General features: G+C 59.8%; 45 protein-coding genes, 1 tRNA gene and 2 pseudogenes (2 of these 48 cut by a window edge). 16 read left to right on the top strand and 32 right to left on the bottom strand.

The window, feature by feature from the left end:
• The 3 genes in view from ACIQU2_RS12530 to ACIQU2_RS12520 are tightly spaced (each overlapping or abutting the next) and all read left to right on the top strand, a layout consistent with a single transcriptional unit that may run on beyond the window.
• Positions 1 to 350 carry the end of a cbb3-type cytochrome c oxidase subunit I gene (locus tag ACIQU2_RS12530; protein WP_403140962.1) on the top strand. 1,021 nt of this gene lie to the left of the window's left edge, so the window shows 350 of its 1,371 coding nt (coding positions 1,022-1,371); the start codon falls outside the window, past its left edge; its stop codon occupies positions 348 to 350.
• Complete coding sequence (locus ACIQU2_RS12525; RefSeq protein WP_403140960.1) at positions 350 to 1,165, top strand: CbbQ/NirQ/NorQ/GpvN family protein; 816 nt, start codon at positions 350 to 352, stop codon at positions 1,163 to 1,165. The genes ACIQU2_RS12530 and ACIQU2_RS12525 overlap by 1 nt, the downstream gene beginning before the upstream one ends.
• Positions 1,166 to 3,187 carry a nitric oxide reductase activation protein NorD gene (locus ACIQU2_RS12520; RefSeq protein ID WP_403140957.1) on the top strand — a complete coding sequence of 674 codons (2,022 nt, stop codon included), beginning with the start codon at positions 1,166 to 1,168 and terminating at the stop codon, positions 3,185 to 3,187.
• 94 nt (positions 3,188 to 3,281) lie between these two features.
• Here ACIQU2_RS12520 and phaP read toward each other — a convergent pair whose 3' ends face one another.
• Complete coding sequence (gene phaP, locus ACIQU2_RS12515; protein ID WP_347805056.1) at positions 3,282 to 3,851, bottom strand: TIGR01841 family phasin; 570 nt, start codon at positions 3,849 to 3,851, stop codon at positions 3,282 to 3,284.
• Between the two features lie 255 nt (positions 3,852 to 4,106).
• Between phaP and ACIQU2_RS12510 the strand changes: the two genes are divergently transcribed.
• Complete coding sequence (locus tag ACIQU2_RS12510; protein WP_403140954.1) at positions 4,107 to 6,572, top strand: DUF3141 domain-containing protein; 2,466 nt, start codon at positions 4,107 to 4,109, stop codon at positions 6,570 to 6,572.
• 24 nt (positions 6,573 to 6,596) lie between these two features.
• On the opposite strand, the gene ACIQU2_RS12505 is transcribed toward ACIQU2_RS12510, so the two are convergent.
• Complete coding sequence (locus ACIQU2_RS12505) at positions 6,597 to 7,634, bottom strand: AraC family transcriptional regulator (protein ID WP_403140953.1); 1,038 nt, start codon at positions 7,632 to 7,634, stop codon at positions 6,597 to 6,599.
• A 494-nt stretch (positions 7,635 to 8,128) separates the two neighbouring features.
• Here ACIQU2_RS12505 and phbB point away from each other — a divergent pair, with 494 nt between their 5' ends.
• The 3 genes from phbB (at position 8,129) to phaC (ending at position 11,911) form a co-directional block, all read left to right on the top strand.
• Positions 8,129 to 8,875 carry an acetoacetyl-CoA reductase gene (phbB, locus tag ACIQU2_RS12500; RefSeq protein WP_403140950.1) on the top strand — a complete coding sequence of 249 codons (747 nt, stop codon included), beginning with the start codon at positions 8,129 to 8,131 and terminating at the stop codon, positions 8,873 to 8,875.
• 57 nt (positions 8,876 to 8,932) lie between these two features.
• Complete coding sequence (locus ACIQU2_RS12495) at positions 8,933 to 10,111, top strand: acetyl-CoA C-acetyltransferase (protein WP_347805060.1); 1,179 nt, start codon at positions 8,933 to 8,935, stop codon at positions 10,109 to 10,111.
• A 96-nt stretch (positions 10,112 to 10,207) separates the two neighbouring features.
• Positions 10,208 to 11,911 (top strand): class I poly(R)-hydroxyalkanoic acid synthase, encoded by a 1,704-nt coding sequence (phaC, locus tag ACIQU2_RS12490; protein WP_403140948.1) that lies wholly within the window; start codon positions 10,208 to 10,210, stop codon positions 11,909 to 11,911.
• A gap of 12 nt (positions 11,912 to 11,923) precedes the next feature.
• On the opposite strand, the gene ACIQU2_RS12485 is transcribed toward phaC, so the two are convergent.
• From ACIQU2_RS12485 to fdnG, 7 genes are all read right to left on the bottom strand, one after another.
• Positions 11,924 to 12,019: transfer RNA gene (locus ACIQU2_RS12485), tRNA-Sec, on the bottom strand.
• A gap of 6 nt (positions 12,020 to 12,025) precedes the next feature.
• Complete coding sequence (gene selB / locus ACIQU2_RS12480) at positions 12,026 to 13,933, bottom strand: selenocysteine-specific translation elongation factor (RefSeq protein WP_403140946.1); 1,908 nt, start codon at positions 13,931 to 13,933, stop codon at positions 12,026 to 12,028.
• Positions 13,930 to 15,354, bottom strand: a complete 1,425-nt coding sequence (gene selA, locus ACIQU2_RS12475; protein ID WP_403140942.1) for an L-seryl-tRNA(Sec) selenium transferase — start codon at positions 15,352 to 15,354, stop codon at positions 13,930 to 13,932. Before selA ends, selB begins: the two co-directional genes overlap by 4 nt.
• Before the next feature lie 77 nt (positions 15,355 to 15,431).
• Entirely contained in the window at positions 15,432 to 16,358 is a 927-nt protein-coding gene (gene fdhE / locus ACIQU2_RS12470) for a formate dehydrogenase accessory protein FdhE (protein ID WP_403140939.1), read from the bottom strand.
• A 4-nt stretch (positions 16,359 to 16,362) separates the two neighbouring features.
• Positions 16,363 to 17,016 (bottom strand): formate dehydrogenase subunit gamma, encoded by a 654-nt coding sequence (locus ACIQU2_RS12465; protein ID WP_403140937.1) that lies wholly within the window; start codon positions 17,014 to 17,016, stop codon positions 16,363 to 16,365.
• Complete coding sequence (fdxH, locus tag ACIQU2_RS12460) at positions 17,013 to 17,948, bottom strand: formate dehydrogenase subunit beta (protein WP_403140934.1); 936 nt, start codon at positions 17,946 to 17,948, stop codon at positions 17,013 to 17,015. Before fdxH ends, ACIQU2_RS12465 begins: the two co-directional genes overlap by 4 nt.
• The gene (gene fdnG / locus ACIQU2_RS12455) at positions 17,949 to 21,014 is read right to left on the bottom strand and encodes a formate dehydrogenase-N subunit alpha (RefSeq protein WP_403140931.1); all 3,066 of its coding nucleotides are present in this window, start codon (positions 21,012 to 21,014) and stop codon (positions 17,949 to 17,951) included.
• A gap of 310 nt (positions 21,015 to 21,324) precedes the next feature.
• Here fdnG and ACIQU2_RS12450 point away from each other — a divergent pair, with 310 nt between their 5' ends.
• The 3 genes and pseudogenes from ACIQU2_RS12450 to ACIQU2_RS12440 all read left to right on the top strand — a co-directional run bounded on the left by ACIQU2_RS12450 (position 21,325) and on the right by ACIQU2_RS12440 (position 23,271).
• Positions 21,325 to 22,479 carry a MalY/PatB family protein gene (locus tag ACIQU2_RS12450; RefSeq protein ID WP_403140929.1) on the top strand — a complete coding sequence of 385 codons (1,155 nt, stop codon included), beginning with the start codon at positions 21,325 to 21,327 and terminating at the stop codon, positions 22,477 to 22,479.
• Between the two features lie 227 nt (positions 22,480 to 22,706).
• A pseudogene (locus tag ACIQU2_RS12445) lies at positions 22,707 to 22,928 on the top strand (SDR family NAD(P)-dependent oxidoreductase); the annotation flags it as partial.
• Between the two features lie 55 nt (positions 22,929 to 22,983).
• Positions 22,984 to 23,271 (top strand): hypothetical protein, encoded by a 288-nt coding sequence (locus ACIQU2_RS12440; RefSeq protein WP_403140926.1) that lies wholly within the window; start codon positions 22,984 to 22,986, stop codon positions 23,269 to 23,271.
• A 68-nt stretch (positions 23,272 to 23,339) separates the two neighbouring features.
• Here ACIQU2_RS12440 and ACIQU2_RS12435 read toward each other — a convergent pair whose 3' ends face one another.
• The 5 genes from ACIQU2_RS12435 to ACIQU2_RS12415 form a co-directional block, all read right to left on the bottom strand.
• Positions 23,340 to 24,443: an alpha/beta hydrolase fold domain-containing protein gene (locus ACIQU2_RS12435; protein ID WP_403140924.1), complete on the bottom strand. Its 1,104-nt coding sequence runs from the start codon at positions 24,441 to 24,443 to the stop codon at positions 23,340 to 23,342.
• A 39-nt stretch (positions 24,444 to 24,482) separates the two neighbouring features.
• On the bottom strand, positions 24,483 to 24,839 hold the full coding sequence (locus tag ACIQU2_RS12430) for a nuclear transport factor 2 family protein (RefSeq protein ID WP_403140923.1): 357 nt from the start codon (positions 24,837 to 24,839) through the stop codon (positions 24,483 to 24,485).
• Positions 24,840 to 24,999: 160 nt separating this feature from the next.
• The gene (locus ACIQU2_RS12425) at positions 25,000 to 25,449 is read right to left on the bottom strand and encodes a YetF domain-containing protein (protein WP_347805072.1); all 450 of its coding nucleotides are present in this window, start codon (positions 25,447 to 25,449) and stop codon (positions 25,000 to 25,002) included.
• Between the two features lie 7 nt (positions 25,450 to 25,456).
• Positions 25,457 to 25,975, bottom strand: coding sequence for a hypothetical protein (locus ACIQU2_RS12420; protein ID WP_347805073.1), 519 nt, complete (start codon positions 25,973 to 25,975; stop codon positions 25,457 to 25,459).
• Positions 25,965 to 26,486, bottom strand: a complete 522-nt coding sequence (locus tag ACIQU2_RS12415; protein ID WP_403140921.1) for a CinA family protein — start codon at positions 26,484 to 26,486, stop codon at positions 25,965 to 25,967. Before ACIQU2_RS12415 ends, ACIQU2_RS12420 begins: the two co-directional genes overlap by 11 nt.
• A gap of 130 nt (positions 26,487 to 26,616) precedes the next feature.
• Here ACIQU2_RS12415 and ACIQU2_RS12410 point away from each other — a divergent pair.
• From ACIQU2_RS12410 to ACIQU2_RS12395, 4 genes and pseudogenes are all read left to right on the top strand, one after another.
• Positions 26,617 to 26,811, top strand: a pseudogene (locus ACIQU2_RS12410) (hypothetical protein); the annotation flags it as partial.
• 46 nt (positions 26,812 to 26,857) lie between these two features.
• Positions 26,858 to 28,201, top strand: a complete 1,344-nt coding sequence (locus ACIQU2_RS12405; RefSeq protein ID WP_347805907.1) for a sodium:proton antiporter — start codon at positions 26,858 to 26,860, stop codon at positions 28,199 to 28,201.
• A gap of 188 nt (positions 28,202 to 28,389) precedes the next feature.
• Positions 28,390 to 28,686 (top strand): hypothetical protein, encoded by a 297-nt coding sequence (locus tag ACIQU2_RS12400; protein ID WP_403140917.1) that lies wholly within the window; start codon positions 28,390 to 28,392, stop codon positions 28,684 to 28,686.
• Between the two features lie 255 nt (positions 28,687 to 28,941).
• Positions 28,942 to 29,418 (top strand): hemerythrin domain-containing protein, encoded by a 477-nt coding sequence (locus ACIQU2_RS12395; RefSeq protein WP_403140914.1) that lies wholly within the window; start codon positions 28,942 to 28,944, stop codon positions 29,416 to 29,418.
• A 58-nt stretch (positions 29,419 to 29,476) separates the two neighbouring features.
• Here ACIQU2_RS12395 and ACIQU2_RS12390 read toward each other — a convergent pair whose 3' ends face one another.
• The gene (locus tag ACIQU2_RS12390) at positions 29,477 to 30,013 is read right to left on the bottom strand and encodes a hypothetical protein (RefSeq protein ID WP_403141250.1); all 537 of its coding nucleotides are present in this window, start codon (positions 30,011 to 30,013) and stop codon (positions 29,477 to 29,479) included.
• A 339-nt stretch (positions 30,014 to 30,352) separates the two neighbouring features.
• Between ACIQU2_RS12390 and ACIQU2_RS12385 the strand changes: the two genes are divergently transcribed.
• On the top strand, positions 30,353 to 30,598 hold the full coding sequence (locus ACIQU2_RS12385; RefSeq protein WP_347805904.1) for a hypothetical protein: 246 nt from the start codon (positions 30,353 to 30,355) through the stop codon (positions 30,596 to 30,598).
• A 9-nt stretch (positions 30,599 to 30,607) separates the two neighbouring features.
• Here the strand turns inward: ACIQU2_RS12385 and ACIQU2_RS12380 are convergent, their stop codons facing one another.
• The 4 genes from ACIQU2_RS12380 to ACIQU2_RS12365 form a co-directional block, all read right to left on the bottom strand.
• Positions 30,608 to 32,527, bottom strand: a complete 1,920-nt coding sequence (locus ACIQU2_RS12380; protein ID WP_403140910.1) for a PAS domain S-box protein — start codon at positions 32,525 to 32,527, stop codon at positions 30,608 to 30,610.
• Between the two features lie 87 nt (positions 32,528 to 32,614).
• Entirely contained in the window at positions 32,615 to 33,523 is a 909-nt protein-coding gene (locus ACIQU2_RS12375; protein WP_403140907.1) for a zeta toxin family protein, read from the bottom strand.
• A 128-nt stretch (positions 33,524 to 33,651) separates the two neighbouring features.
• Complete coding sequence (locus ACIQU2_RS12370) at positions 33,652 to 35,931, bottom strand: ATP-dependent DNA helicase (protein ID WP_403140906.1); 2,280 nt, start codon at positions 35,929 to 35,931, stop codon at positions 33,652 to 33,654.
• Positions 35,928 to 37,595: a VRR-NUC domain-containing protein gene (locus ACIQU2_RS12365; protein ID WP_403140904.1), complete on the bottom strand. Its 1,668-nt coding sequence runs from the start codon at positions 37,593 to 37,595 to the stop codon at positions 35,928 to 35,930. Before ACIQU2_RS12365 ends, ACIQU2_RS12370 begins: the two co-directional genes overlap by 4 nt.
• Positions 37,596 to 37,801: 206 nt before the next feature.
• On the opposite strand from ACIQU2_RS12365, the gene ACIQU2_RS12360 reads away from it, so the two are divergent.
• Entirely contained in the window at positions 37,802 to 38,026 is a 225-nt protein-coding gene (locus ACIQU2_RS12360; protein WP_347806513.1) for a YgdI/YgdR family lipoprotein, read from the top strand.
• 90 nt (positions 38,027 to 38,116) lie between these two features.
• On the opposite strand, the gene ACIQU2_RS12355 is transcribed toward ACIQU2_RS12360, so the two are convergent.
• From ACIQU2_RS12355 to ACIQU2_RS12295, 13 genes are all read right to left on the bottom strand, one after another.
• Positions 38,117 to 39,970 (bottom strand): polyurethanase, encoded by a 1,854-nt coding sequence (locus tag ACIQU2_RS12355; RefSeq protein WP_403140901.1) that lies wholly within the window; start codon positions 39,968 to 39,970, stop codon positions 38,117 to 38,119.
• Between the two features lie 96 nt (positions 39,971 to 40,066).
• The gene (locus ACIQU2_RS12350; RefSeq protein ID WP_403140899.1) at positions 40,067 to 41,755 is read right to left on the bottom strand and encodes a polyurethanase; all 1,689 of its coding nucleotides are present in this window, start codon (positions 41,753 to 41,755) and stop codon (positions 40,067 to 40,069) included.
• A gap of 23 nt (positions 41,756 to 41,778) precedes the next feature.
• Positions 41,779 to 44,826 carry an autotransporter domain-containing protein gene (locus tag ACIQU2_RS12345; RefSeq protein ID WP_403140897.1) on the bottom strand — a complete coding sequence of 1,016 codons (3,048 nt, stop codon included), beginning with the start codon at positions 44,824 to 44,826 and terminating at the stop codon, positions 41,779 to 41,781.
• 213 nt (positions 44,827 to 45,039) lie between these two features.
• Positions 45,040 to 47,997 carry an autotransporter domain-containing protein gene (locus tag ACIQU2_RS12340; protein WP_403141247.1) on the bottom strand — a complete coding sequence of 986 codons (2,958 nt, stop codon included), beginning with the start codon at positions 47,995 to 47,997 and terminating at the stop codon, positions 45,040 to 45,042.
• Positions 47,998 to 48,202: 205 nt separating this feature from the next.
• A complete protein-coding gene (locus ACIQU2_RS12335; RefSeq protein ID WP_403140894.1) occupies positions 48,203 to 49,564 on the bottom strand; it encodes a TolC family outer membrane protein in 1,362 nt (453 codons plus the stop codon).
• 2 nt (positions 49,565 to 49,566) lie between these two features.
• Positions 49,567 to 50,901, bottom strand: coding sequence for an HlyD family type I secretion periplasmic adaptor subunit (locus ACIQU2_RS12330; protein WP_403140891.1), 1,335 nt, complete (start codon positions 50,899 to 50,901; stop codon positions 49,567 to 49,569).
• Complete coding sequence (locus tag ACIQU2_RS12325; protein WP_403140889.1) at positions 50,898 to 52,673, bottom strand: type I secretion system permease/ATPase; 1,776 nt, start codon at positions 52,671 to 52,673, stop codon at positions 50,898 to 50,900. The genes ACIQU2_RS12330 and ACIQU2_RS12325 overlap by 4 nt, the downstream gene beginning before the upstream one ends.
• A 187-nt stretch (positions 52,674 to 52,860) precedes the next feature.
• On the bottom strand, positions 52,861 to 53,286 hold the full coding sequence (locus ACIQU2_RS12320; protein WP_283180363.1) for an AprI/Inh family metalloprotease inhibitor: 426 nt from the start codon (positions 53,284 to 53,286) through the stop codon (positions 52,861 to 52,863).
• A gap of 67 nt (positions 53,287 to 53,353) precedes the next feature.
• Positions 53,354 to 54,811 (bottom strand): serralysin family metalloprotease, encoded by a 1,458-nt coding sequence (locus ACIQU2_RS12315; protein WP_403140884.1) that lies wholly within the window; start codon positions 54,809 to 54,811, stop codon positions 53,354 to 53,356.
• A gap of 476 nt (positions 54,812 to 55,287) precedes the next feature.
• Positions 55,288 to 55,746, bottom strand: coding sequence for an REP-associated tyrosine transposase (locus ACIQU2_RS12310; protein WP_403140882.1), 459 nt, complete (start codon positions 55,744 to 55,746; stop codon positions 55,288 to 55,290).
• A gap of 88 nt (positions 55,747 to 55,834) precedes the next feature.
• Positions 55,835 to 56,920, bottom strand: coding sequence for a polyamine ABC transporter substrate-binding protein (locus tag ACIQU2_RS12305; RefSeq protein WP_403140880.1), 1,086 nt, complete (start codon positions 56,918 to 56,920; stop codon positions 55,835 to 55,837).
• A gap of 60 nt (positions 56,921 to 56,980) precedes the next feature.
• A complete protein-coding gene (locus tag ACIQU2_RS12300) occupies positions 56,981 to 57,322 on the bottom strand; it encodes a cupin domain-containing protein (protein WP_403140877.1) in 342 nt (113 codons plus the stop codon).
• A 43-nt stretch (positions 57,323 to 57,365) separates the two neighbouring features.
• A protein-coding gene (locus ACIQU2_RS12295) for an NAD(P)/FAD-dependent oxidoreductase (protein WP_403140875.1) crosses the window boundary here: on the bottom strand, positions 57,366 to 57,671 show its 3' end. 1,098 nt of this gene lie beyond the right edge of the window; 306 of the gene's 1,404 nt are visible here — the last part of the coding sequence; its start codon lies beyond the right edge, outside the window; its stop codon occupies positions 57,366 to 57,368.

Genomic DNA, 57,671 nt, shown 5'->3' with positions numbered 1-57,671 from the left:
TGGCGATGATCACCTATGCGCTGCCCGGCATGACCCGTCGTCCGGTGGAAGAAAGCAGTATCGGTTACTGGGCGTTCTGGCTGCAGTTGGGGGGAATGTTCGGCATGACCCTGTCATTTGCCACGGCGGGCATTGGGCAGGTGTACCTGGAGCGCATTCTCGGCCTGGGCTATCTGGACGTGCAGCTGAAAATTCAGGTGCACTTCCTGATGCTGGTGGCGACGGCGTCGATGTTCAGCCTGGGTGCCGGATTGTTCATCTTCGAATTTTTCCGCCATGCGCCGGACTTCAATGTCGATGAAGCCGATCCGGTCCTGGCCACACCTCAAGCCTCAGGCGCGGCGTTGTAATGGAACGTTCGCTGATGCACACCGAGCCCGCGGCGCTGCAAGCTGAACCCTATTACCAGCCCAGCGGCGACGAGGTGGCGATTTTCGAGCAATGCCATGCGCAGCAACTGGCCGTCATGCTCAAAGGCCCCACCGGTTGTGGCAAGACCCGTTTTGTCGAACACATGGCCTGGCGTCTCAAGCGCCCGTTGATCACCATTTCCTGCCATGACGATCTGAGTGCCAGCGACCTGGTTGGGCGTTTCCTGATCGGTCACCAGGGCACCCATTGGACGGAAGGCCCGCTGACCCGAGCCGTGCGCGAAGGCGCTATCTGTTACCTGGACGAAGTGGTCGAAGCGCGGCAAGACACGATTGTCGTCACGCACCCGCTGACCGACCACCGACGGATTCTGCCTCTGGACAAAATCGGCGAGATCCTCGAAGCCTCACCACACTTTCAGCTGGTGGTGTCCTACAACCCCGGATACCAACGAATACTCAAGGATTTGAAACCAAGTACCCGGCAGCGCTTTGTGGCGCTGGATTTTGACTTCCCGCCGGCCGAGCGCGAAATCGCCATCGTCATCCATGAGGGTGGAACCGACTACGCCACCGCCCACGCCCTGGTCACCCTCGCCCAGCGGCTACGCGCCTTGCAAGACCGGGGCCTGGCGGAAGTCCCCAGTACCCGTCTGCTGATTGCCACGGCACGGCTGATTTCCCGCGGCATTGCTGCGCCCACCGCGTGCCGGGTCGCTTTGATCTCGCCACTGTCCGATGACGCGGTGCTGGTCGCTGCCATGCGCGATCTCGTCGACCTGACGTTTATCTAGATGGCTGAAGCCGAAGACCTCATCACCGACGTCGCACGCCACGCTACGGTGTATGCGCAGGCGTTGTGGCGCCGTCACCGGGCACCCTCGGACACCGCAAAAGTCGTCACCCTCGGGGATGTCGCACAACACCTCGATTTACTGATCAAGGCGGTGTTCAACACCCACTATTCGCTGCGCGTTGCGCAACCACCCTCGCCCCCCACGTTCCTGAAAAAGCTTTTGCTGCGTCACGAAAAGCCGTGTCGGCAAAACGCCGTCCCGGCGACCGATGGCGTGACTATATGGCTGCCGGAGGACTTGGGCAGCCACGAGGGTCCGCTCACGCTGCAACGCTATAAAACCCTGGCCTTGCAACAGGCGATGCGTGCCCGACGATGCAGTGCCAGCGCCCTGTCAGCCCTCGACAACCCGATGCAGCGCAGCGTCTATCTGCTTTTAGAAGCCTGGGCCGCCGATACGGATTTAGTGCGACTGTTGCCGGGGCTGGCGCCATCGATCCATGGCTTGCGCCAACATGCCCTGGCGACCCGCCCGCCGCTTCACGCCTTTCCAAACCCGCGACACCCCCTGGAAAATTTTCTTCGTTTACTGCTGCGCAGCGAATGCGGCAAGCCTCTGGAAGGGCTGGAGATACCCGCCAAAACAGCCGACTCGGTACAACAGTCAGAAACCCTTGCGCAACGTTTCCTGTCCATCGACGAACCGCACAGGCTGGGCGCTCATCTGTTGCTGCTCGATGCCTGGACCGGCGACCTGCGCGAGCCGTCGGTGGGTTTGAAGGTGCAGCCCTTGCCCGACGAAATCGACACCGCCGATACCCTGCCCCGCAGCGCCCGCCTCGCACGTCAGCCCACTGTGCGCGAAGCCTGTGCCGACGAGGACGACGATCAGGAACAAGGCCTGTGGATGGTGCAGCCCGCCGAACCGCTGGAAAAGGCCGAAGACCCCATGGGGATGCAGCGCCCTGCCGACCGGGATACCGACACACCGGCAGCTGATTTTGCCGAGTCATTGGCCGAACTCAACGAAGCCCGACTGGTGGTCACGGCAGGTCGGCCGAAAGAAGTGCTGCTGTCCGACGACCCGCCACAAACCCGCGCTCAGCACGGTGCACAGGATCTCGCCAACAACGCAATCAGCTACCCCGAGTGGGATTACCGCCGCCAGGCCTACCGTGATCCGGGTGCGACGCTGCAACTGTGTCCCGCCCTGGAAGGCCCGCAGCAGTGGGTCGAGCGAACCCTCGACACTCACCGTCCGGTGCTCGATGCCATCCGCCGGCAATTCGAAAGTCTGCGGGCCCAACGCGTCAGGCTGCGCAAACAATGGGAGGGCGACGACATCGATCTGGAGGCGTATATCGACGGTTGCGCCGAGGCCCGCGCTGGGCTGAGCATGCCGCAGGCGCTGTATCAGACCCAGCGCCGTGGCCGGCGTGACATGGCGATCATGTTGCTGATCGACGTCAGCGGCTCCACCGACAGCTGGCTGTCCTGCCATCGCCGGGTCATTGATGTCGAGCGCGAGGCGTTGCTGCTGGTCTGTCTGGCGCTGGAGAGTCTGGGCGAGCCTTATAGCGTGCTGGCGTTTTCCGGCGAAGGGCCGCAGCGGGTCACGATCCGCACCCTGAAAGCATTCGATGAGCGCTACAGCGATGAAGTCGGTCGGCGCATTGCCGCCCTCGAACCGGAACGCTATACCCGGGCCGGCGCCGCCCTGCGCCACGCCAGCACATTGCTGATGCGCGAAGCCGCCACGCACCGTCTCTTGTTACTGCTCTCCGACGGCAAGCCGAACGATGTTGACCAGTACGAAGGCCGCTATGGTGTGGAAGACATGCGTCAAGCTGTGACCGAAGCCAAACTTCAAGGCATCTATCCCTTCTGTTTGACCATCGACCGCCAGGCGGCAAATTACCTGCCGGCGGTATTCGGATCGCGGCAATACGCCATGCTGCACAGACCAGAACTGTTGCCCGGTGTCCTGCTGGACTGGATCAGACGACTGGTATCAGCGTGAACCAGAGCCGCCCCCCGCCAAGGTTTTTCGCGCACACAAAAAATGGCGATGGGGAATGATCCCATCGCCATTGGTGCCGCTTGCTTGACGTGACTTATTTGTTACCGCTGGTAGCCTTGGCGCTTGCTTCTGGGGCAGCTTTAGTGGCCGCGGCAGTCGCTGCGTCGAAATTACTCTGAGCCACATCGGCAGCCTGTTTTACGGCTTTTTGTGCGCTTTCGAACACAGTACCGGCATTCGCCAGGCTCGACTTGAACGCTGCCACAACAGGCTCGGAGCCGGCCGGTGCATTCTTGCTGATCGCTTCAACGAACTCTTGCACCTGTTGGGTGCCCGCTTCGACCTGACTCGAGGTCAGTTTGGCGATGTCCGACTGAGTACCCACGATCAGCGCTTGAACCTGACGGTTGAACTCGGCCAGACGTTCGGTCTGCGCGCTCGGCTGAGTGAAAGAAGCCTGCAGCTCAGCGAAACCTTGTGGATCACGGACGGCCAGCAGCTTGCGAACACCTTCGAAGTGCTCTTCGGTGGAGTCGCGCAGTGCCTTGAACTGCAACTGGCTGAGCTGTTCAACGCTGGCGAAGACTTTGCCGCTGATTTGCTGCAAAAGATCGAGGTTGGCTTTCTGAGCGGTTTGCAGTTTTTCCGAATTGAAAAAAGACATGCTTGAATCTCCTGGTACTGGAAGGCCCTGATGGACCTGAGGACGCGATAGCGATCCGGCCAGTCATCGCGTTAGCCTTGATATTGCAGTGCACAAAACCATTTGGCAATGTCTATTTTTGTGCGCTGCAAAATAAACTTTGCTCATGCCCTCCCTATTCGCTATAAACTCCAGACTGTCGAACGGCCAGCCTAGCCCTCTTTAGCTAAAGGGTTCAGATGCGCAGGTTCCCATGCATGGCGTCAGGAGATCACGATGGCTCAGAAATTAAATATTGCGGTGCAAGATGAAGAGCTTTCCGAACCTGTAGGCTTGTTCGAACACCTGAATCATCTGCAACGCCTCAATACCCGTAACGTCCTCGACGCCGTGCAGAAGCGCCAGGCAAAAACCTTCGCGCCTTTAAGCCTTGGGCAACTCCGACAGCCAACGCCTGCTGAGTGGCAGGAATACTTCACGGACCTCGGCCAACGCAGCGTGTTGTTCTGGGATACCTTGCGTCAGCGCGGCGATAACACCCTGGCCCACGAACGCGCCGGGTATCCGCTGCTGCTCAAGTTCCATCATGAAACGCTGGTCGCCGGTGAAGACCTGCCCCGCCCGGTCAATTACTCGCTGTTGCAAATCCTTGGCGGTCCAGGACAACAGATCGACAGCAAAAAACAGCCGGTGATCATCATTGACCCACGCGGCGGTCACGGCTCGGGGATCGGCGGTTTCAAACAGGATTCGGTCATCGGCGAAAGCTTGAGAGCCGGCCACCCCACCTACTTCGTTTCCTTCAGTCACTCGCCCCGCCCAGGGCAAACCCTTGCCGATATCACAGAAGCTCAGGCGCGGTTCATCGAAGTCGTCAGCGCCCGACATCCCGACAGCACCAAACCCGTGGTAATCGGCAACTGCCAGGCGGGCTGGGCGTTAATGGGCCTCGCGGCCACCCGTCCGGAATTGCCGGGGCTGATCATCGTCAACGGTGCGCCGTTGTCGTACTGGGCCGGCGTCAACGGGCGCAATCCGATGCGCTACACCGGCGGTTTGCTGGGTGGTGGCTGGATGGCGCGCCTCGGCAGCGACCTCGGCAATGACCGTTTCGACGGCACCTGGCTGGTCAGCAATTTCGAAAGCCTGGACCCGGCCAACACCTATTGGGGCAAGTACTACCACCTGTTCAGTGAAGTCGACAGTGAGGCCGCACGTTTTCTGGATTTCGAACGCTGGTGGGGCAGCCCGACCCTGCTCAACGGCGAAGAGATCGAGATGATTGTCGATGACCTGTTCATCGGCAATCGGCTGTCCGGTGGCCTCGGTCGCAAGAGCAGCGGGCTTGACCTCAAGCTGATCGAAGTGCCGGTGGTGGTGTTCTGCTCGTATGGCGACAACATCACCTCCCCGCAGCAGGCACTGGACTGGATCACCGACGTCTATCCCAGCGATCTCGCGTTGCAAAATGCCGGACGCACCATCGTTTACCTGCGACACGCGAGCATCGGTCACCTGGGCATCTTCGTGTCCGGTGAAGTGGCGCGGCGTGAGCACCGTGAGTTGCTCGGTGCGGTCGATGCGATCAATGCGCTGTCAGCCGGGCTGTATGAAATGCTGATCGAAGACCTGCCGGAGAATTCGGCGACGCCATATGCCGTGCGTTTCGAACGCCGGCGTATCGCCGACATCCATGGCCAGGTGCAGCCGCCCCGTGATGACGATCGCGAATTTGCGCTGGTCCAGCGCGCGTCCGATATCAACAACAGTGTGTACGACGAATTCATACGCCCGTGGTTGCGCCAGCTGATCAACGAACCGAGCGCCGAAATGCTGCGCCGGGCGCACCCTTTCCATCAGCAGCAAGTGGCCTGGAGCAGTTCCAACCCGGCGCTGTGGTGGCTGGCAGGCAGTGCCGCCCAAGTGAGCAAGGATCGTCACCCCGCCAGCCAGAACAACCCGTTGCTGGTCTGGCAGGAACTGTTTTCCAACCAGGTGCAGGACACCTTGAACGGCTATCGGGATCTGCGTGATGCGGCTCAGGAAATGTGTTTCTACGGCGTGTATGGCGTACTCAACAGCCTCACCGGCAATGCACCCGGGCGAAATTTGCAGGAACATGCCGAGCAGCACGACAAGGTTTTGATCGAGCGCTTGCAGGATGCCCTGCCCCTTGGCGGCCTGATGGAAGCCTTGATACGGATCCTGTTCCTGCTGGGCCGCGACAGCGACGAGCCGGGCAAGGAAAGCGTCGAAAAATTGATCCTGCAACTGCAGGTGCTGCTCCAGGACTACAGTGCCGAGCCGCTTGATCTGCGCGAAACCCTGCGCCTGCAAAAACTGCTGGTCGCTACCCATCCGCAAGAAAGCCTGCACAGCCTGCCCTTGATGCTTCCCGAGGTCGAAGAACGCCAGCAAGTGCTCGCGGCCGTCGCCAATTTGCTGCCGGAACTGCTGACCAGCGGCGCAGGCAACCCATTCTGGTGTGAACTGCACACGCTGCTCGACGTTCCCTTGCCAGATTTCAGCCTGACCCAACCACCCGGTGAGGCCGATGCCATCGAGGAGAAAATCCCGACGGCAACCCCAGAGCCGATCAAGCAGAAAACCCCAGCGGTAATCCCTAAGCCGATCAAGCAGAAAATACCCGCAGCGACCCCTGACCTCATCGCCAAGGTTGCGAGTCCAGCGGGCAAACCTGCCAAGGGCAAGAAAGGCGTAAAAAAACCTCCGGCGAAATAACGTTTAACGGTGAGGAGAACCGCGTCACACGGGCGCGGCTCCCTCGATTTCAAACGATTCATCGGCCCGATACTGACCGGGTGTCATGCCAAACCAGCGGCTGCACGCTTTGTTGAAGCTGCTGTGGTCATGAAAACCAAGGAGATACGCGACATGCTTCATGTTGAAGCGAGAATTGCGCAAGTAGAATTCGGCCAATTGCCGGCGCACGGCATTCTGCACGTCCTTGAATTGCGTCCCGTCTTTTTCCAGGGTGCGTTGTAGCGTTCGCTTGCTGATGTTCAATGCGGCCGCGATCGACTCCATATCGCACGGCCCCTGGCCCTGACTCAAGCGCTTGGTAATGAGTGCCCGAATTCTGCCGACGATGGTGAAGCCATGCAGCGAAACCAATCGAGCTTCGGCAAAACTGTCATGCAGTACCGCCAGTTCTTCGTTAGCCATGCTCAGCGGACGCAGAAGCTCCTGCCCGTCAAACAGGATGCTGTCATAGGCAGCCCCAAAATGCAGGTCGCAGCCAAACAGTCTTTGATGCTCGGACGTGTCTTCAGGTTCGGGATAGGCGAACTCCACACTCAGCGGTCGCGGTAAGTTGCCTCCCGCCAGCCAACGGCAAAAACCCAGCAATGAAGCCATGCCTGCATCCGAGTACTGCCGGGGTTTGACCGACCCCTTTTGCTGATGATCAAGCGCCGCCAGCCGATGATGCTGTTGCTCCGGCAAAAAGAAGAGGCTGAATCCGGTACTGATCAAAGGGCTGAAACGTACCAGACGTTCAAGTGCTTTTTTCAGATTCAAACTGGACATCATGGTGTAGCCGACGATCTGAAGGTTACCGGGATGGAAGTTTCCATAGGCCTTCAAACCGATGTCTGGATCGCCAGCGGCCTGGGCTCCCAGTTCCCATAGCCGATAAATAGCCCTTCGTTCGCAGTACGCTCCCGGGTTGTTAACGGACTCCATGTCCATCCCAGCCTCCCGACACAGACTGGCAACATCCAGTCCTTGAGCCAAGAGCGTATTTACCAGCACGCTGGCATAGCCTGAACTCATTCTATACATGGCGTCCTCAATGACCTGTGGAACCGAACATCCTGTCCGGAGCCATAACTGATCTGCATGAAAATCAAATTCTAACGGGTAGTTCAGTTGCCAATATTGATCCCAGTATAGGTAATCCTCACTTTTAGCCACTGTTTCAGGCTAAATCGTCGCCCTGTAGCAGCTGCCGAGCCCGCGAGGCTGTGTTCGAGTCGGGGTCGCGCTCGACCGAAGTCCTCGCAAATCCTGCGTACGCGGTTTGGCTGAAAGACCACGGTGTCCGGTTTTACGACTGCTTCGTCCGAACGCGGCCCGAGCCGAACGCAGCCTCGCAGGCTCGGCAGCTGCTACAAGAGCGTTTCGAGGCGACGACAGAAGTAGCGCACAGTTCAATTTCATTTCGTGCATGGCACCGTTGGACACCAGACAGTCACCTCTCAACACTTCCGCACACCCCGCCAATACCGAACAATCCACCCATCTTGCAGCGCAAAACACAAAAAGGAAGAGAGTGTATGAAGTCGCTTAGTCGTATTGCGTTGGTCACGGGTGGTATGGGTGGGATTGGCACTGCGATAAGCCAGCGCCTGTACAAGGAAGGATTCAAGGTCATCGTGGGCTGCAGCTCAGATTCCTCCCGCAAGAAAGAATGGATGGCGAGCCAACTGGAGGCGGGTTATCAATTCGAATGTATCTACGGCGACATCACCGATTGGGAATCAACGCGCAAAGCGTTCGAGATGGCTCGCGAGCAGTACGGCCCGATCGATGTATTGGTCAACAACGCCGGCATCACACGTGATGCTTCCTTTCGCAAACTGACGCCCGAAGACTGGAACGCGGTCATCGGCACCAACCTGAGCGGCCTGTTCAACACCACCAAACAGGTGATTGAAGGGATGCTGGCCAAGGGTTGGGGACGGGTCATCAACATCTCCTCAATCAACGGTCAGCGCGGCCAGTTCGGCCAGACCAACTACAGCGCGGCCAAAGCCGGCATCCATGGCTTCACCATGGCACTGGCCCGGGAAGTGTCCGGCAAGGGCGTGACCGTCAACACCGTCTCCCCAGGTTACATCCAGACCAGCATGACAGCGGCCATCCGTCCGGACATTCTCGACACCATGATCGCGGCCACACCGGTCGGGCGTCTCGGCCAACCTGAAGAAATCGCTTCCATCGTGGCCTGGCTGGCTTCCGATGAATCGGCCTATAGCACCGGGGCCGACTTCTCGGTCAACGGCGGCATGAACATGCAGTAGACCTGTCAGGGCATGGATGCCCTGCTTCCGCTCGACAAAATCTTAATGAGGTCACGCATGAACGAAGTCGTAATCGTTGCCGCTACTCGTACCGCCATTGGCAGTTTTCAAGGTGCCTTGTCCGCGATTCCAGCCACCGAGCTGGGCGCGGCGGTCATTCGCCGTTTGCTGGAAGAGACCGGTCTGGACGGCTCGCAGATCGATGAAGTGATCCTCGGCCAGGTACTCACCGCGGGCTCGGGGCAAAACCCGGCACGCCAGACGGCAATCAAGGCCGGCCTGCCCCATACCACCCCTGCCCTGACCCTGAACAAGGTCTGCGGCTCAGGCCTCAAAGCTGTCCAGCTGGCGGTCCAGGCCATCCGTTGCGGCGACGCCGAACTGATCATTGCCGGCGGTCAGGAAAACATGAGCCTGGCGCCGTACGTGTTGCCCAAGGCCCGCACCGGTTTGCGTCTGGGTCATGCGCAACTGCAAGACAGCGTGATTCAGGACGGTTTGTGGGACGCCTTCAACGACTACCACATGGGCATCACCGCCGAGAACCTGGCGCAGAAGTACGAGCTCAGTCGCGAAGACCAGGACGCTTTCGCCGCGGCCTCGCAACAGAAAGCCGCTGCTGCCATCGAAGCCGGTTACTTCAAGCGTGAAATCACCCCGATCCTGATCCCTCAGCGCAAAGGTGAGCCGCTGGTCTTCGACACCGATGAACAGCCGCGTCCGGACAGCACGCTGCAAGCGCTGGGCAACCTCAAACCCGCGTTCCAGAAAAACGGCAGCGTGACCGCCGGTAACTCGTCGACCCTCAACGACGGCGCCGCCGTGCTGTTGCTGGCTAGCGCTGCCAAAGCCCTGGCGCTCGGCTTGCCGGTTCTGGCCCGCATCAAGGCCTACGCCAGCGCTGGCGTCGACCCGTCGATCATGGGCATCGGCCCAGTGCCAGCCACTCGTCTGGCATTGACCAAAGCCGGCTGGACCCTGGATGACCTCGACCTGATCGAAGCCAATGAAGCGTTCGCCGCGCAGTCACTGGCCGTCGGCAAGGAACTGGGTTGGGACACCAGCAAAGTCAACGTCAATGGCGGCGCGATTGCCCTGGGTCATCCGATCGGTGCTTCGGGTGCGCGGATTCTGGTGTCGCTGTTGCATGAGCTGATTCGTCGCGACGGCAAAAAAGGCTTGGCTACGTTGTGCATCGGTGGCGGCCAGGGCGTCAGTCTGGTCATCGAGCGCTAGAAACACAGGAGTGTTTGCTTAAGTTGCTGACGCGGCGCCGAAGTCCGGCGCCGCGGTTTTTTTCTACCCGGTTTACTGATGTGGGCAAGGAGCTCCATGGACAATAACGCGCATACCTTCAACACCTTCTGGTCAGGCCAGGTTCCGTTCATTGCCTCCTTTGCAGTGCAACAATTACGTCTCTGGGTCAGTAGCAATCCGTGGTTTACCGGTCAGGAATACAACGAGTGGTTTGACCTGCCGCGCGGCACCCTGGACAGCCTTCAATCGGATTACCAACAGCAATGGGGCGAACTCGGCCAGCGTCTGCTGACCGGTCAGCCATTCAGCTTCGACGATCGCCGTTTTGCCAGCGGCAACTGGAGCCAGCCACTGTTCGGCTCCCTCGCCGCCTTTTATCTGCTCAACGCAGGGTTTCTGCTGAAGCTGCTGGACACGTTAGCGATCCCGGACAAAAAGCCGCGCCAGCGCCTGCTCTATCTGGTGGAACAGGCCATCGCCGCCGGCGCGCCCAGCAACTTTCTGGCCAGTAATCCCGATGCGCTGCAACGGGTCGTCGATACCCAGGGAAGCAGCCTCCTCACCGGCCTGTTGCACCTGGCCAGCGACCTGCAAGAAGGCAAGATGCGCCAGTGCGACGCCGGCGCCTTCAAAGTCGGTGTCGACCTCGCCAACACCCCCGGCGAAGTGGTCTTCGAGAACGAACTCTTCCAACTGATTCAGTATTACCCGCAAAGCGAAACCCAGTACCGGCGCCCGGTGTTTGTCGTGCCGCCGTCAATCAACAAGTACTACATTCTCGACCTGCGCCCGGACAACTCGATGGTTGGCCATCTGTTGAAACAAGGGCACCCGGTGTTTCTGATGTCGTGGCGCAACTTCGACCAGGAACACGCTGGCACCACCTGGGATGACTTGATCGAAACCGGCATCATCAAAGGCCTGCAAGTGACCCGTGAAATCAGCGGCGAGCAACGCCCCAATTGCGTCGGCTTCTGCATCGGCGGCACCTTGTTGAGCTCGGCGCTGGCCGTCCTGGCGGTGCGCGGCGACCGCGAGATTGGCAGTGTGAGCCTGTTGACCACCTTCCTCGACTACCTCGATACCGGCCCCATCGACATCTTCGTCGACGAACAATTGGTGGCCTACCGCGAGCGCACCATCGGCGGCCTGGAGGGCCCCATCGGCCTGTTCAAGGGCGAGGACATGGGTAACACCTTCTCGCTGCTGCGCCCCAACGACTTGTGGTGGAACTACAACGTCGACAAATACCTCAAGGGCCAGAAACCGATCCCCCTTGACCTGCTGTTCTGGAACAACGACAGCACCAACCTCCCGGGCCCGATGTATTGCTGGTATCTGCGCCACACCTATCTGCAGAACGACCTCAAATCCGGTGAGCTGGACTGTTGCGGAGTCAAGCTGGACCTGCGCGCCATCGAGGCTCCGGCGTACATCCTCGCCACCCATGACGATCACATCGTGCCGTGGAGAAGCGCTTACGCCAGCACCGAGTTGCTCTCCGGGACCAAGCGTTTTGTGCTGGGCGCTTCGGGGCACATCGCCGGGGTGATCAACCCGCCGGCCAAGGAAAAACGCCACTACTGGACCAACAACCGGGTCACCAAGAACCCGGAAACCTGGTTCAAGAACGCCCAGCAACATTCCGGTAGCTGGTGGAATAACTGGTTCGTCTGGCTGGCTGAACAGTCTGGCGAACGCCAGCCCTCGGTGCTGCATACCGGTAACGCGCAATACCCGGCGATTGAGTCGGCACCGGGGCGTTATGTGATGCAGTGACACGCGGGAAAATGGCGGAAGGCAGCCGGAGTCGAACCTGCCCGGGAACGGATGCCGTCCCCAACCGGGTTTGAAGCCCGGCCGCGCCACCGGGCGCGATTGCCTTCCTTGAAGTCAGTGATCGGCGCGTTGGGCCAAGGCATTGTCGAGGCGGATGTGGCGCTTGTCGCCAAACCGTCGCGTCAGGCCGAGCCGGTCGAAGTATTCGAGAATCTGGATGCTGCGCTTGCGACCCAGGCCCACTGCATCACGAAACGCCGTGACCTGAATCACCGGGTTTTGCGCGGCCAGTTGCACAAGCATAGCCGCCAATCGGCGGATCATCGTGTCGGTGTAAAACAGGTCACGGACGACTTGGTGCACCAAACCCAACCTCGCCATTTTGCACAGCAGCAAGCGCACGGCCGCCTCGTCATGGTCAAGGTCGCGCACCCACGGCGGATCAAATCCAGCCTGTTCGAACAACGGTTGCAAGTGTTGCCACAGGGCTTCGTCGTCTTCGCTCAAACGCACCTGATGATCGGGCAAATGCAACCATGGCCCGCTGGCGCCAATCGCGCCGCTGGCGAGTAATTCGTCTAGCAGACTGATGAACGTCGGACGATCCAGCGCTGTGCCGGTGAACCGCCGCAGGCGATCCCGGTCCGGGCCCATTTGATCCGGCTCCAGTTGGTGAAAACGTGCGAGATGTTCCAGCAACGGGGCTTTCAGTGATTCCCAGCGGGCCGCACTGAACAGCAACGGACCTTGGCGGGTGTCGATCAGGCGCACGTCATCGGGAAAAACCCACGTGTTGCGGGGGCGGTTGAACTGACGCTCCAGACGCTGCGGGTCGAGCCCGGTGTCGCTGTTGGCCAATAACGCCGGCAGGCTGTCTTCCAACTGATTGCAGGTGGCGAGGGCGTGTAGCTGCGCCAACCGTTCGGGACTTCGGCGTTGTCGGGTCGGTGCAAACGGGTCGAGCACCCGCGCGCCACCGAGGGTACGTTGGGCGCTCTGGTCACGCAGGATCAACGGATCGCCCTTCACAGCCTGCACTGGCGCATTCAACAGCAGTTGCGCGAACATCCGCTCACCCGGCGCCAGGCTGGAGCCTTCCAGCAACGCCACCCGCCCGGTCACGTCCTGAGTCCCCACGTGAACGTGCACGGGTTGAAAGTGCTCGAAGGCTTTGGGTTCGCTGGCTAACAATTGCAGGTCGACATCCACTCGCTGGGTCGGCGCGTACAGCCACTCGGCCAGCAACCAGTGGCCGCGATGAATCTGCTCCAGGGCCAAGCGTTCGGCACTCAGGTTCAACGCGACTCGCTGTCCGGCCATTGCGACCTCGGCGGCCTGATTCTGCGCATGCAGGCCGCGCACACGCACGGGTTTACCCTGCGGGCCTAGCATCAGCGTATCGCCCACCGCCACCACGCCAGACAACGCAGTGCCGGTCACCACGATGCCGACGCCGGCCACGCTGAAGGCACGATCAATCGCCAGGCGAAAACCGCCGGTGGTGCTGCGTTGAAGGACTTCACGTTGCGCCACGAGCAAGGCCTGTCGCAGCGTCTCGACGCCCTCCCCGGTCACACTCGACAGCGCAATCTGCGGCGCGTTGGCATAGGGTCCCGGGGTCAGCAATGTCTGGACCTGTTCGCGAACGGCTTGCACTCTGGACGATTCGACGCGGTCGCATTTGCTGATCGCCACCAGCGCCCGAGGGATTCCCAGCAGTTCAACGATGGCCAGGTGTTCGCGGGTTTGGGGCATGACGCCGTCGTCGGCCGCGACCACCAGCAACACCAGATCAATGCCCTGAGCCCCCGCCAGCATATTGTGGGTGAAGCGCTCATGACCGGGCACATCGATAAAACCGGTCAGTGGCGCTTGCGGTTCCAGTGCCGCGAAAAGGTAGCCGAGGTCGATGGTCATGCCGCGTTCACGTTCTTCCCGGCGACGGTCGCCGGCCTGGCCGGTCAGGGCCTGGAGCAAGGCAGTCTTGCCGTGGTCGATGTGCCCGGCGGTGCCGACGATCACTCTATGGCTCCTGCAATTTGATCGAGTTGCGCCAGCCACGCCGGCTCATCGTCCAGTTGCCGCAAATCCAGCCACAACGCATCGTCATCAATGCGCCCGAGCACCGGAACCGGCAACGCTCGCAGGGACGCTTCCATACCGTGCAGCTGCCCTCCGCGAAGACGTTTGGACGCGTGCGGTCGCAGGCATAAAGCCGCACTCGGCAAGCGCGCCACTGGTTGGCTGCCGCTGCCGATCATGCTCAGCGCCGGTACCGCGCTGACGCTCCAGCCTTCGCCCAAGACTTTGGCCAGCGAGGGTTGCAGGCGCTCAGCCTGAGCGAGGATGTCCGCCTGGGGGCGGGTCAGCAGGCGCAAACTTGGCAACCGCTCGGCCAGTCGATCAGGATCGCGGTACAGACCCAACACCGCTTCGAGGGCGGCCAGGGTCAGTTTGTCGACCCGCAAGGCGCGCTTGAGTGGATTTTTCTTGATCTTCGCGATCAGGTCTTTGCGGCCGACAATCAACCCGGCTTGGGGGCCACCCAGTAATTTGTCGCCACTGAAGGTGACGATATCTGCACCATCGATCAGCGCCTGGCGCACCGTCGGTTCGGCGGGCAAGCCCCAGCGCGTCAGGTCCAGCAGGCTGCCGCTGCCGAGGTCTTCAAGCAATGGCAAACCGTGTTTATGCGCGAGTTGCGCCAACTCGGCGGCCGGCACCCGAGCGGTGAAACCTTCGATGTTGTAGTTGCTCGCATGGACGCGCATCACCAAACCGCTACGTGGGCCGATGGCCGCCTCGTAATCGCGGGCATGGGTGCGATTGGTGGTGCCGACTTCGTGGAGCCTGACCCCGGCTCTCGCCATGATGTCGGGAATGCGGAAGGCGCCACCGATTTCGATCAGTTCGCCCCGGGAAATGATGCCTTCCTTGCGCGCGCCCAGGCTGTTGAGCGTCAGCAATACAGCGGCGGCGTTGTTGTTGACCACCGTCACCGCCTCGGCACCGGTCAGCTCGCGGATCAGTCCTTCGATCAGGTCATCACGGTCGCCGCGCTTGCCGCTGTGCAGGTCGAATTCCAGATTGAGCGGGTAGCGTGCCGCGAGTTGCACGGCGTCGATGGCTTCCTCCGGCAACAACGCTCGCCCCAGATTGGTGTGCAGCACCGTGCCGGTGAGATTGAACACCCGGCGCACGTTGCTGCGATGCTGAGTGGCCAAGCGTTCACCCGCCCTGCCCGCTAATGCTTCAGGCGCGATTTCAATGGCGTCGAGTTGCCCTGAAAGCACCGGTTCACGCAAGTCATCGAGCAATTGGCGCAAATTGGCCAGCAACGCGTCACGCCCATAACGCTCGGCCAGCGGTTGGCAGGCGGGATGGCGCAACAGACTGTCGATGGAAGGCAGCCGCAGCGCTTGGCTGGCGGGTCTGTTGGACATCAGGCGCTCCTGAATACGAATGACCGTAGCGCCTGAGTGTAGCCGCTGAGCTCGGAGGGATAGCTTAAAGGGATAGCTCAGTCACCTCCCGGTGCCAGCAACAGATTAGGCGCCGGACGCTGGTAGCCTTCCTGCTCCAGGCGCATGTCCAGCAGCAGGCTGATCAGGTCCGTCGAGAGCGCTTCGGCCTCGGCGTCGTTTTCCAGGTAAAGCAGTTTCAGGTAGCTGTGGCAGCCAGGGCAGACCTCTGCGCGTACCGGGGCCTGATTGGCGGCGTGGCGATCGTCCTCGAGGCTGACGTATTCAAGGCCTTTGCTTTGTTCGCAATACACGCATTTGACCCGCACCACATGCCATTCGCAGGCACACAGCGAGCACACCAGGTAGCGCAAGCCGTTGTACTTGCCACGATGGCGAATCACACCGGCCATGGCCGGCGAACCGCAGGCCGGGCATTGGCTGAGACTGTCGCCGGGTTTCAGCGCAAGGTCCGGCGTACTCAGCAACCAATGACTCCAGGCAATCTGCAACGCCGCGCCGAGAAACGGCACCACGGCGGCGGGCAGCATGGTGAACTGGCCGCTGACCAGCGCAATCGCCCAGGCCTTGCGTTGCCCGACGTTGGCGCTGCGCAAGGTCGCCACGGCTTTTTTCACGGCAGGTTGCGGCGGTGGCTGGTAACGCTGCAACAGCGCATCGAGGTACGGCAGCCAAACGTCTTCGCGCACCAGACTCTCGGCGGCGAACGGCGGCAAACCGTGTTGCTGGCACACTCGCAGGCGTTCGGCATCGGGCATGGCGGTGACGGGCGGATCGTCCATCAGACCCTGCTGCACGTGGCACAGGCCGGTCACCAGACGCAGGTAATCGGCCAGTGGATGGCCGTCGACCAGACGCTCCAGGCGCAAGGCGCGCAAGGTGAACAGGTTTTTCGGTGGCAGGTGCAGAAACGGCGGAGAACTCGCCGCCGCTTCGATCTCGCCAGGCTCAAGAATCGTCGCCAAGGGGTTATCCTTTTTTGCTGATCGGCCGGTCGGGGTGCTCGTCGCGGGTCACTTCGCGGTACCAGAGTTCATGGTGTTTTTTCGCCCAGGCGCGGCTCACCCCGCCATGCACCATGGCGCTGACCGAACCCTTGATCCAGATGCCGGCGTAGATGTGAACAATGATGCTCAGCACCAGGATGAAACCCGCCAACGCATGCAGCAGCATGGCCCAACGAATGCTGGTGATGCCAAAGTACTCGCTGAAATACGCGCGCCAGATCACCAGCCCGCTGAACAGCAGCACCAGCATGCAAATCAGCAAGGTCCAGAACAGCAGCTTCTGCCCAGGGTTGTACTTGCCGATGGGCGGCACGCCCTCCTCTTCATTATTGATCACCCGCCCGACCCGCCTCAGCCACAGCCGATCGTTGGTGATAAAGAAGTTCGCCCGAAAGAATTGAATCACCAATCCCAGGAACAGCACGAACATCACCACGCCCATGAACGGATGCAGGATGCGCGTCCACGGGCCGCCGCCAAACAGGTGGCTGAGCCAGAACAGCGCCGGATGAAACAACGCCAGCCCCGACAGCGCCGCCATAAAGAAAAAGATCGCCACCAGCCAGTGATTGGTGCGCTGGTTTGATGTGTAGCGAAGGATCGGTTTGTCGTTCATGGCCTGTCCTCCCCCTTCGGATCATAGGTATGCACCGATGGATCGATTTCATGCACGGCGGGATCGGGGATGGTCGGGTGTTCGTCCTCCTCGACCAGTTGCGGCCCGACCCGCACGTAGTGGAAGAACCCGGCCAGCACGGCCAAGCCCATGGCCAGTAAGCCCAAAGGTTTACTCACGCCTTTCCACAACTCCACCAGCGGACTGATGGTCGGAGCGCTCGGCAGGCCGGCATACAACGTCGGCGTGTCGGCGTGGTGCAGCACGTACATCACGTGAGTACCGCCGACACCACTCGGGTCGTACAGGCCCGCGTGTTCGAAGCCACGGCTCTTGAGGTCGACGATCCTTTCGGCCGCATGGTCTTTCATGTCGTCCTTGGTGCCGAACACAATAGCGCCCGTCGGGCAGGTTTTGACGCAGGCCGGCTCCAGCCCCACCGCCACCCGGTCCGAGCACAACGTACATTTGTAGGCCTTGTGATCTTTTTGTGAGATTCGCGGGATATTAAACGGGCAACCGGTGATGCAATACCCGCAACCGATGCAATGGTCCTGGTCGAAATCGACGATGCCATTGGCATGCTTGATGATAGCCCCCGGGCTCGGGCACGCCGCCAGGCAACCGGGCTCGGCGCAGTGCATGCAGCCGTCCTTGCGAATCAGCCACTCCAGATTGCCGGCGTCGGTTTCATGCTCGGTGAAGCGCATCAAGGTCCAGGTTTCTGCGCTCAGGTCCTGAGGGTTGTCGTAGGTGCCGAGGTTGTGGCCGACATCGTCGCGCAGCTCGTTCCATTCCGAGCAGGCGACTTGGCAGGCCTTGCAGCCGATGCACTTGGTGGTGTCGATCAGCTTGGCCACTTCCTCTTGATTGCGTACCGAGGACGGGACGGTCGTGGTGGCCGAACGGGCGATGATGTCTTGGCTGGCCATTTAGACTTTCTCCACGTTGACCAGGAATGACTTGGATTCCGGGGTCTGAGTGTTGCCATCGCCGAGGAACGGCACCAGGGTGTTGGTCAGGTAACCGTGACGCGTGAGCCCGGTAAAACCCCAGTGCAGCGGGATACCGATCTGGTGCACCACCTGATTGTTGACCTGCAGCGGCCGAATCCGCTTGGTCACCACCGCCACCGCTTCTATATGCCCGCGCTTGGAACTGACACGAACCCGGTCGCCGGCCACGATGCCTTTCTCCTTGGCCAGCACTTCACCGATCTCGACGAACTGCTCGGGTTGGGAAATCGCGTTGAGCTTGCAATGCTTGCTCCAGAAGTGGAAATGCTCGGTCAGCCGGTAGCTGGTCGCGGCATAGGGATAGTCCTTGGCCACGCCTAAGGAATCCCATACCGAATCGAAGATCCGTGCCGCCGGGTTGCTGGTGGCTTTCTTGTTTTCAGGGTGCAGCGGGTTGATGCCGATCGGCGTTTCGAACGGTTCATAGTGCTCGGGAAATGGGCCTTCGTTCATCTTGTCGACGGCAAAGAACCGCGCCACGCCTTCGGGGTTCATGATGAACGGATTCATCCCGGCTTCTGGTGGCGAGTCGGCCTTGAAGTCCGGCACATCGGTGCCGCCCCAGACTTTGCCGTTCCACCACACCAGGCGTTTTTTCTCGTCCCACGGTTTGCCTTGTGGGTCGCACGAAGCGCGGTTGTAGAGAATCCGTCGGTTCGCCGGCCAGGCCCAAGCCCAGCCCAGGTGTTGCTTCATGCCATACGGATCGCTGTTGTCGCGCCGGGCCATCTGGTTGCCCGCCTCAGTCCAGCTGCCGCAGAAAATCCAGCAACCGGAAGCCGTACTGCCGTCGTCCTTGAGCTGGCCGAAACCGGCCAGTTGCGCGTTGCCCTTGATCGCCGCGCCGGTAGCGTCGGTGAAGTCCGTGGTGGCATAGCCGTTGATTTCCTTGGCCAGTTCTTCCGGCGAAGGCTCCTCGGCAATTTTGTACGGCCAGGCCAGTTTGAGGATCGGCTCGGCATAAGCGCCGCCGTTGGCCTGGTAACGCTGGCGCAGACGGATAAACAGCTCGCTCATGATCCGCACATCGGTGCGCGCTTCGCCAGGGCCTTCGGCGCCTTTCCAGTGCCATTGCAACCAACGGCTGCTGTTGACCAGCGAGCCGTCTTCCTCTGCGAAACAGGTGGTGGGCAGGCGAATCACTTCGGTCTGGATGCCGGCGGTTTCGACATCGTTGTATGGCCCGACGTTGCGCCAGAACTCCGAGGTCTCGGTGGACAGCGGGTCCATCACCACCAGCCACTTCAGCTTGGCCAACGCCGCCATTACCCGGTTTTTATCAGGCAACGCGGCGATGGGGTTGAAGCCCTGGCACATGTAGCCGTTGACCTTGCCCTGGCCCATCAGGTCGAACACTTTGAGGATGTCGTAGTTCGGGATGTCCAGTTTTGGCAGATAGTCATAAGCCCAGCGGTTTTCGAGCGTGGCATTCGCGCCGTACCAGGCTTTCATCAGGCTGACGTAGAATTTGCTGTAGTTCTGCCAGTAGGACAACTGCCCCGGACGCAACGGTGTTTGCGTGCGTTTGGTGATATAGGCGGTGTAATCCTGCTCGGCGTCCCCTGGCAGGGTCAGATAGCCCGGCAGCGAATTGGACAGCAAACCGAGGTCGGTCAGCCCCTGAATGTTGGAGTGCCCGCGCAAGGCATTGACACCCCCGCCCGGCATGCCGACGTTGCCCAGCAGCAATTGCACCATGGCCGCGCTTCGAATGATCTGCGAGCCGATCGAGTGCTGCGTCCAGCCCAGCGCGTAGAGAATCGTCATGGTCTTGCCCGGTTGCGAGCAGGTGGCGATTTCTTCCCAGATTTTTTGCATGGCATCGACTGGCATGCCGCAAATCTGGCTTGCCAGTTCGATGTTGTAGCGGCTGTAGTGCTGCTTCATCAATTGATAGACGCAGTGCGGGTCTTGCAGCGTCGGGTCAACCTTGACGAACCCGTCTTCACCGAGTTCATAACCCCAGCCGGACTTGTCCGTGTAGCTGCGTTTGGCCGCGTCGTAACCGCTGAAGATCCCGTCCTCGAAGCCATAGCCGGCTTTGACGATGAAGGACACGTCGGTATAGGCGCGCACGTACTCGTGCTGGATCTTGTCTTCGGTCAGCAGGTAGTTGATCAGCCCGCCCATAAAGGCGATGTCGGTGCCGGTGCGAATCGGCGCGTAATAGTCGGACACCGAAGCGGTCCGGGTAAAACGCGGATCGACCACGATCAAGCGTGCCTTGTTGTGCGCCTTGGCTTCGGTCACCCATTTGAAGCCGCACGGGTGCGCCTCTGCTGCGTTGCCGCCCATCACCAGGATCAGATTCGCATTACCGATATCGGTCCAGGTATTGGTCATGGCTCCACGGCCGTACGTCGGGGCAAGACTTGCCACCGTCGGGCCGTGTCAGACACGCGCCTGGTTATCAAACCCCAGCATGCCGAGACTGCGAATGACCTTGTGCGTGATGTAACCCGCTTCGTTGGACGCCGCCGAGGCCGCGAGGAAACCGGTGGTCAGCCAGCGGTTTACCGTTTGGCCCTGGGCATTCTTCTCGATGAAGTTGGCGTCGCGGTCGGCCTTCATCAGGTCGGTGACGCGATCGAGCGCTTCATCCCAGGAGATGCGCGTCCACTCGGTGGTGCCGGGTTTGCGCACCTCTGGGTATTGCAGACGGCCGGGGCTGTGAATGAAATCCAGCAGGCCCGCACCTTTGGGGCACAAGGTGCCGCGGTTGACCGGGTGGTCGGAATCGCCTTCTATGTGGATGATGTTTTGCGCGACGTTCTTGGCAGCATCGCCCTGGCTGTACATGATCACGCCGCAGCCGACCGAGCAATACGGGCAGGTGTTGCGGGTTTCATGGGTGTGGGCAAGCTTGAAGTGACGCACCTGCTCGGCGAAGGCAGTCGCGGGGGCCATGCCCAGCGCGCCGAGGCTCGAGCCCGCAAGGCCGATACCAGCGACCTTGAAGAACTGACGACGGTTGAGGTCCATCGTGCACTCCTGTCAGGTGAAGACCCGGTACTTTTGCCGGGTTTTTCTGGACAATCACAGTTGCGGCAGTCTGGCTGCCGACCCTTAAAACTGTAGACAATGCAGCAGCGCGCTGTACGAAAACCGACCGCCGGGCAATCCCCTCAGGCCAATCAGGCACAGAATTTGTGGGAGCGAGCCTGCTCGCGAATGCGGTGTATCCGGCGACATCAATGTCGACTGGAAGGCCGCCTTCGCGAGCAGGCTCGCTCCCACAGGGCTTGGCGCTTATCATGGCTACCGAATTAATCCCGGCCTTTATGAGATGAGCATGACTTTCGATTTTGATCAGGTGTTCGACCGCCACAACACCGGCAGTACCAAATGGAGCCGTTACCCGGCCGACGTGTTGCCGATGTGGGTGGCCGACATGGACTTCTCCGCACCGCCGGTGATCCTCCAGGCCCTGCAAAAGCGTCTGGAACACCCGATGCTCGGCTACAGCTTGGCCCAGGATGACTTGCGCGATGCCATCGTCGCCGACCTCTGGAACAAGTACGCCTGGCGCGTATTGCCTGAGGAATTGATTTTCCTGCCGGGCGTGGAGTCGGGTTTCAACATGGCGCTGAATGCGCTGGTCCAGCCGCAGCAGAACGTTGTGGTTCAGGTTCCGAACTACCCGCCGCTGCGTCATGCGCCGGGGCACTGGGGTTTGAACAAGGTTGAACTCGAATTCGACGCGTTGGCGGACGGCACTTATGCCACGCCACTCGATGCCTTGAATCAGGCGCTGGCCGGTGGCGGTGCGCTGCTGCTGAGCAACCCGCATAACCCGGTGGGCAAAGTCTTCCCGCGAGAAGAACTGCAAGCGGTCGCCGACATCTGCGTGGAACAGGACGCCTGGATCATCTCTGACGAGATTCATGCCGAGCTGTGTTTCGACGGGCGCGTGCACATTCCGACGGCCTCCCTGAGCCCGGAAATCGCCAAGCGCACCATCACGCTGATGTCGGCGAGCAAGGCCTACAACATTGCCGGTCTGAAGACATCTTTCATGATCATTCAGGACTCGGCTTTGCGTGCAAAGGTCAACCACGCCCGCTGCGGCATGGTCGACAGCGTCAACCCGTTGGGCATGGAAGCGACGCGCGTCGCCTACAGCGAAGGCGGCCCTTGGCTGGCCGGGTTGAAGGCGTATCTGCAAAGCAATCGGGATTATCTGGTGGAAGCGGTCAACACGCGACTGCCGGGTGTGACCATGAATATCCCGCAAGGCACGTATCTGGCGTGGCTCGATTGCTCGGCGCTGGGGCTGGATAACCCTCAGCAGTTTTTCCTTGAACACGCAAAAGTCGGGTTGAGCGCGGGTATTGAATTCGGCGATGACAGCAAACAGTTCGTGCGCCTGAATTTCGGCTGCCCACGGGCATTGCTGGAAGAAGGCATTGCGCGGATGGAGCGCAGTTTGCTCAACCGCAAGGCCTGACACATCCCCTGTGGGAGCGAGCTTGCTCGCGATGGCGGAGTATCAGTCGACATAAATGCTGAATGTTGTGACGCAATCGTCGGAACGCCGCCCGGAGCAAGCTCGCTCCCACAGGGGGCTTTTGTGTTTTCCAGAGTGTCGCAAGCCCTCTGAAATCCAACCGAACTCAAGGCAAAACACCAGGGTCAACCCTTTGACTCTTCTGCCTTGCGAACGGAGATTTCCCAATAACTGCCTATCCCAAACCACCCTTCCCGAAACAGGCCCAGCCCGTCCCCGGCTCCCAAAAGAAAATGGACCCGTACCCCGACTGTGGCGAACAAAGCTACAAGGGCTCAGGCCAACTGGACGGCAAGATTGCCCTGATCACCGGCGCCGACAGTGGCATCGGTCGCGCCGTAGCGATCGCCTTCGCCCGTGAAGGCGCGGATGTCGCCGTCGCCTACCTCAAGTCGTCGTTTCTGGACTTGAAAGCTGCTGGGGGATTTGCCCAGGAAAGCGCGTATGCCAGAAGTCACTCAGGCGCGCGGGGTCAGTATCAATGTGCATGGCCTTCACGATGTCGGGCCTGGCCACTGCCCGCACATTGGGAAAGTGGCCGCCAGGTTACAAAGCCTTGGCTTGGGGGCCCAATTCATCCGCGCTGATCTATGGAAAGCAGGATGCCGTGTTGTCGATACGTTTCTTACCATCGATGCCTCGCAGGCGTTGCTGGATTGGATCAGCGCAAGCGGCAAGAACCTGACTACGATTTATGTGACCCACGGCCACGCCGATCATTTTTTGGTTTAGCGCTGCTTGAGCACCCGGCGTTCCGCTTCACTGCGCCTCGAACCCCAATCTCGCTGACCGGGGGATGGCTATAGGCTGCTGGCGAAGGCGTGGATGTCGCGGACAGCGCTGTGGTGGAGTTCCGGCAGAGCGGCCTCGAAGATGACGTCGCCGTCGTGAACGATGCCGTTAACGGTGCGACTGATCACGCTGACGCCGGCGCGAGCGAGCTTGCGGGCGTAGGCAAGTCCTTCGTCGCGCACGGAGTCGAGTTCGTTGGTGGAGATCACGTGCGGCGGAAGGCCTGACAAGTCTTCCCCGGTGGCGTGGTAAGGCCAGGCCAAGGGGTTGCGACGGTTGGCGCAGTCAGGGTCGTAAAGGCTGGCCAGCACCTGGCTGGTGGCGAGGCTGGTGAAGTACTGGTCGTTCTCCAGCAAGGAGGGCAACTCGCTCGCCTGGTCCTCCACGCTCCAGTCGTAGGCGCCGGAGATGTGTGGCGCGAGCGCATACACCCCGTCAAACAGGGTGAGTTGGCCATCTTGCTTGGCCTTGAGGGCTGTGGCGAGGGCGAGGTTGCCACCGCCTGAATCGCCGACGACGACGATCTTGCTGAGGCCGAGTTTATTGCGGTGGGTGTCGGTCCACTGCAGAGCACTGAAGCTGTCGTTGAGGCCGGCCGGAAAGGGGTTGGGGCCGAGCTTTCCCGCGCCGTTGCGAAAGTCGACACCGACCACGATCATGCCAGTGGCGGCCAACTGGTCGGCCCAGCGCAGGTGGAGCGGGTTGTTCATGCTCAGCAGAACCATTCCACCGGAGTGCAGGTAGACGATGCCGGGCATGAGACCCTCCGACTGGGCAGGGCGGTGCATGTAAAGCTTGATCGTGTTGCCGTCGATGCCGGTAATCGTCTCGACAGTGCGCGTCACACCGGTAATGGGTGGCAGGCCGGCTGTGACGGCGTCGTAGAGCTGCTCAAAGCCCGCTTCAGCCGCGGCCCCCCACTCGAGTAGGGCCGACCTCGGGTCGGCGGCGGTGACAGACGGCGGAGCAGCGTGCTTGTTCATACCGAATGCGGTCATGGCCGCGACCAGACGGGCGTCGCTTCGCGGGTCGGAGCCGAAGTCGGTGGCGGGATCGCCGAGACGACCGGGCAACGAAGGCGGAACCAGGGTCCGATCATGCTCTGTTGTCATGAATTTGCCTCATCTGGGGCGGATGTGTTGGGCGTCGACTCAACCGCGCCCGAGCGCGCGGGCGATGAGGAGGGTGTCGGCAGTCTGCTGGAGCCGAATAAGCTGGCCATCGCGCAGGGTGAAAATATGAACGAACCGGGAGGTGACTTGGTTGCCGCCGTCCTTGGTCACGCCGTGGTAGCGACCCAGTGCGATGACGTGGTCTCCAACCTCGAAGAACTCGTCACCCTCAGCCCAGAACTCGGTGAAGTCGCCAAAGAAGGAGAAAAAGTCATTGATGATGCTGTCGAAGCCGATGTGGACGCCGCCCTTCGGGAAGCCGGCGGCAATGTCCCACACAGCATCCTGCGCGATAACCGCGCGGATGACATCCATATCACCTTTGGCGTTGTACATACGCTGGACGACGTCGATCTGCGGGGAGCTGGCGGTGCTGCTTATGATGTTTCCTCTTCTGTAGTGCGGTCTGTAATCAGGTCAAGCCTAGTGCATTTATGAAGCGCCCGAAGTGGGTCGTTCGTTCCGTGCTTGGCCCCCTCAATCAATAGGGTGCTGCTCACGCCCGCTCTTGAGCGATCACCGATATCTTGCCGTTGCGCTCCAGGATCGCGAACTTGATCTGATCAAGGGTCTCGATGCCCTGACTCGAGCGTGCGGCCTCCATGATGTCGGCCTCGATCAATCGCGCGTGGCGCAGGCGTTTGTGCAGCACCTTGCCGTTCTCGACGATGATCGTCGGTCCGCCATCGATCAACTGCGATATCCATTGCGAGCGCTGTTTGAGCAGCGACAGGCCAACATCGATGACAATCAGCGTGACGATCACCAACATCGAATTGGTCAGGGAAAAGTCATCGCCCAGCAACGCCTGTTGCGTCGCTTCACCGATGATCATCAACAGCAAAAAATCGAATGTCGTCAACTCGGCCAAAGAGCGTCGGCCGGCAATCCTGAACAGCACCATCAGCGCCAGATACATCGCGGCCGCGCGTAATACCGAGTCCATAGGTCACCTAAGGGAAAATGAATTGATCCAGGTTCACGGGCATGGCGCCGGGCGATGCGATGCGGCTGCGAAACAGTCCCAGCCCATCGCCGCGCAACGTCAGATAAAGGTTTGCCTGGCCCTGAGCGTCGGTTTGCACCCACAACTTCATGCCCTGCCCGGCACTGATGGCGCGCAGGGGTTGCGGTTGCAGGGTTTCGATGTTGAAGCCGTCCAGCAGCGCCCCGGTCAGTTCCAGCTCAACCGTGACATTGGGCGCACTCCTCACGCTGATCTGCATCGGGTTGGACGATCCGTGGCGGTGGAACATCTCGTATTGAACCCGGACCTTGCCATCGTCGCCGTGAACGTCCCGGGTGCTCAACGGCCCGCGTGAAAACAGACCGAGCAGCGCCAGCAACACCAACAGCACCAGGATGTACCAGCCCCACCGCTCGAATCGCCAGACCTTGACCTGATGCGCCATGTCTTCGCGCACGGGATAGTCGCGGCTGTGGTAGTCGGAATGGCCGGATTCATCGTTCATCGAGTGCGCCCTGCCCTTGCTCACCGGCCAACGCCCGTTGATGGAAATGCGGCAGCAACTTCAACGCGTGCTCCGCAGCCAATAACTGAACCTCACTGCGTGTGCCGGAAAACCGCAGTTGTCGGCTGAAGACACACCGCCCCTGCCCGGTCTGATAGGCCCAGGCAAAACAAATGGTGCCGGCCGGAATGCCATCGACATCTTCCGGGCCGAGGATGCCGGTGGTCGCCACGGCGACATTGGCCGTGCTGTCGCGCAGCGCACCCAACGCCATTTCCCGAGCGACTTCACAACTGGTGAGATTGAACGTTTCAATCGTCTCGGGGCTGACGTTGAGCAACCGTTGCTTCGCTTCGGGGGAATAAACCACATAGCCGCTTTCGATCAGCTCCCCGCTGTGCGGGATCTCAGCCAGCAGCGTGACAATTTTTCCGGCCGTGCAAGACTCTGCGGTGGTCAACAGCAAGTCGTTTTCACGCAAATACTCGACCACGGATTGGCTGATGCTCATGGAAAATCATCCAGACAGAGAGCTGCTCGGTTGACCTTCGCCGTCTCCAAACATTCCCTTTATCGGCCCACGCTCGGCTCAGGGGATAAAAAAATGAACCCCTGTCAAAACCCACCCCTCCATACGCTTAAGGGCGACCGTCAATCAATGCATCGGTTATGCCTACACCGTGACGCCGTTTTTCCTCGCCGGTCTCGCCGGTATTGCCGGTCTGTACCCAAGCCGCTGGTTGGCGATCCTGGTGCTGGTCACCCTCCTGGTCTCGATGATCCTGCTATGGTTTAACGTACTGACGCCTGAATACCTGCGCGCGACCGTCGGTTGATCGTCAAAGCCTCTACATCGCGGCACGCACCCGACGAGTACCGAGCATGAGTTTCATTTTATGGGTGGCGGTGCTGGGGGCCGTGCTGCTGACGCTGGCACTGACATCGTCGTACCTGCGATGGATGCCGGTGACTACGTCGGCGGTGTGCCTGGTGCTGGGTGTCGCCATCGGGCCCGCGGGATTCGGGCTGTTGAAACTGGACACCGAAGATGCGTCCACCTGGATGGAGCACCTGACGGAAGTCGCGGTGCTGTTTTCGTTGTTTGTCTGCGGTTTGAAGTTGCGCTTGCCGTTCAAGGATAAAAACTGGCGCATTGCCTACGGCCTGGCCGGTCCGGTCATGGTACTGACCATTGCCGGCGTCAGCCTGTTGCTGCATTACGGTTTCGAATTGCCCTGGGGCGCCTCCGTGTTGGTCGGCTCGATTCTGGCCCCCACCGACCCGGTGCTCGCTGCCCTGGTACAAGTCAACGACGCCCGGGATGACGACAGCGTGCGCTTCGGGCTGTCGGGTGAGGCCGGGCTCAATGACGGGATCGCCTTCCCGTTTGTCATCCTCGGCCTGCTCCTGGTGCAACACGACGGCAACCCCGGCTGGCTGAGCGATTGGGTGCTCCGCAGTCTGTTGTGGGCAGTCCCGGCCGGTTTGCTCACCGGCTACTGGATGGGACGCGGTATTGGCCGCCTGACCTTGTTAATGCGGATCCAGAATGACGACAGCACCCTTTCCCCGAATGATTACCTCGCCCTCGCCTTGATTGCCCTGGCGTATGTCGGGGCGGAGTCGATTCACGGTTACGGTTTTCTGTCGGTGTTCGCCGCCGGTCTGGGTTTGCGTCATGAAGAAGTCAAATCCACGGGCGACGACGAACTTCCCGCCGAGCATCTGGTTCAGCCTGTTGTGGGCCATCAGAACGTCGAGCCGCAAGATGCCGTTCATGGTGATACCGCAAGCCTGGAAGACACTCAGGTCGCCGCGGGCATCATGATGGGCGACATGCTCGCCTTCGGCAGTCTGGTGGAACGGGCCATGGAAGTCTTTCTGGTGACGCTGCTCGGCGTGGTGCTGATGGCTCACTGGGACTGGCGCGCGTTGCCGATCGCTGGCGTGTTGTTTTGCCTGATACGACCGCTGAGCGTCGTCGCCATGCCTTGGGGCAGTTTGCTCAACGGCCACCAGCGAATGTTGATTGGCTGGTTCGGCATACGCGGCATCGGCAGTCTGTATTACCTGTTTTATGCCCTGAACCACGGCCTGGACCCGTCAATTGCAACGCTCTGCATGGATCTGACCTTGTGCGTGGTCGCGCTAAGCATCCTCATCCACGGGATCAGCACCCAACCGATGCTGGCTCGATACGAACGGCATAAAAAACAGGATATTTGATTTGATGTCTGCACGTTCAGGGTCGGAATTATCGAGTTTTCACGTTCATAAATTTGAAATTCTTTTGCGATCCAGCCAGTCACAACCTTAATCCCGTCCGGCTTTTGCACGGTGGGACTTGCCAGGTTCGGTTCCCCTGCGGCGTCGATACCTATCAAAAAGATCCTCGAGAAAATCAGGTGCTGATCATGATTCACTATTCCACCTCCGAAGAAATCAAAGCCTGCCGGGCCTTCGCCCTGGAACGTAATCATCAAATGTTTGAAGACGCCCAGGCACTGAGCCGCAGCGCCTGGGCGTTACTTGAGGTCGACGACATGGATGTGGAACTGTTTGATCGCTATCAGGCCATGCGCAGAAAGGCCGACTTGAAGTTCGAGGAAGCGATCGAGCACTTACGGCTGCTCAACGAAGATTTCCCGCCTGTCTCGATGTCCACGCAAAACGCTCATCGTTTACTCCAGCACCCCGAATCCAGAGCCTGAACTTGAAAAGCCCCGCACAGTCGCCGGGCTTTTTATTGTCTGGAACATCACTGCTCCACTGCGAACTGCATGAGTCGATTTCCGGACTCATGCAGGCTGCATGACCGCAGTTCGCCATCAGTCACTTCAACTTATTGTTTTATAAACACGTTATCGCACTGGCAAACCGGCACGACAAATGCTCAAGGACATTGAGCGACTTTCGGCCTTGAGACCGTTCGCGCTCACCCCCTGACTCGTTGGAGAGACTCGACCATGAACGCCATAGACCTGTTGAAAGCAGACCATGAACGAGTAAAAGGCATCCTGACCCAATTAAGCGAATCCACCGAACGTGGTGTTAAAAAACGCGGCGAGTTGCTGGCCAAGCTGGAAATGGAGATCGCCATCCACACCCGTCTCGAAGAGGAAGTCTTGTACCCGGCGTATAAAAAGGCTGGAGGCAAAGAGCAGGACGTCATGTACTACGAAGCCAAGGAAGAACATCGAACCGTTGATTCGCTGGTGCTGCCGGACTTGAAGGTCACCGACCCTTCCACTCCGGAATTTGCCGGTCGGGTGAAAGTGGTCAAGGAACTGCTGGAACATCACATTGAAGAAGAGGAAACGGAAATGTTTCCTCAGGCCAAAAAACTGTTGGGTAAAGCCACCCTGGAAGAATTGGGCGCGCAAATGGAAAGTTTGAAGGCCCGATACAAGAAAGAAATGAGCGCAGCCAATCTGGCGGCTTGATGCAAGTGGCGAGACAGCAAGAGGCCCGGCATATGCCGGGCCTTTTTGGTTGTTCGGTTCACGCGCCGGGGTTGGTCACCTGGATGTAGAACGCGTAGCTGCCCAGCAGCACCCAGAACGTGGCGAAAATCCACGGCGTACGCACCGAAAACAACAACGACTTGCGATACCCCTTATGGGACGATTCCATCTCACTGAACAGCGGCGACTCATCGTAAGCGAGACCCATCAAGGGCTCGCTGCGCAACAACTCACTCTGCTTGAAATGCCAGTGATCGATGATGTCGTATGCCGCGCGAATCCCCGGCCAGGCGTTGAGCGAACTGAGCAGCCCCAACAGCGCCAGGAATGGCGGCACCACCAGGGTGAAGAGTTTTCCCCACTCGGGGTTGAGGTTGGACATGCAGGAGGCGAAGGCAATCACCAAAAACGATTGCGCCGCCAGGTAGGCGTCAGTGCGATTGGCCAGAATGCTGGTTTCGTACTGGATTTCCCGGCGGTAGAAATCCAGGCGCTCCTTGGGTGAGCCGAACATCTTGGCATTGTGTTCGGTCAGGCTTTCTTCGCTCGGGGCTTTGGTCAGTATTCTTGGCACAGGAGGGTCACGCACGGGATAGAAGACGTTTAGAAGAAACGTCTACTGACAAGTTCAGCCGGATTTCAACGCGCCCTCCAGGCCCCCATCAAGGCACCCTCGCCGCCATACACAGGATCGGCCACGGGAAGTGGAACCTTGGCGATTCGAGCAACGGACTGGTCGTGAGTCGTCGGGGCCGGGCGCCGAATGTCATACTTTTCCTGGCCTTTTGGATAGGCTGTTAAAAACTCTGAGCCACTCGATGGCGAAAAATTCAAAGGCATCGTGAGGCAAAGCCTCGAACGGTGCCTCGTCACAGTGGTCCCTGACATAAGGGTCTGACATTAAGGAATGGGGATGGACTATCTCGATTGGGTGCAATGGCCAGCGATGCTGATCACGGTGCTGGCGGCGTGGTTGATCGGCTCCCAAAACCCCAGACGCAGGGTCTCGGGTTTCATCTGTTTTATTGTCAGCAATGTTTTATGGGTGATCTGGGGTTACCACACCCAGGCCTATGCACTGATCGTGTTGCAGTTTTGTCTGTGCGCCATGAACGTGCGCGGCTTCAAGAAGAACGCGGGGGCCACCGCCGAACATTGAGCTCGCTGGTCATTTCATGGCCGTGGCGATGATTTCCACCAGATTGAGTTGGGTAAAAGGTTTGGACAGGCGCGGAAGTCTGGTTGCGAAACCTTCCAGGCGCTCGGCGTAACCGGTGGCAAGGATGATCGGCAGGCTCGGCTTGATGATCCGGATAGCCTGCGCCAGTTGCGCGCCATTCATCTGTGGCATGGCCATGTCGGTGATGACCAGGTCAACCGCTGATTCAGTGTCGAATACTTTCAGCGCTTGCGCCCCGGACGTCGCACTGATCACCCGATGCCCCAGGTCTTCGAGTAACAGGCAGGTACTGGTCAACACGAGGCTGTCATCATCCACGACCAGCACGCATAGACGGTGCACCGGCGGTGCGGCCTCCTCGGTAACAGGCTTGGCACCCGAACCGGTCGTGGCGACGGGTATCCACAGTTCGGCGATCGTGCCGATGTCCTTCTGACTCTTGAGGACGAATCGTCCGCCCAGTTGCTCGATGTAACCATGCACCATCGACAGTCCCAGCCCCGTGCCTTTGCCAACGCCTTTTGTGGTGAAGAACGGGTCCATTGCCAAACCGAGCGTGGCGTCATCCATACCCTCCCCCGTGTCGCTGACACTCAGGCAGACATACCGGCCTGACAGCAGGGATAACTGCGGTTGATCCCAGGTTTCTTCAGCCTTGGCACTGATAACGATTTTTCCGCCATGGGGCATTGCATCGCGGGCGTTGGTCACCAGGTTCAGTACCGCCAGTTCAAGCTGATTGACGTCGGCGAGGACCGGCTCGATTTCTTGCGAAAAGCGGGTTTCGAGTACCACGGAAGGCCCGAGCGAACTTTGCAACAGCCCGCTGATCCCTTGCACCAGCGCCGGGATCTGGACGGATTCGGCTTTGAGCTCCTGACGTCTGGCAAACGCCAGCATGCGCTGGGTCAGGGTTACGCCCCGCAAGGCCCCCTGAGTGGCGTTGTCCACCAAACGGGTAATTTTCGGATCGTCCCCCACGCGTTTGCGGACGATTTCCAGATTGCCGAGGATGACGGTCAGCAAATTGTTGAAGTCGTGGGCGATGCCACCACTGAGTTGGCCGATGGCCTGCATTTTCTGCGCCTGAAACAGCGCTTCGCGGGTTTGCTCCAGCGCCTGCTGGGCTTGTGTGGCTTCGGTGATATCACGGGTGATCTTGGCGAAACCGAGCAGCGTGCCGGTTTCGCCCCAAATCGGATCGACCACGACATTGGCCAGGAACCGCGTACCGTCCTTGCGCACGCGCCAGCCTTTGTTTTCGAATCGCCCTTCACGTAGCGCAATGTCCAGGGTCCGTTGCGGTTGGCCGGCCTCGCGGTCTTCCGGGGTGTAAAACATCGAAAAGTGCTGGCCGATGACCTCTTCGGGCAAGTAGCCCTTGATGCGCTGAGCCCCAAGGTTCCAGTTGGTCACGCGGCCATCCGGGGCGAGCATGTAGATGGCGTAGTCAGTGACGCTTTGAACCAGCAGGCGGAACTGTTGTTCGCTTTGCTTGAGGACTTCTTCGGCCATTTTGCGGTCGGTCAGGTCGCGGGTAATCTTGGCAAACCCGAGCAACTTGCCCGACGGATCGAGAATTGGATCGACCACTACGTGGGACCAGAAGCGCGTACCGTCCTTGCGAACCCGCCAGCCTTCTCCCTCGAAACGCCCTTCCCGAATCGCCGTGTCCAGCGCTCGCTGGGGCTTACCGGCAAGGCGATCCGCTTCGGTATAGAAACGCGAAAAGTGCTGGCCGAGTATTTCGGCTTCTTCATACCCCTTGAAACGCTTGGCGCCAGCGTTCCAGCTGGTGATGATTCCATCGGGATCAATCATGTAAATCGCGTAATCAACGACAGCATCGATCAACAACCGAAAACGACTGTCGTCGATGGCGCTGGCTTTGGTCCGATCCTCGTTCATTGATCCCTCTGGGTATTACCGTTTTTTTGGAGTATGCGACAAACCACGCATTTGGAAAGTCGGAAAAACGGTACTCGTCGCCCAGCGTTATCGATTCACGTGTTTGACGATGTAGGCGTATAGATCGTTGTAGACGAATTTCGGAACATGCGAAGCATGAGTCGCCATCTTGAGCAGTGCCAGGTGGCACTCTTTGATGACTTCGTCGCGATCGCTCACCGCGAAGACGTGGTTGTCGATAATGCTGGAATAGACGCTGTACGCAAAATCCACCTTGGTTGTCGTCATGGTGACGGTGCCGTTGGCAGCTTTGGAGTAAGTACTCTGGGCAATCAAGGTTCGCTCGTTCAACCCACCGAACCCGCGCTCGTACAAATTGATTTGCGAGCCGCTTACCGCCTTTGCAGCCGTCTCGAAGGCCAGGATGATCGCAGGCGCATAATTCATGCTGGCATTCAGCTTCGATACCGTGAGAAACCGTTCCATTTCCTGGTCTTCAAGGCTTTTGAACGCTCGTTTAATGCTCGACACATGAGCAAACTCTTGAGTGCAGCCCACGATGTGAGTTTCGAACTGATAACCGGCGGCGGTCGCCAACGGCGGGAAGGCCGCGAAATCGACACTGTCGAACGCACATTCCATGATGATGTTGAATTTGCAAGTGAAGGCCTGCGTATGGATCTTCGTGCTGACTTCACGAACAAATGCCTCGGTATGCTCATACGCATGCAAGACGCCAAGTTTGATCATCTCTGCGTATTGGGGGTGTTTCTTGCGGTAGTCGGGCAGGTACAGACGAACATAGTTGTCGTAGCGTTTTGAAGGCAGCAGGTTCTTTTCCAGCAGATAGGTTTTGCCTGACCCTTGCAGCCCGGCAACGATCAGAATTTTTGGGGTTGCCTCGGCCGTAATGCCGCTGAACAGCGTCGCTTTTATTTCATTGAATGCTGCGGTGACCTGCTCAGGGGTGTACGTGTATTTCGGTGCTACTGACATATCTTGATTTCCTTATCAAAGATTCAGCTTGGAAGTAATGCTTGGTTCTTTGAATAAAGACGGCATTCGCTGATCGTTCAAATGGGCGTGTCTTTCAAGATATGTCGATGTTTTTAAAGTAAAAAATCCTACTCGACAGTGTGCAACAACCTCGGAGCAATCGACCACCAGCGTGGCAGTAGCTGCTTGACCTTGCTATCGCCAAACCGGTCATCGATCAACATCACCACCCCTTGATCCTGCTGGGTGCGGATCACCCTCCCCGCCGCCTGCACCACTTTCTGCACACCGGGAAACAGGTAGGTGTAGTCATAACCGGCGCCGAAAATCGCTGCCATGCGCTGTTTCAACCGCTCGTTGACCGGGTTGAGTTGCGCCAGTCCGAGGGTAGCAATGAATGCCCCGATCAGGCGCGCACCGGGCAAGTCGATGCCTTCGCCAAAAGCCCCACCCAACACCGCGAAACCGACGCCCTGACTTTCGGCCGTGAACTGATCGAGAAAGTCCTGTCGCTGCCCTTCCCCCATCCCCCGGGACTGCGACCACAGATTGATGTGTGGATGTTTCTCGGCCAGCAACTGCGCCACTTGCTGCAAATAATCAAAGCTGCTGAAAAACGCCAGGTAGTTGCCGGGACGTTGACTGAACTGCCGGGCAATCAGCTCGACGATCGGCGCGAGGGATGACTGGCGATGGACGAACCGCGTGGAGATCTGGCTGACGATGTGCACTTGCAGCTGATCGGCGTGAAATGGCGATTCAACGTCGATCCACACCGTGTCCGCCGGCGTGCCCAGCAGATCGGCATAGTAGTGGCGAGGGCTCAGGGTCGCGGAAAACAGCACGGTGCTGCGTGCAGCCGTCAAGCGTGGGCGGATGAAGCCGGCGGGCACCACGTTGCGCAGGCACAGCTGCGACAGGTTGCGTTGGCGGTCGAGGTCGCGCTTGCTGATGTCGAACAGGAACTGTTCATCAAAGAGCTCGGCCACCCGGCAAAATTGCAGCATGTCGAAATAGAAGTTCTGTAACGCCCCGTCCAGGCCTTGCGGATGATCGTTCAGGTAATCGCCGATGCTCGCGCTGCACGATGACAACGCCTGGAGCAGTTTTTCCGGCGCCTTGTCATAGGCCTGATAGGCGCCGAGTTGCAGGTTATGCAGGGCATTCCACTCACGGTTGACCCGTTGCAAGGTTTTTTTCAACGCCTCGGGCGCGGTTTTTCGTACGCCGTTGAGAGTCGATTGGTCGAGGCTGGCGCTGTACATCTGCCGGCCACGCTCCACCAGGTTGTGCGCTTCGTCCACCAGCACCGCGACTTTCCAGTTATTGGCCTGGGCCAGCCCGAACAGCAGCGCGCTGAAATCGAAATAGTAGTTGTAATCGGCGACTACCACGTCTACCCAGCGGGCCATTTCCTGGCTTAGGTAGTAGGGACAGACGTCGTGTTGCAGGGCAACCTCGCGCAATGCGTTCTGGTTCAGCAGGGACAACTTGCTGGCCGCCTGGCGAGCAGCGGGCAAGCGATCATAGAAACCCTGGGCCAACGGGCAGGATTCGCCGTGACAGGCTTTGTCCGGATGCTCGCAGGCCTTGTCCCGGGCGATCATTTCGAGCACTCGCAAGGGTGGCGCGTCGGCGCTGTCGAGGATCACTTGCGCGGCGTCCAGCGCCAGTTTGCGCCCCGGAGTTTTCGCCGTGAGGAAGAACACCTTGTCCAGTTGCTGCGGCGCCAGGGCCTTGAGCATCGGGAACAGCGTGCCGACCGTCTTGCCGATCCCCGTAGGCGCCTGGGCCATCAAGCAACGACCGGTGCTGACCGCCTTGAACACCGACTCCGCCAGATGACGCTGCCCCGGTCGAAAGTCGGCATGGGGAAACGCCAGTTGTTGCGCCGCCCGATTACGCCCTTCGCGATGAGCCATTTCCTGTTCGGCCCAGTGCAGGAACAAGGCGCAATGTGCTTCGAAGAACAGCCCCAATTCCGCGGCGCTGAACGCCTCGACCAGGCAGGTTTCCTTTTCGCTGACGATGTCGAAGTACACCAGGGCCAGATTGATCTGCGCCAGATCCAGTTTCTGGCACATCAACCAGCCGTAAATCTTCGCCTGCGCCCAGTGCAGCTGACGGTGGTTGGCCGGTTGCTTGCTCAAGTCGCCGCGATAGGTTTTGACTTCTTCCAGGCAATTTTGCGCGGGGTCGTAGCCGTCGGCCCGGCCCTTTACCTTCAACGTTTGATACAGGCCTTCAAGCGCGACTTCACTCTGGTAGCCCTCGCTGCGCCGGGACGCCACCGTACGGTGGCCGACAATCCCTTCCAGCGCCGTCGGCGAAGGCGTAAAACGCAGGTCGAGGTCACCGGCCTTGGCGGTGAATTCACACAGCGCCCGCACCGCGATGCTGTAACTCAAGCGCCCTGCTCCGCCCATTGCACGTAGCAGACGGCAATCGGCATCTGGTGCTCATGGTAGAACTCGAGCCAGCGCAATTGATTGTCTTGCAGGCGATCACCGGGGCCTTTGACTTCGATCATCCGGTAGGTTTTGTCCTGCGGCCAAAACTGGATCAGGTCTGGCATGCCGGCGCGATTGGCCTTGATGTCCGACAGCAGTCGATTGAACCAGTGCTTGAGGTGTTCGGCCGGCAGGCAATCGAGTGCCTGATCGAGCAATTCTTCGTTCAGCACACCCCAGAACACGAAGGGCGACTGCACGCCCCACTTGCTGGCATAGCGTTCACGAATCGTCTGGCGGTAACGCCCGTCATCGAGTTCAGCCAGGCAGCCCTGGAACAGCTCCGCGCGGCGTGCGTGAAAGTCCTCATTGAGCAGATCCACCGGCCCACGCTGGAACGGGTGGAAAAACGCCCCCGGCAACGGCGCGAAAATCGCCGGCCAGCACAGCAGACCGAACAGCGAGTTGATCAGGCTGTTTTCGACGTAATGCACCGGTGCCGACTCTTGCGCCAAATGCGCCTGAACGTAAGACTCCACCGACAACGCCGGGTCGGTTCTGGGCAGTTGCAGGTCCAGGCGCAGCATCTCCCGTGGGGACGAGCGCTTTATCACCGGACCGCCCAATTTGCGCCGCAGCCGGGGCAGCACACGCAGCAATTGTTGCTGCTCGGCGGCACTTTCCGGCGATTGCTCCACCGCGGCGGCCAGGTCCATGGCCAGCTGATATTCACCACAGCGCTCCAACACGCGAATCAACCGCAGGCGCGCGCCGGGATAGGCACACTCGCGGTAGATCGCCAGTGCGGTAGAGAAATCCGCCAGGCGCTCGCAGTGCTGACCGATCTGGAACAACAGTTTGCCGCGACGTCTTTGCAGCCAGGGATTGCTCAGCGCCAGCCCTTTGATCTGCTCGACAATGCCTTCCACGGCTTCGCCAGCCTCGAAATGCAGCTGACACTGATGAAGAAAGAGACAGGCGTCCACGTCGTCACGGCTGCGCAGGCCTCGGGAGTCGGCGCAGAACTCGACTTTTTCATAGGTAAAGATGCCCAGGTCAGCCAGCACGAACTCGGACCAGTCCTGGTAAAGATTGCCGAAAAACATCAAGCGCAGCCGGTCGCACAGGCCCATGATGGTCAGGCTGAACAATCGGTCATCCAGCGACGGGCACCACTGGCCGAAGCTGTGAACCAAGGGAAATTGTTCGCTCAGTGCGGGCAGCCAATCGGTCTTTTTTCCCTTGGGTTGATCGACGGTGTCGCCAAAACACTGGAGAATTTCCGCCTTGAGCAGCACCTCGAACAGCGCTTCGATCGACAGCGGCGATTGCTCATCGATCCAGCCCAGCGCCAGCAGTGGACCGGCGGCGATGGCGATGTCGCCGATTTCGACGTAATGCAGCTTGCTCACCCGGAAGTGATTCCCCTTGCGCATCACCATCCTGACCAGCAGCGCCCTGGGTTCACGGGGCAACCACTTGAACTCGCGGATGAAGTGTTGCTCTTCGGCACTCAACACATCGGCATAACGATGCTCAAGCCATTCAAGCACTTGCATGAAGTTGTTCAAGTAGTAGAACGGATCGTCGAGAGGATTTGCAGTCACAGGAAAAAGGGCCATGGCGAGCGAGTACTGGTTATGCGTACAGATACCAGCTACGCCCTGCCCGGGCAAACGGAAAAGGATAAGCGGCGGCGTTATTCGGTAATTTTTCGGCTGGCTATGAACTTTCTGCCGATCCATCGCACCAACCGCGATAGAGGTACAGTGACGATTGATTTCGTTCGCGACAGTCGCGCTGTTTTTTTGAAGTATAAGAGGTGGTTATGAATATCAAGACTCTGGGGTTGCCCCTGGCGGTAGCGGCCTTTCTGGCCCTGGCCGGTTGCTCGACGCCAACGGTTGTGACGCTGCAGAACGGCTCCCAGTATTTGACCAAGGACATGCCGAAAACCAAGACCAAGGACGGCTTCTTTGAGTTCGAAGATATTTCCGGGACGAAAGTGAAGGTCAAGGCCGATGAAGTGACCACGATTCGACAGGAAGACTGAATAGCAAAATCAAAAGATCGCAGGCTTCGCCAGCTCCTACACCCATGGCCGGTGCAGGAGCTGACGATCTTTTAATTGTGTAGCAGCAAACTAGGCGATAACGATTCCCCCGCCCGACAAGCTATCCAGCCCAACCCCGACCAACGTCACCGAATCCCCCCCAAATGTCAGCACCGTGTCGTGCCCCACCGCCGTGGCATGCGCCCGATAGTCGTCGTTCGGCGTCACGCCTTGAACTCCGAGAAACACCAGTTTGTCGCTGGCCTGGTAGCCAACCACGCGGTCCTGACCAAACGCGCCGCTAAACAGGAACGTATCAATCCCGCCCCCCGACTCCAACAAGTCATTGCCCGCCCCGCCGACAAACACGTCGCTGCCCTTGCCGCCGAGCAAATGGTCGTTGCCGTCCAGCCCCAACAACCAATCACCAACGGCATGAGCCGTGAGCGTATCGGCACCGGCGCCGCCCTTCACTGTTGACGCGTACTGAGTCAGGTTGCTGCCCGCCTTAAGGCCTTCGGCAGTGACGCTGTGGGTCACGTCATCCTTGAACAGGCCCCACAGAAACCCCGGCTCCTTGGTCACAATGCTGCCGATGTCGCGGGTAATGCTGATGCCGCCATTGGCGTCGCGAATGTACAGGTTGCCGGCGCCGTCGTTGGCGAAGTCGAGATTGTTCACCGACTGCTGCACGTCCAGCACGTTGTTGCCCTTGCCGCCCAACAAGATGTTGTAGCCACCACCGTCGCGGAAGGTGTCGTTGCCATCGCGGCCTTCCAGGTAGTCGTTGCCTTTGCCACCCTGGATCAGATCGTTGCCGTCGCTGCCGATGATGAAAGTACTGCCCTTGTGGGTTTCAGCGTTGCGATTCAGATCCTGAACCCAAGTGTTGGCGCGCGCCGGGTCCGACAGGTTGGCAACGATGATCGTCGAGTCTTTACTGGTGAGGTCGTAGAACTTCGACTCGATCACCCGGTTCATGCCGTCGCCATAGGCGGTAGGCAAGTGCGAGATCCAGGTCGGAATGTTAAGGATGGAAAACGGCAGCACATTCCACGCTGTCGAAGCGTAGTGGTCATTGAAGCTGACGATGTTATCGGTCGCCGAAACCTTGGCGGCATCGTGCATGCCCACCGATGACAGGTTAAAGGATGAACCGTCGAGGGCGCGGAACACCGGGTCGTTTTCGTAACCGACGTTCAGCACTTTGTCGGTGCTGCTTTGGGTCGGCGAGGCGTAGGCGATGTAGTTGGAATCCTGGTAGAACCCGGCCCACTTGTCGTTGCTCAAATCCGCCAGGCTGTTGACCGCCAGCCCGCCGAGGCTGTGACCGCTGACCAGCACGTCCTTGCCCGACAGGCCGTTGGACCGGGCAAAGGCCGCCACGTCGCTGAGCAGATTACCGAAGGCTTCGCCAACGTAGTTTTTCGCATAATCCTTTGGCCCCAACGCCGCCAGCAGATCATTGATCACATCGCCGATGGAGTCGCTGATCTGGCTTTCTCGTGGGCCGCTGGTGCCGCGAAAGGCGATACCGATTTCGCTGAGATGACCCTGCGCGTCGTACTTGCCGAGGATTTCCACTTGAGCGCTGGTGTACCCGGCCTTTTCGCCGAAGAACGTTCCGCGTGCATCGACCTTGCCGTCATAGCCCAGTTGCGTGGCGGTGATCGGCGTCCAGCCGGCTTTCTGCACCGCGTCCAGCGCGGCTTTTTCCGAATCGGGGTTCCATGGGATTCCGGGAATGACGCCCTGGGAGTCGGTGCCACCGATCAGTGCGGTCACCAATGTCACCGGCAAGCCAAGGCCAAAGCCGTTGTGCTGATAGCCGGTGGCAAAGCCGTTATCCAGGTTGTGGTAGGAATACAGCGTGATCGCCATCGCGTCGGTAAATAACGCTTTGGAATCTGCTGTGCCGAAGTTTTTGTAGTCGTACACACCCATTGGTATTGCCTCTCTCTTTGTTGGAATTGTCAGAGATAGCTCACAACCAGAACGCCTCAATCACGAGGCGTCCCGGAGCATTTAGTGCATGCAGCCTTAGGCAAACGTAATGCCTGAAGCCGACAGGTTATCCAGTCCCACCCCCACCAGGGTCACGGCAAAGTCGCCAATCTTCAGCACCGTGTCATGGCCCGACTGCGAAGCGTGTTGTTTGTAGTCATACCCCTGCCCCGCGCCCTGAACGCCCATGAACAGCAGTTTGTCGCTGCCCTGGTAGCCATTGATCGCGTCGAAACCGAAGGCGCCGCTGAACAGGAACGTGTTGTTGCCACCCGAGGCCTGCATTTCGTCATTGCCCGCGCCACCGACGAAGGTCACGTGGCTTTTGTCGCTGCGCAGCAGATCGTTGCCGGCATTGCCGAACAACCAGTCGCCGTCGACGCTGGCTGCCAGTGTGTTGCCGTAGGCGTCACCGTTAAGCGAGTGGTTGTACTGGGTCAGCTCACTGCCGTTGAGCAAACCGTTGGCGGTGACGCTGTAAGCCACCTCCTTGCTCCCCCACCATGAGCCCGACTCCTTGCTGACCAGTGCGCCGATATCGCGGGTCATGCTGATGCCGCCATAGGCATCACGCGCGTACAGCGTGCCGTCGCCGTCGTTGAAAAAGCTGAAGTTCTGCAACGGCTTCTGCAGTTCGAAGGTGTTGTTGCCTTTGCCGCCCAGCAGGAGGTTGTAGCCACCGTCATCGCGGAACCGGTCATTGCCATCGCGGCCTTCGATGAAGTCATTGCCGGCACCGCCCTTGAGCAGGTCGTTGCTGTCGGTGCCGATGATGAATGTGCTGCCGGTGTGAGGTTCGCCGCTGCGACCAAGGTCCTCGACCCAGGTCTTGCCCCGGGACGCTTCCGCGAGGTTGGACACGATCAGCGTCGAGTCCTTGTCGGTGAGGTCGTAGAAACGCGAGTCGATCACCCGGTTCAAACCGTCGGCATAACCCAGCGAACCGTGAGCCGACCAGTTCAGCGGGTTGAGGATGCTGAACGGCACCAGGTTCTGCGAGGTGGACGCGTACTGGTCATTGAAGTTGACGATGTTGTTGGTCGCCGAGTCCTGATGACCATCGTGCTTGCCCAGGGAACCGCTGCTGAACGTGGTGCCGTCGAGTACCCGAAATACCGGATCGTTCTCGTAGCCGATGTTCAGTACGTTGTTGCCGGTGGCGCTCTGGGTCGGCGAGGCAAAGGCAACGTAGTTGGCCTCCTTGAAGAAACCGCCCCAGTTGTTGCCACTCAGTTCGGCGAGGCTGTTGACGCCCAGCCCGCCCAGGCTATGGCCGCTGACCATGACGTCCCTGGCGCTCAGGCCATGGGCAATCGCAAACGCGGCAACGTCCTTGAGCAAGTTGTCGAAGGCATTCTTCGCATAGTTCGTCGCGTAATCCACCGGGCCGACGGCGGCCAGCAGATTGTTTTTCATGTCGCCGAAGGTGTCACTGTAACCCAGGCCGCCGGTGCCTCGGAAAGCAATGCCGATACCGATCAGCTTGCCCGCCGCGTCGTACTTGCCGAGCACTTCGGCTTCGGCGCTGGTGAAGCCGTCCTTCTCGCCATAGTAGGTGCCTTGTGCGCTGACCTTGCCTTGATAACCGAGCTGCGTGGCGCCAATCGGCGCCCAACCGGTCGCCGGCAGTGGCTGACCCGTCGGCGTGTACGCATACAGCGTCAGCGCGATAGCGGCGCTGTACAACGCCTTGCCGTCAGCATTTTTGTAATCAAACAGTCCCATAGGTTTGCTTCCTTTGCGTCAAATCAGAACTGCCAGTCGAGCGTCAGACCCACACCGTGGTCTTTCTCGCGGGAGCCGAGCAGGCCGTTGTAATCCAGGCTCAAACGAACGTCCTGCGCCACCGCCAAACCGGCCCGCGCACCCACAACGGCGGCGTTACGATCCAGGGAAACGCTCTGCACGCTGAACGCGGTATTGCCGTTGGCGAAGGCCAGATGATCTTCGGAACGGGTGTTGCTCAGGTTGTGCTGCCAGCCCAGCGTGCCGGACAGTTCCAGCTGCTGTTGGTCCGTCAGGGCAATCGCTTTGCTCGCCCGCAGACCGAGGGTCGAGAGCACGGCGTCGCGGTTGTCTTCGCCACCCTTGAGCGCTGCGGCATCACCTTTTTCGGTGAAGCTGTCGCTGTTCAGGTGCACATAAGCCAGGTTGGCGAACGGTTCCAGTGCCAGCGGTTGCAGGTCCAGGCGATACGCCGCTTCAGTAAACAGTTGTGCGGTTGTCGCATCGCGTTTGGATTTCTGTTTGCCGCTGACGTCGCCCAATTGCAGGTCACGTTTCACGTCGATGCGGTGCCAGCTGTAAGCGCCACCGACGCTCAGACGCAGTGCATCGATTTCATGGCCCAGATAGGCGCCCAAGTGGTAGCTGTCGACGGAGGCTGACGAATGTGTGCCATCGCCCATGCTCAACGAACTGTCGCTGTAACCGGTCACGAAACCCAGCCGTGTATCTTCAGTGATCAGACCGTCGACACCGGCCAGCAAGCCGCCGATGGAGCTGTTGGAACTGGCGTTGTCATGCCCGCCATCGCTCTTGCCCCAGGCGCCAAGGACTTTGACCCAGGCGTTGCTGCGGTCATCGGTGGGTGCCGCGGCGTCAAACAGATCACGTTCACGAAGGCGCTCGCCAACGGCATCGCGCAGGTAACGGCTATCGTTGATCAGCAGCGTGCCGATCGCCGGGTGAATCTCACCGGACAGTTGCTGGAAGGCTTGTTGCGCGACGGCGGCGGTCGGCGAAAGCAGCAAGGTTTCATAGAGCGGATTGCCGGCGCCCAGTTGCTCGGCGGCCGCGGCGACGGCGCGTTGATTCGGGGTTTGGCCGACGCTGGCGAAGGACGCTGCGTTGCGCTCTACCGCCAGTTGGATGCCATTGGCCGAGTAGCCGAGTGTGCCTCCGATGAACAGATAATCCGGGAGCACGGCGCCGAAACGGCCTTCGATCCCGCCGGCCGCTTGCAGAATGTTGTACTGATGGCCGAGCAGGGATTTCACTTCGCTGGTGGTCAGCAAGGTCGGGCTGTTTTCCAGGGACAGGCTGACGGTAGCGCCGTCGATCACCGCTTTGCCGCCCGCCACGATCTGATCGCTGCTGGTCGGCGACAACTCCACGGCGTAGGTCGAGCCAGGTTCGAAGGTCACGTCGCCCGCAACTTGCAAGATGCCGATGGAGTTGCCTGGCGCTACGGTGCCACCGCTTTTCGCGGTCAATGCGCCGATGCGGCCATTACCGCCGAGGATCCCGCTGTCGTTGACGGTGACCGCCGAGAGCAGCGAGCCGTTGATTGCCAATCGGCCCTGATTGACCAGCGTCGGGCCGGCGTAGGTGTTGGCGCCAGTCATGACCAGCGTGCCGATGCCCTGCTTGGTCAGGCCACCATGGCCGGAAATGTCGTTGCGCCACGTGTCGAGGCCGCAGTGCACGTCATTGCACACGCGTTCGGTCGGTTTGCCCGCGTCGATAATCGCGCCGATGCCTGGCAAATCCGCGACAAACTGGCTCGAACCGTAGGCACCCTGGATGCGGAACTCCTCGGGAATGTCTTGCTCGGTGACCAACATCGCCGGGCCATCGATGCCTTTGCGCAGGTTGATCATCCCCCAGCCGTACAACGCGTCGACACCCGGCGCACCGAGGTCGGTGGCCGTGGTGCGCAGTACGCTGGCGACCTGGGCGCCGGTCATGTACGGGAAGCGTTCCATCAACACGGCCATGGAACCGGCGACATGCGGCGCCGCCATCGAGGTGCCGTTGTAGTTGGCGTAGCCGGTGGTCAGGTTGCCGGCGTTGGTACCGCTGATGATCGAGCTGTAGATCTTGCTGCCCGGTGCGGACACGCAAAAGCTTGCGGTGTAGCCGCAGCGCGATGAGAAGGTGCTGATGTTGTAGAGGTCCGGGCTGTTGAGGTCCGGGTTTTTCTGCAACGCCGCCACGGTCACCCAGTTCGGCGCGATGTCCGGGACGAAATAGCCCAGGCCTGCGATAGCGTCCGGGTTGTTGAGGTTGTAGTCGTTGCCGGCCGCGAAGATCGTCACGATACCGCTGCGGGCCGCCGCGATGGCGCCGTCGTAGGCTCCGCCCGGTTTGGTCCCGAGCAACGGACGGATCTCGTTGAACTGCAATTGCGCGTCTTGCACGGTGAAATGCGGGTAGGCGGGGTTGCGTCCGCCGAGGTCGAAGCGATCGGTGATGCCGATGCCCCAACTGTTATTGATGATCCGCGCGCCGCTGGCGATCAAGGCATCCCAACCGGCCTTGTAGACCGCGCCGTCGTTGCCGCGAATGATGCCGTCCTCCGGGCCCGGATCGCCGTTGTCCGCACTGATGATCTGCGAGCCAAACGCCACGCCATGCATCGGGCCGCCATCGCGACTGCCGGCAGCGATTCCGCCAACGTGGGTGCCGTGGGCACCCAGCTTGCCGTCGGAACCGATCGAGGGCGAACCGTCGTAGCGAAACGCATCGCCGGCTTTGACCGGGATGTACGGGTCGGTGTATTCGCGGATGCCGCTGGTGACCAGAGTGATCACCTTGTTGGTGCCGGAAAACTCCGGATGCGCGGCGTAGACCGGTTGGTCGAAGATCCCCAGCTTCACGCCTTTGCCGGTGTAACCGGCGGCGTAGGCCTCTTGTGCGTTGACCGCTCCCAGCCCCCAATCGGCATTGAATTCAGGGCTGCGCCAACTGTTGGGATCGCCCGCTCTACCGTTTTCCACGTAAGGCGCCGCTTGCGCGGTACCGAGGGTGGCCAATGCGCAGAGCAAGGCAAGGTTGTTGTGCTTGTTATTCATCCAGCGACCGTCCTTAGTTGTGTTGCCAAAATCCCTGTGCCTTGAAAAGCACCCTTCAAATTCACACGTCCTGTAGCAGCTGGCGCAGCCTGCGTTCGGCTGCGCAGCAGTCGTAAACCCTGAATGCACGGTGTAACTGATGGACCGCAGTGTCTGATTTTGCGACTGCTTCGCAGCCGGACGCAGGCTGCGCCAGCTGCTACAGGTTCTGCGTTAAAACTGCCAGTTGAGGCTGAGCCCTACGCCATGGGTCTTCTCGCGGCTGGCCAGTTGGCCGGTGTAATCGAGGCTCAAGCGGATGTCCCGGCTCAGGGCCAGGCTGGCATGGGCGCCCACCAGCGCCGCATCACGCACCATTGGCGAACTTTCCACGGAAAACGCTGTGCTGCCGCCGGCAAACGCCAGGTGCTCTTCAGAATCGGTATGGCTCAGGTTGTGCTGCCAGCCGAGGCTGCCACTCAGGTCCAACTTCTGCTGGCCGGACAGGCTCACGGTTTTCAATGCGCGCACGCCCAACGTGCTGAGCACCGCGTCACGCGTGTCGCCACTGCTTTTCAGTGCGGCGGCGTCACCTTTCTCGGTGAAACCTTCGGTGTCGAGGTGCACGTAGGTCAGGTTCGCGAAGGGTTCGAGCGCCAGAGATTGCAGGTTCAGGCGATACGCCGCTTCACCAAACACTTGGGTGGTCCCGGCATCGACCTTGGCTTTCTGTTTGGCGCTGACGTCGCCGTATTGCAGGTCACGCTTGACGTCGGCCCGATGCCAGCTGTAGGCACCGCCGCCACTCAGACGCCAGGCACCCAACTCGCGGCCGGCATAAGCACCCAGGTGATAGCTGTCGACCTTGGCCGATGAGTGAGTGCCAGAGCCCATGCTCACCGAGCTGTCGCTATAGCCGGTGACCAGACCGATCCGGGTTTGCTCATCGAGCGCACCGTCGACACCGGCGAGCAAACCGCCAATCGAGGTAGTGTAACCGGCGGTGTCATGGCGCTCATCAGTTTTGCCCCAAGCGCCCAGCGCCTTGATCCAGCCATTGCTTTGAGTGCCTTGGGCGTCAATCAGTCGCTCGCCGACAGCATCACGCAGGTAGCGGCTGTCATTGATCAGTACCGAGCCCAGCGCCGGATAGATTTCCCCCGACAACTGCTGAAACGCCTGTTGGGCGGACGTCGCGGTGGGCGACAGCAGCAGGCTTTCGTAAACCGGATTGCCCACCCCAAGCCCTTCAACGGCGGAGGCTACGGCGCGCTGGCTCGGCGTTTGGCCGACGCTGGCGAAGGTCGTGTCGTTACGCTCGACACTCAATTGAATTCCGGTGGCGGCGTAATCGAGGCTGCCACCCATGAACAGATAGTTGGGCAGCACCGCCCCGAACTGACCTTGAATGCCGCCGGCCGCTTGCAGGATGTTGTATTGATGACCGAGCAGGCTTTGCACTTGTTGAGTGCTGAGCAAGGTCGGACTGTTTTCCAGGGAAAGGCTGACGGTCGCGCCGCTGACCGTGGCCGTGCCGCCCGCGACGATCCGGTCACTCTCGGTCGGCGATAGCTCTACCGCGTAGGTCGAACCCGGCGCAAACGTGACGTCGCCGCTGACCTGCAAGATGCCAATGGAATTGCCGGGCGCAACCGTAGCGCCGCGGTTGGCGGTCAGTGCGCCGACGCGTCCCGACCCACCCAGCGTGCCGCTGTCATTAACGGTCACTTGCGATGCCAGCGAACCGTTGATCGACAGCAGACCGCCATTCACCGTGGTCGGCCCGCGCCAGGTATTGTCGCCGGTCAGCATCAGGCGTCCGGCACCGGACTTGATCAGGCTGCCTTCGTAGACTCGAGTGGCGGCGGCGAGATCGCGGGCCATGCCCACCGCATAGTCGGTCTGATCCTGCTGGCTGGCACCGACCGGCACACCGTTCTCCCAACCTTTGGTCTTGAGTGTCTGTTGCCAGGCACTGTGTTCCGTCGCGTCTTCGCCCTGACGCTGAATCAGCGCCTTGTCGGTGATGTTGTTGCTCCAGACATCGCTCTGCCCTGCCCCCAGATTGGCGTCGAAACGTCCGAGTAATTGCCCCGGCCCGCGCATCGCCCGTTCGAGGTTGGCCACGCCCCAGCCGACGCGGGTATTCGGCGCCTCGGTAATCGAACCGTCGAGTTGGGTGGCGGTGGTCAGCAGGGTTTCCAGCGCCTGCTGGTTGTTCATGTACGGATAGCGTTCCATCACCAGTGCCAGGGTACCGGTGGCATGCGGCGCGGACATGGAGGTGCCGGACTTGATCGCATAGCCTGCGCCGGGAATGGTGCTGTCGATCTTCGCGCCGGGGGTGGTGATGCACCAATACTTGGCAATCCCGCACTGGTTGTATTTCTGCTGGTTGCCTTGATCCAGCCCCGACACCGCCAGCCAATGGCCTTCCAGGTCCGGCTCAAAATAGGGCAAGGCTGAACGCACGCTGGCGTTGGGGTAACCGCTGTTACCGGCGCTGAACACGTTGATCACCCCGCGTCGGGAAACGTCTGCTGCCTCATCGAGCCAGGTGCCTTTGTTCCAGTGCTGGGCGTAGGCCGCATGCAGATCGTCGAGGGTCCGATAGCTGACATCCGGTGGCTGACTGCCCCAGCTGTTGTTGATCGCTCGCACACCGGCATCCGCCAACGCGTTATAGACCGCTTTGAAGTAGCGTGGATCAGGATTGGGACCGAACAGGAAGCTATCGTTCTTGTTGGTGTTGCCGACGTAGACCTGCGCGTTGTAGGCCACGCCGTGCATGCCGGTGCCGTCGCGGGAAGCGCCGATGGTGCCGGCGACGTGCGTGCCGTGGGAATCGTTGTTGGCGTTGAGTGTGCCGTCGACATTGAACTGGGAGCCGTCAACGTAACTGCCGCTGGCTGTCACCGCGTGGTAACGGTCGGTAGCGAATTCGGGATGGGAAGCATCGAAGCCTGAATCGAGCTCGCCGATTTTCACGCCTTTGCCCGTGATGCCGGCGGCATAGGCTTGATCGGCTTTCATGCGGGCGAGTCCCCAGTCGCGCTGGAACTCTGCCGAGCGCCAACTGGCGGCATCACCGGGTACGCCGGTTTCCAGGTAAGCGGCTTGCACCGAGACGGGCATTGCTGACACCAGGAGTAATAGCGTGCCGACCGCCATCGGCTTGATCTGTACGTCCATGTTCATGACTTCTCGCTTTTTTGGCGTTTTTAGAATTCTGGTTGCCCAAAACGGGCAGCAACGCATCCCCTGTAGCAGCTGGCGCAGCCTGCGTTCGGCTGCGTAGCAGTCGTAAAACCTGACAGTACGGTTTGTCAGATAGACCGAATGGCGACTGCTTCGCAGCCGAACGCAGGCTGCGCCATCCAATTACAGGTTCAACTCATTAACTCCTCGGGCCTTGGCCGAACGCCTCGTCAACCTTGGCCAAATCCTGCTCATTCAATGTCCCGGCGTAGTAATGCAACTTGGTCCAGGCCATCAAGTAGTCGTAGCGTGCCTGAGCCAAATCCCGGCGGGTGGTAAATAGTTGTTGTTCGGCGTTCAGCGCATCGAGGTTGACGCGCTCACCGCCCAAGATGCTTTGCTTGGTCGAAACCACCAGCGCTTCGGCAGACTTCAGGGCTTTCTGATAAGCCCGCAACTTGTTCACGCCCGACAGGCAGGCGCTGAACTGCCGACGCAGCTCGATCAGGGTTTCCCGGGTCTTGCCGTCCAGTTCGTACTCGGCCTGCTCCATGGTGCGGCTGGCCTGACGGGTCGATGCGGAAACCCCGCCGCCCGCATACAGCGGCACGTTGACTTCAATCCCGATGGTGTTGGTGTCGTAACGCTGGTTGTAGGTGTTGCCACTTTCCGACTCGTTCTGGCGCACCGAGGCGTAGGCACTGACTTTGGGCAGGTGTCCGGCGCGGTTGCGTTCGACTTCATAACGCGCGACTTCCACGGCATGGCGCTGCGAAGCGAGATTCGGGTTGTTGGCCACGGCCATCTCGTGCCAGGTATCGAAGTTGGCCGGCTGCAGGGTGAACGTCTGGAAACTCTGGTCCAGCGGCGCCAAATCCCCGATGTTGATCGCCGGCACGCCAATCAGCGCGCCCAGCTCTCGTAACGACGCGTCTTGCTCGTCACGGGCTTCGATTTCCTCGGCCGTGGCCAGTTCATAGCGGGACTCGGCCTCAAGGATGTCGGTGCGCGTACCCTCGCCCTGTCGGAACATGTGTTCGTTCTGCTGGAACTGTTGCTCGAAAGCCTTTTTCTTGGCTTGCGCGATGTCGATCTGATCCTGAGCGAACAGCGCCTGGGTGTAATTCTCCAGCACCCGAACGAGCAATTCCTGGCTCTTGCCGCGAAAGGCTTCGTCGGCAAACAGCGATTGCGCCACGCCTTTGCGGTACGACGCGTAAGCCTCGTAGTCGAGCAGCGGTTGTTGCAGGGTGAGGGTCGAGCCGTAACTGCTGTAGTTGCGGTCATCGGTCCGGTTCTGCCCGCGCTCATTGAGGGCGGTGGCCTTGGAGGAGTTGCGCCCCTTGTTGTAGTTGTAACCGATCCTGGGCAACAGCCCGGCGCGGCCAATGACGCGGTTTTCAAGGCCGGCATCGCGCTCCTTGATGGCGCCGAGAAACACCGGATCATTGCGCAATGCTTGTTCGTAGATGTCGAACGGTCCCATCGCCAGCACACTGTTGCAGGTCAGCAACGCCAGGGTCGCTGCGAGCATGGAAAGCTTATTCATACAGCGGAACATCCTTATTCCTCAGTCAACGCGGAACCTGCCCGGTCGAGCAGCGGTTTGAACAAATAGTTGAGGAGTGAACGTTCACCGGTGCGCACGAACATTTCCGCCGGCATGCCAGGCTTGATCACCAGACCGTTGAGTTTTTCCATGGCCTGATCGCTGACGCTGCTGCGCAGCACGTAATACGGCGCACCGGTTTTCTCGTCGATCATCTGGTCGGCGGAGATCAGGCTGACTTCGCCGGGCACGCGCGGCGTGCGGCTCTGGTTGAACGCCGTGAACAGAATGTCCACCGGCAAGTGCGTGCCGACCTTGTCGACCAGGTTGACCGGCAGGTGCCCTTCCACCTCCAGACTCGTCCCCTGAGGCACGATCTCCAGCAGGGTTTCGCCCTGACGTACCACCGCGCCCACGGTGTGAACCCCGAGGTTGACCGCAATGCCATCGGCCGTGGCGATGATCTCGCTGTGTTGCAGATCGAACCCGGCGGAGGTCAGTTGCTCTTCCAGCGTCACGCTTTTCAATTGCGCATCGGCCAGTTGGGTGCGGACCTCTTTCTGGTATTCCTCGATGTGCTGTTGCAGTTTCAGCCGCGATTCGAGGATGCCCTGCTCCACACGGCCGCTGTCGCCGGTGTTTTCTGCCAATTGTTGCTGGACCTGCGACAGCTGACGCTGGTACTCCATCAACCGATTGCGCGGGATGTAGCCGTTATCGGCCAGGGGCTGAAGGTTGCTCAGCTGTTGTTGCAGAGAGCTGGCCTGGGCAGTCAAGTCCGTGCGGGCGCGGCGCATGCCAGCCAGTTGCGCGCTGGCGCCTTCGATGCTGGCGCGCAAGGCAGCCTGTTCGCGGGAAAACGCTTCACGGCGGCTGCTGAACAACTGCCGTTGACCTTCCAGCACCAAGGCCAGACGCGGGTCAGGATTGTTGCTCAGTTCAGCGGGGAAACTCACTTGCTTGAGGTTGTCCCGTTCACTCTGCCACCGCGCCAGACTGGCCCAGGCCATGCGGTATTGCGCTTGCAGCGATTGCACGTCAGCGGCGACTTGCGTCTGGTCGAGCTGGAACAATGGCTGGCCCTGCTTCACCACTTGGCCCTCGCGCACCAGTATCTGGCTGACCACCCCACTGCTCATCGATTGCACGGCTTTGCGCTTGCCTGACACCACGACCGTGCCTTGCACGGGAATGCCTTGGTCGAGAGGCGCGAGGCTGGCCCAGGTGAAGAAACTGCCGGCGCCGACGATCGCCAGAATCCAGCCCATGCGGACGAAGAAACGCGCGTCGCGCTCAGGGCGTTCTGCGAGGTAGTCGTGTTCCATGGTGGCTTCGCTGATGTTGCTCATACACCCGAATTCCTTGTCGAGGGCTGATACTGCCGGCTCATGCTGAGCCCGCCCGGTGCTTGCGCGGGTTTTTCCCGCTGCTGCTCCTGATTGGCTGCGAGTGCCTTGAGCACGTCCTGGCTTGCACCGAAGGCTTGCAAGCGCCCTTCGTTGAGCACCAGTAGCTTGTCGGCCTGGGCCAGTGCCGAGGAGCGATGGGTCACCAGAATCACGCTGGTGCCTTGGGCTTTCATTTGCGCAATGGCGCTGGCCAATGCTGCTTCGCCCACGGTGTCGAGGTTGGAATTGGGTTCATCCAGTACCACCAGGCGCGGGTTGCCATACAACGCGCGCGCCAGGGCCACGCGCTGCTTCTGCCCCCCGGACAAACCGCTACCGTCCTCGCCGAGCACGGTGTCGTAGCCTTGCGGCATGCGCAGAATCAGTTCGTGAACGCCGGCCTGTTGCGCGGCTTCAACGACTTTTTGCGGGTCCGCCTCGCTGAACCGGGCGATGTTTTCGGCGATGCTGCCGCTGAACAGCTCGATGTCCTGAGGCAGATAACCGATGTAGGGACCGAGATCGTCGCGGTTCCAGCGATGAATGTCCGCGCCGTCGAGCCGCACCGTACCGCCCAGCGTCGGCCAGACGCCGACGAGCACCCGGGCCAGTGTCGATTTGCCGGAACCGGATGCCCCCAGCACCCCCAGCACTTCCCCGGCACCGAGGCTGAAATTGACCAGGTGCAGCGTGGCTGCCCGTTGCCCCGGCGGTGCGGCGCTGACCTGCTCGAACGCGATCTGGCCTTTCGGCGCCGGCAGCGCCATGGCCGCGTCACTCGGCGGAAAGGCTTGCAGCAACGAATCAAGCCGACGGTAAGCGAGCTTGGCGCCGCTCCACTGTTTCCACACGGCGATCAATTGGTCGATGGGGCTCAGGACGCGCCCCATAAGAATGGAACCGGCGATCATCATTCCGGCCGTCATATCACCCTTGATCACCAGCAAGGCGCCAAGGCCCAGCACCAGAGATTGCAGGCACAAACGCAAGGTTTTGCTCAGGGAACTGATGACGGCGCCGGTGTCGCTGGCCTGGTTCTGCAAGCCGAGGAAACGTGAATGGACCTGGAACCAACGTGTACGCAACGCCCCGAGCATGCCCATGGCCTGAATGGTTTCGGCGTTGTGCAGGTGACTGGTGGCCAGTTGGCTGGATTTCTGGGAAAACCCTGCGGCTTCGCCCAGGGGCTTTTTGGTCATTGTCTCGTTGAGGCAAGCAAGGCCGATCAACAGCACCGTGCCCACCGTCGCAAACACGCCGAGCCAGACATTGAACAGGTAGATCACGAACAGATAGACCGGAAACCACGGCGCATCGAAGAAGGCAAACAGCGCAGGACCGGTGACGAATTGGCGAATTTGCGTCAGGTCCCCCAAGGCTTGCCCGGCGTTGCCCTCGCCCTTCAACAGGTTGCGTTCGAATGCGGCCTGATAGACCCGCAGGTTGAAGCGGCGCTCCAGTTGGCTGCCGATGCGGATAACGATGAAGCTGCGCACGATCTCAAGCAAACCGATGAAGGCAAAGAACCCGACCACCATCAACGACAGCATCGCCAGGGTGGTTTCATTTTGCGAAGACAGCACGCGGTCGTAGACCTGGAGCATGTAAATCGACGGGACCAGCATCAGCACGTTAATTAACGCGGTAAAACAACCGACGCTGATCAGGATGCTCTTGTAGTCGCCCAGCGCTTTGAATAATGGTGCGGTGGCCGGGCTCTTTGCCATCTTCATGGGTTATTCCTGAGGTGTTATTCCTCGCCCTATCTGGCGAAGTTTCCATTAACTGTCCGCGCAGGGGCGGATATAGGCTTTGCAGTAGCGCTTACAAACTAATAACAACTTTTCGTGGGCGGCAGAGCGCCTCCACTAGTTGTGTCGCGCTTATGTCGGCAATGACGAGCGTTATAGTCGAATCGTGTTATTGCACCTGGCGCACAAGTGTTATGACCAGATCGGATTTCAATGTGGCTTTATACGATCCGTCGCGTTGGCGGCTGAGAAATAGAATCTTCGAGCCTTCTTTGCCGGTGATCGCCAGGCCATCCGGCTCAGGGAACCAGCCAATCGCAGATTCGCCGTCCAGCCAGGCGCTGAGACAATCGGCGCCCTCACCCAGCGTCTGTTTCGGTTGAAAGTCGATGACGCAGACGTTGGACGGTTTGTCCTGCAACGCCTGGGACTCTGGCGAGTCATCTTTGGCGATCAGGGTCGCCTGCCATTTGCCGGCCAGTTCCGAGGGGTCTGCTAATTTCAGGCTGCTCGCCATGGCTAAATCTCCAAAAAACATCATGAACGTCGCCAATAGCCACGCGGTTGTTCTGTAGGTGAAGCCGTTATGGATCATAAGGCGCTTTACTCATTTCAAGGGGCAGAGAGCAGCGCGTCTGCGCCGCCCTCCTTTTCACCTCACATTACGCAGCGATGTCGGAGTAAGCCGCCTGACCCACGGTGCTGACCAGGAAATCAGCCACGCCATGCCCGGAGAAGTCCACCGACAACAGGCTGTTGCCGCCCGAAGAGGTCAACACCGCATCGCCTGCCGCACCGGTGAACGAGTTCACGAAATGCAGGCCCGCGCCTTTGGTGATGCCGGTCAGGTCGATCTTGTCCAGGCCGCTGACAAAATCGAGGATCTGGTCGACTGCACCGGGTTTGGAATCGCTGCTGGCGGCGAACACGAAAGTGTCCGAACCTGAACCGCCCCACAGCTTGTCCGCACCGCCCGCGCCGAAGAGGATGTCGTTGCCGGCACCGCCCTTCAGTTCGTTGGACACGCTGTTGCCGATCAGCAGGTCGCTGCCCGAACCGCCGATAGCGTTCTCGACGGTGACGCCCTTGGCGATCGACACGTTACCCACCAGGCCGCCAACGTCGGAGAACGAGGCCTCATTGAGGTTGATCTTCTGGTTTTGGGTAAAACCGGAGAAGTCCAGCGTGTCCTTGCCGCCCGCATCCCAAACCGAAAACACAACCTTGTCCGACGACGAAGTCGCGCTCAGGAAGTCGCGCCCGGCGTTGGAGTTGAAGCCATAAGTGGTGTCACCGGTACGGGTGGTGGTATTGGCGCCGTAGAGCTTTTGGATGGCCGCGATATCGTCCATCAGCGGACCGGACGAATAGGCTTCGACGCCGCCCTTGCTGAAGTCCTGGCTGGTATTACTTTCACTCCAGTAGCTCATGACGCTATAACCGCGGGTGTCTTGCCCGTAGGACGCGTCGTTGTAGGTCGGAGCACCCTCGCCGGCGTTGTAGTCGCCAGGGTGGGCCAGGCCCAGGCTGTGACCGATTTCGTGGGTCAGGGTTTGCCGGCCGTAATTGTTCAGGTCCGGCGTCTTGTTTGGCGTGTAGCTGCTGTTGGTCAGGTACCAGGAAGTACCGTCATAACCCGCGCCGGAGCCAGGCAAGTAGGCAAACGCCGCCGCGCCATCCTGGCCGCCGCTGTAGTTGCCGAAGGTCATGTGAGCGTCGCCGCCCGTAGCCTTGTCAGTGAAGGTGACTTTGGCCACATCGGCCCAGGATTGCATGGCCAGCACGGCCTGGCCTTTCTGCTGAGCGCTGAACTGGCTGAACCCGGTGATCCCGTGCTTGTTCATGGTGCTCGACGACGCCGAGGTCAGGAACGTGTAGGTGAGTTCGATTTTGCCGCTGCCGTCCTTGTCCTGGTAGGCAGCGCCATCGCGCAGCAATTGCGTAGCTGCCTGGTCGACGGAGAAGGAGGGTTTGCCATTGACCGTGAGGTTGCCGCCCCGATCATACTGATGGCTGAAGCTATTGATCTGGTTGAACGCAGAACTGGATGCAGCCAATGCTTGCAGTGGCTGGAACGCCTGTTCGGCGGTATCAATAGCGTTGTCTTTTACTTTCGACATAAACACACTTCCTTGTTTAGCTATGGAACAGTTTTTGTCAGACAGCGACAATCTCTGGCGAGATCGTCCTATCACTCGCCCAATGAAGGCGAAAGAAAACTGACACAATTCGAAATCAAACGTCTACATTTTTTTTGACGTCAAATTGAGTTGTTCCTGCAAGGACCCGGAAACAATGCGTGCGGTGTCGAAATATTGTTTGCTAGATGGAGGTTTGCGCAAATTGTCTGACAATTAGCTATTTAATTATTAAATAGAGGTAAGTTTCTTTTTGTCGATGGGGTCTCACTTTGAGTGAGTTATTAATATGAGTGCCAGCGCATTGATATCAGTTGGAGATTTGTTGGGTTTTAGGTTTTTACGACTGCTTCGCAGCCGAACGCAGGCTGCGCCAGCTGCTACAGGTTTCGCGAGCACCGCAATCCTTGTAGCAGCTGCCGAAGGCTGCGTTCGGCTGCGCAGCAGTCGCCAAATCATCACAACCAACACGCATCCCAGAGTGGGTAGTCATGAACCCGCGTCACCAGTCCCGCTCGGATCGGATTGGCCACGACATACCGGGCAAGCGCCTTCACATCTTCCTCTCGCCGAACCGCACGATCGTGGTAACCCTTCTGCCACAGCCGCCCTTGCCGCCCCAGCGCTTGATTAACCGCCAAACCACTCCGGGATTTGATACGGCACATCAGCTCCGCCAGCGTCTTGTCATGCAGCTGCACCAGGCAATGCATATGGTTTGGCATGACAACCCACGTCAAAAAATCCGCCCAACCCTCCTCCTGCGCCTGACGCAACTCCTGAACGACCAACCTCCCCAGTCGCCAATCAACAAAAAACGGCTGCCGTTGGTCAACGACAGCCGTTAGCAGATAAATACGTCCGCACTCAGAGAAACGCCCACCGCGTAGCTGACCCGCATTTGTATAAACAGGCATTCCATTGCCTCCTGATCCATCGAAAGGAGGCCTGGAACAGCGTTGCCAGTCGAACCGACGGCACCCAATGACTACAAAATATGAAGCCTTAGCTCCCGGTACGAATCTTGTTCCATACCCGCGTGCGCACTCGGTCGATGTTCAGCGGCATCGCCTCCAGCGCAAACAATTTCCCCATCATGTCCGGGCTCGGGTAGACCTTGGTGTCGTTCTTGATCGCCGGGTCGATCAGGCTGTCGGCCTGTTCGTTACCGTTGGCGTAGTGCACGTAGTTGCTGATGCTGGCCATGACGTCCGGGCGCAGCAGGTAGTTCATGAAGGCGTAACCGGCCTTTTCGTCCGGGGCGTCTACCGGCATGGCGACCATGTCGAACCAGATGGCGGCGCCTTCCTTGGGAATCGAATAGCCGATGTCGACGCCGTTCTTGGCTTCTTTCGCGCGGTTTTCGGCTTGGAGAATGTCACCGGAGAAACCGACGGCCACGCAGATGTCACCGTTGGCCAGGTCGCTGGTGTACTTGGACGAGTGGAAATAGCTGACATACGGGCGGACTTTCATCAGCAGCGCTTCAGCCTTTTTGTAGTCTTCCGGGTTCTTGCTGTGATGCGGCAGGCCCAGGTAGTTCAGTGCCGCCGGCAACAGTTCGGGGCCGTTGTCGAGGATGGCCACGCCGCACTTCTGCAGCTTTTTCATGTTTTCGGGTTTGAAAATCAGATCCCAGGAGTCCACTGGCGCGTTATCACCCAACACGGCCTTGACCTTGGCGATGTTGTAACCGATGCCGGTGCTGCCCCAGAGGTACGGGAAGCCGTGTTCATTGCCCGGATCGTTGGTTTGCAAGGCCTTGAGCAGCGCCGGGTTAAGGTTTTTCCAGTTCGGCAGTTGGCTCTTGTCGAGTTTCTTCAGCGCCACGCCTTGAATCTGCCGCGCCATGAAGTGGTTGGACGGGAAGACCACATCGTAGCCGGATTTGCCGGTCATCAATTTGCCGTCGAGGGTTTCATTGCTGTCAAAGACGTCGTAACTGAACGCGATGCCGGTTTCTTTCTGGAAGTTTTTGGTGGTGTCCGGGGCGATGTATTCCGACCAGTTGTAGATCTTGACGGTCTCGGCCGCGTGGCCGAGGGTCGCGAAGAACGCAAGCGGAGCCAGAGTCAGTGTCTTTCGGATCATGAGTCGATTCCTGTTTGGTTTGTCTTCTTTTTATTGGAGAGCTGGCAGGCAATCAGAGGATCAAAAAATCAAAGCGTAGGTCTTGCGCACGGTTTCCTGGATATCCCAGATACCGAGGCTGTTGGCTGACAACATCAGTGCATCGCCGGCTTCTATGTGCAGGGTTTCACCGTCATCCGGGGTAAACGTGCAACGCCCCTGGATGAAGTGACAGAACTCCTGGGCGACGATCTGCCGTCGCCAGCGGCCGGGCGTGCATTCCCAGACGCCGGTTTCGACGCCATCGTCGCGTTCAACGCTGGTGGTCGAGGCCACCGCCACGGGCAAGCCCAGCGGTACGGCGACCGGATTCGACTCTTCCAGCTTCAGGCTTGCGGTGTTCTTGAATTGCGTGATGCTCATGGGAGTACCTGTCGATTGAGCCTATGTATGAAGAGCGCGCCGTTTACTGCATGAAACCTTCCATGAAGCCGGCAATACCGGTGGCCAGTTTGCGACGCCAGGGTGCGGTGGCCGGGTTGGCCAGGGTCTGGTCTTCATGGGCGAAGCTGCGGATGATCGCGTTGTAACCAAGCCAGCGGCAGGGCTCCGGCTCCCAGGCCCGGAGCGCGTCGAGCCCTCCCTGGATGACCCACGGCTGGCGAACCAGCTCGGTGTCGCGCTGCAGAATCAGGTCGGCCAGGGTCCGGCCGCCCAGGTTGCTCGCGCCAACACCCTCCCCGCCATAGCCACCCGACAAGGCGATGCCACT

Source organism: Pseudomonas sp. NPDC098740 (assembly GCF_044760065.1).
Classification (GTDB): domain Bacteria; phylum Pseudomonadota; class Gammaproteobacteria; order Pseudomonadales; family Pseudomonadaceae; genus Aquipseudomonas; species Aquipseudomonas rossensis.
This window is presented reverse-complemented; position numbering and strand designations above follow the sequence as displayed.

Coding starts and splice junctions, on each gene's coding strand:
- ACIQU2_RS12525 (WP_403140960.1), top strand. CDS start 350: ATGGAACGTTCGCTGATGCACACCGAGCCCGCGGCGCTGCAAGCTGAA.
- ACIQU2_RS12520 (WP_403140957.1), top strand. CDS start 1,166: ATGGCTGAAGCCGAAGACCTCATCACCGACGTCGCACGCCACGCTACG.
- phaP (WP_347805056.1), bottom strand. CDS start 3,851: ATGTCTTTTTTCAATTCGGAAAAACTGCAAACCGCTCAGAAAGCCAAC.
- ACIQU2_RS12510 (WP_403140954.1), top strand. CDS start 4,107: ATGGCTCAGAAATTAAATATTGCGGTGCAAGATGAAGAGCTTTCCGAA.
- ACIQU2_RS12505 (WP_403140953.1), bottom strand. CDS start 7,634: ATGTATAGAATGAGTTCAGGCTATGCCAGCGTGCTGGTAAATACGCTC.
- phbB (WP_403140950.1), top strand. CDS start 8,129: ATGAAGTCGCTTAGTCGTATTGCGTTGGTCACGGGTGGTATGGGTGGG.
- ACIQU2_RS12495 (WP_347805060.1), top strand. CDS start 8,933: ATGAACGAAGTCGTAATCGTTGCCGCTACTCGTACCGCCATTGGCAGT.
- phaC (WP_403140948.1), top strand. CDS start 10,208: ATGGACAATAACGCGCATACCTTCAACACCTTCTGGTCAGGCCAGGTT.
- selA (WP_403140942.1), bottom strand. CDS start 15,354: ATGTCCAACAGACCCGCCAGCCAAGCGCTGCGGCTGCCTTCCATCGAC.
- ACIQU2_RS12465 (WP_403140937.1), bottom strand. CDS start 17,016: ATGAACGACAAACCGATCCTTCGCTACACATCAAACCAGCGCACCAAT.
- fdxH (WP_403140934.1), bottom strand. CDS start 17,948: ATGGCCAGCCAAGACATCATCGCCCGTTCGGCCACCACGACCGTCCCG.
- ACIQU2_RS12450 (WP_403140929.1), top strand. CDS start 21,325: ATGACTTTCGATTTTGATCAGGTGTTCGACCGCCACAACACCGGCAGT.
- ACIQU2_RS12440 (WP_403140926.1), top strand. CDS start 22,984: ATGCCAGAAGTCACTCAGGCGCGCGGGGTCAGTATCAATGTGCATGGC.
- ACIQU2_RS12435 (WP_403140924.1), bottom strand. CDS start 24,443: ATGACAACAGAGCATGATCGGACCCTGGTTCCGCCTTCGTTGCCCGGT.
- ACIQU2_RS12430 (WP_403140923.1), bottom strand. CDS start 24,839: ATGTACAACGCCAAAGGTGATATGGATGTCATCCGCGCGGTTATCGCG.
- ACIQU2_RS12425 (WP_347805072.1), bottom strand. CDS start 25,449: ATGGACTCGGTATTACGCGCGGCCGCGATGTATCTGGCGCTGATGGTG.
- ACIQU2_RS12420 (WP_347805073.1), bottom strand. CDS start 25,975: ATGAACGATGAATCCGGCCATTCCGACTACCACAGCCGCGACTATCCC.
- ACIQU2_RS12415 (WP_403140921.1), bottom strand. CDS start 26,486: ATGAGCATCAGCCAATCCGTGGTCGAGTATTTGCGTGAAAACGACTTG.
- ACIQU2_RS12405 (WP_347805907.1), top strand. CDS start 26,858: ATGAGTTTCATTTTATGGGTGGCGGTGCTGGGGGCCGTGCTGCTGACG.
- ACIQU2_RS12400 (WP_403140917.1), top strand. CDS start 28,390: ATGATTCACTATTCCACCTCCGAAGAAATCAAAGCCTGCCGGGCCTTC.
- ACIQU2_RS12395 (WP_403140914.1), top strand. CDS start 28,942: ATGAACGCCATAGACCTGTTGAAAGCAGACCATGAACGAGTAAAAGGC.
- ACIQU2_RS12385 (WP_347805904.1), top strand. CDS start 30,353: ATGGACTATCTCGATTGGGTGCAATGGCCAGCGATGCTGATCACGGTG.
- ACIQU2_RS12380 (WP_403140910.1), bottom strand. CDS start 32,527: ATGAACGAGGATCGGACCAAAGCCAGCGCCATCGACGACAGTCGTTTT.
- ACIQU2_RS12375 (WP_403140907.1), bottom strand. CDS start 33,523: ATGTCAGTAGCACCGAAATACACGTACACCCCTGAGCAGGTCACCGCA.
- ACIQU2_RS12365 (WP_403140904.1), bottom strand. CDS start 37,595: ATGGCCCTTTTTCCTGTGACTGCAAATCCTCTCGACGATCCGTTCTAC.
- ACIQU2_RS12360 (WP_347806513.1), top strand. CDS start 37,802: ATGAATATCAAGACTCTGGGGTTGCCCCTGGCGGTAGCGGCCTTTCTG.
- ACIQU2_RS12355 (WP_403140901.1), bottom strand. CDS start 39,970: ATGGGTGTGTACGACTACAAAAACTTCGGCACAGCAGATTCCAAAGCG.
- ACIQU2_RS12350 (WP_403140899.1), bottom strand. CDS start 41,755: ATGGGACTGTTTGATTACAAAAATGCTGACGGCAAGGCGTTGTACAGC.
- ACIQU2_RS12345 (WP_403140897.1), bottom strand. CDS start 44,826: ATGAATAACAAGCACAACAACCTTGCCTTGCTCTGCGCATTGGCCACC.
- ACIQU2_RS12340 (WP_403141247.1), bottom strand. CDS start 47,997: ATGGACGTACAGATCAAGCCGATGGCGGTCGGCACGCTATTACTCCTG.
- ACIQU2_RS12335 (WP_403140894.1), bottom strand. CDS start 49,564: ATGTTCCGCTGTATGAATAAGCTTTCCATGCTCGCAGCGACCCTGGCG.
- ACIQU2_RS12330 (WP_403140891.1), bottom strand. CDS start 50,901: ATGAGCAACATCAGCGAAGCCACCATGGAACACGACTACCTCGCAGAA.
- ACIQU2_RS12325 (WP_403140889.1), bottom strand. CDS start 52,673: ATGAAGATGGCAAAGAGCCCGGCCACCGCACCATTATTCAAAGCGCTG.
- ACIQU2_RS12320 (WP_283180363.1), bottom strand. CDS start 53,286: ATGATCCATAACGGCTTCACCTACAGAACAACCGCGTGGCTATTGGCG.
- ACIQU2_RS12315 (WP_403140884.1), bottom strand. CDS start 54,811: ATGTCGAAAGTAAAAGACAACGCTATTGATACCGCCGAACAGGCGTTC.
- ACIQU2_RS12310 (WP_403140882.1), bottom strand. CDS start 55,746: ATGCCTGTTTATACAAATGCGGGTCAGCTACGCGGTGGGCGTTTCTCT.
- ACIQU2_RS12305 (WP_403140880.1), bottom strand. CDS start 56,920: ATGATCCGAAAGACACTGACTCTGGCTCCGCTTGCGTTCTTCGCGACC.
- ACIQU2_RS12300 (WP_403140877.1), bottom strand. CDS start 57,322: ATGAGCATCACGCAATTCAAGAACACCGCAAGCCTGAAGCTGGAAGAG.